Below are 57,671 nucleotides of genomic sequence, written 5' to 3'. Positions count from 1 at the left end.
CATGGCTTCGCGTTCCAAGGACGGCTTCTTCAGCAAGAGCGAACTTTGGGCCGGTACCGCCAACGGCATTCAGAAATTCGACGGCGAACAATGGGTCGACTACCATTCCATTACGCTGCAGGGTAACGCCAAGGTCCGCGACGCCGTCAAGGTTTACGTAGGTACCGAACGCGGTCTCGACGAATACGTTCGCCAGGTGAAGAAGTTCAACGACATCAAGAATGCCGACGACGAAAAGCACGTGGTCGAAGTCAAGATGCCCTGGAACTTGATTGTAAAGGATACCATTACGGCAGTGCTTTACGAAAGCCGCACCGAAAAACTCTGGGTGGGTACCCCCAAGTCCCTCTACCGTTTTGACGGCAAGGCCTGGAAGAACTACGACGAAGAACTGGGCCACCACCGCATTACCGCCCTCGAAAGTCAAGGTGCTTCTATCTGGATCGGTACCGAAGATGGCTTGTTCGTTTACCGCAACGGTCAATTCGAACAGAAAGGTAAAGTGCTCCCGAGCCAAAAGGTCCGCGCCCTAGTGTGGTCCGAAAACCGCAAGGAACTTTATGTGGCGGTCGAAGGCGCAGGCATTGCAAGACTTATCCCGAAAAAGAGCGTGAACGACAAGGACCGTTGGAGCCTGTTCAACCAGGAAGACGGCATTATGGACCTCTCCCCGACTGCACTCGCTGTCGACAGTTCGGGACATGTGTGGGCCGCCCACAACGGAGGGCTTTCGCACTTTACGCTGCGCAAGTGGGAACAGGTGCAGTTCGCCGACAACAAGGTAAATGACATTTCCGTAGACCAGCGTGGCGGAATCTGGATTGCAACCGACAAGGGCGTATGGCGCCACCTGCCGGACTATGCCACCGCAAGCGGCCGCAAGGCAGAACTTGAGCGCGGCGCCGCCGAAGAAGAAGGTTCGACCAAGAGCGAAGACGAATGGGTACATTACCACAGCGGTAACGGACTCAGTACCAACAAGGTTTGGGCAGTGCTTCCGCAAGGAAACGACGTCTGGTTCAGCACCGCGAACGGCATGGAGCAGTTCAAGGATGCAGATTACCAGATTACCGCATTCTACGAAAAGCTCTTGCCGATTTTGAACATTCCTGACCTGTACCACCTTTTTGCAGGCATGACTGTTCCGCTGAACGACTGGGGGACGCTCGGATTCTTCGTGAACTTCGTGAGCTTCGGTTCGACCGTTGCCTCGGGCGACGTGGACGCCGACGACCTAGTTGCCTATAACAGTTCTGAAATCGTGGGCGGCTTCAGCTACGGCACCCGATTCCCGAACGACTGGGGCCTGGGCCTTTCGATCAAGTTCTTCTATTCCGACTTGAGTTCGGGCGCGGCCGCAGGCGAAGAAGAAGCAACCACTTTCGGTTACGCTTTCGATATCGGCGTACTCAAGAAAAACTTGTTTATAGACAAATTAAATTTCGCATTGGTACTTGCAAACATCGGCCCGAGTGTTTACTACGTGGACAAGACCATCGAAGACCCGATTCCGTTGACCTGGCGCTTGGGACTTTCTTATGAAATCTTGAGCCTTGCCGATTACAAGTGGACCGTAGTCGCCGACTACAACCGCGAAGTGGTCTACGACGACGCCAAGGGCAATCCGGAACCGTTCTACATAGCAAGCTGGAAATCCTTGATTAACCCCGAAAGAGAAGGCAACAAGGTCAAGGAATCCATTATGCAGGGCGTGTTCAACCTGGGTACTGAATTCGTTTACGCCAACACGATCGCCCTGCGCGCCGGTTACCTTTACGACCAGACCGGTAAGCGTAACGAAGTGGACTTGGGCTTCGGCTTTATGCTTTCGGACGTGTTGCAGTTCGACTTCGCCACCATCAAGGACGTAGGCGACAACGACGGCGTGCGTGACGGTCAGATGCGCTTTGGCATGCTATTCAAATTTTAGTAGACAGTAGGAAGTGAGAAGTAGGAAGTATATTCCAGCGGATTACAGCCTACTTCCGACTCATCATTCTACTCGTTCAAGGATAATGAGAGCGCGTTCTTGCGTGCTGTTCGGAATGGTGTAGAAATGCTTGCCCACAAACTTGTAGCCAAAATCTTCGGGATGGAATGTCTTGAGCTCGTCGGCGACGGCGGGGCCTTTCATAAAGAACACGCGGCCGCCGACCTTCAGTGAATTGGCGATGCGCGGGAGCGTCTTTTCCATGAGTTCAAAGGCGCGGCTGATGACGCCATCTACAGGGATGGTCATGCTGCGGCTCGTGACCTTGTGGCCGAATACGTCGATACCCTTGAGGCCCATCTTTTCGATGACCATATTCAAGAAGTTGATTCGGTTGGGGCGCGGTTCGCACAGCGTGAGTCGAATGGAAGGGTTCACGATTTTGAGCGGGAGTCCGGGGAATCCGGCGCCGCTACCGACATCGATCATGCGGGCGGGCCACTTGGGCACGTACGCATTGATGAGCGTGCAGTCGGCATAATGGCGTTCCACCATCGTTTCAAACGCATTGAGGCGCGTTAGATCCTGGTCGTCATTGTTGGCACGCAACAGCTGGTGAAACTCCCAAATCTGCTTGAGCGTTTCGGGCTGGAGTTCTACGCCGTAATAATGCAGCAACTTGTCGAGGCCCGCAAGCGAGGGCGTGACGCGCTTGCCGTTAAAGAGCGGGAAGTCGGTGCGGGGCGCCTTGAGGTGCGGCACGAAGTCGCGGCCGGCAGCGGACGCATTGCGGGAAGGAGCCTTCGAGAAGGGCTTTTTAGACCAGTTGTTTGCCATAAAAACAAAAATAGAATTTTTTAGGGGCGATTTTTCACACTTTCGGCGATTCTGGCGTATAGATATAGAGGACCCCAAAAAAATGAGAATTCTATACCGCCCATACCTAACGGTTTTCTTAATCCTGTTCGCCTTAAATTTGACGCCCGCCTATGCGGGCTCTGCGCATGGACTTACCGAGGCGCAAGTTTTCGAATGGTGGGATGACGGAATCATTGACGGCGACGAAGCCCGCGAAATCTTGGACTTGCTCGAAGAAGGCAATGAGCACGAAGCCTGCTTGCTCGCCGAGGTGTATGCGCTTGAAAGTTGCGCGAGCGAAGACATAGCGCCCGTGAAGACGAAGAAGCAGCGGCATGCGAAAACCCAGCAACCGGCAACGAAAGCACCTGTAAAAGAGCAAACCCGAAAGAGCGAGCGGCCCAGCTTAAGACCGCACGGCTATGTAGAATGGAAAGGCCGAACGGATTCGCTTGGGCACTTGGAAAGCGAGCGTACGGAGCTGCGGTTTGATTTTTACAGGTATTCGCTTCGGCTTGGAACGCAGTCGCTCTTGACATACCGGAATGAAGGTAGCGAAGCGCACTTCGGCCAGATTTCGACCAAGGAATTGCATAGCGTGATTCCGCTTGACACCTTGTGGGGAACCGCCCTATTCTATCCGCTTTACAGCCCGATAGGAATCTTTCGATTTGGAGGACTCCTGGATACCGCGAAAACAATCCGCCCGAGTTTCGCCTTCACACCTTTCCGCGGACCCAAAAAAGAAAACGACTTTGAAATGGAACTTGCCTACTGGAATCACAGGCACCCGGCCGACAACGTGGAGAGGCATTCTTTTTCGGCGCAGGCCAAAGGCACTTGGGGAAATTTTGCGATTTGGTGGGTTCCTAAAAATGCGAGCGATTTACCCTTGATGAAATTGCAATTGCAACACCGCGAAAAAATGGAATATGCGACGATTGCTTGGAAGACAGACGCCTACGTGCATGGGGATTCGCTGCCGGAAGAGGCGCATTTGAGCGCGACGATTGCGAAAAGCAGACTTTGGGGAAGCCAGACGATTGGCGTTATGGCACGCGACACATGGAAAAGCAAGTTCACCGCAAATGCGCGGACAATGATTCCGCTTGAAGGTGACACGAGCAAGACCCGGTTCAAGGCGAGCGCAGAATCGGGGCCAGGTGTTTTGAGGGGAACGGCAAGCGTGACATGCCTTTCGGCAGAGGAACATTGCGGGCAAAAAGACTTGGCGCTAAAAATCAGGTCTTCGTGGAATGTCGACCGCGAGCAGCTGGTATTTTCGGGAAAGGTTCGCGCAAGGCACACGCGAGATGAAGGATTTGGCACGCCTCTTTACGAAGCGGGAATCGCTTACGCGCAAGACGCAGCTAACAGCGCAAGCATCGCCATCACGATTCCGAAGGGAGCACCTTCGCGAGAAATCCGGCTACGCAGCAGCGCTGAAGTCGGGAATGATTTTTTGCAGATGTCGCTCACAGTGACGTTCAGACGAACTGCCGAAGAAGAGTTTCACCCGCTGCATGCGGCAATGAGAGCGAAGGTTATGTTTTAGAGGAAAATACATAACAATGTGTAATGTGAAATGACAAATGAGATAAACGATACTTGGTGCTTTAGCACCTTAGTAGAGTTATCCTCTATGACGAAATGAATAATCACTCATCCCACATTTCACATCTCACATTCCTCATCACTAACCACTTTCTATTGTCTACTCCACATGGCGCAATAAGTTTGCGTGCGGGCGGAGAGGCGTTCGTCCTTGAGGATTTCGCGGATTTGTTTTTTGTCGAACCACTCGGCCTGAATTTCTTCGACTTCGGAATCGCTCGGGCGAATTTCACCGCCGGCAACGCCTAAAACGACTACATTTCGCTCGTTAGAAAATCCGACCGCGGAATAGCTCGGTTTCCAGACTTCGTCGATGCGCATGAGCGAAAGGCCCGTTTCTTCGCGGAGTTCGCGGGCGGCCGCCTCTTCGTAGGTTTCGCCCGGATCAATGAGACCGGCTGGAAAATTATAGATTCTTTCGCCGACGGCCATACGGTATTCCTTGCAAAGCAAAAGCTTTTGACCGGTGCAGTCATGCATAATCATCACGACCGCATGGGGCTTTTTTTCAAGCATGTCCTTGAGGCCCGCAATGTCGGGATTGCGGCTGATCATTTCGTAAGTCTTGGGCTTACCGCTGACCGTTTTGTAGTGAATATCGTAGCGGGTAATGAATTTGCCCTGGTGGATTTTTTCAATCGATTCAAATTCCATGATCACACCCTTTGTATAGTTTCGTAATAAATGCAGTCATGGGCACATTCGCCGTCGAAGGCCCTATTGCAAATCGGCATCTTGTAAAGCATTTGCGCTTCGTCCTCGTTGCGCGAAATTCGCTTGCGCACGTAGCCGATGTCCCGGAAGTTTGCCTCTTTGCCTTTAACGAGTGCGGCGCAGGTATTGATCCAGACCACGTTGCAGTCTTCGTGGGCGCACAAGTCGAACGAACGGCGAAAATCGTAGGAACCTGTCGAGAATGACGGCACGATTATCAGCGTGAGCTTGAAACAGCGCATGAGTTGCTGCATGTATTCGGTTTCCAGGAAATCGCGGCAGACCATGATCGCGATGCGGCCAAGGCCTTCAAAATGCAGGATGTTCACCACGAGATTGGAACTGATTTGTTCCAGGTAACCGATTCCATCGAATTCCTTGCGGAATGGATTCTGCTTGTTCTGTTTGCAAATCACGTTGCCAAACTTGTCCATGACTGTGACAACGTTGCGGTTCTTTTCCCAGTATGAGGGCAGCACGATAAGCGACGGAATTTTAGCGGCATCGGCAGGCGAAAGGGACTTGATTTTACTTGACATGAATTCCGTCATCTCGGCATTCCCGAGGAGCTCCGGAAACACGACGATATCGCTTTCGTTTTCGGCGGCAGTCCAGATCTTTTTCCAGATGAGTTCGTTGTCCGCTTCAAACGAAGGATTTTCGTAGGCGATATTGAAGTACTGGATTTTATCCTTGTCGGTGAGCTGGACTTTAAAATTGCGTTCGCGCCTTAAGGGGGTGGCAGCAATTTTTACGGCATGGCGTTCCTTGAAATGCGGGAACAAATCCTTCTTCAAGAAATAATGCTTGTCAATCAGTTCGCCGAGCACCGAATTTTCAATCAGCAGAATATTGTACAGGAAGCTTTCGAGGTTGTTGTAGCGGTGAATCAGGCGGTGTTTGCGTTCCCACACGCAGGAACAGCGCGGCAAGAGCCCAACCCCCACTGATTCGCGGTTGGTGTTCAGTACGATTGAAAATTTTTCCTGTTCAAATTCCGCTATAGCCAGATTCAACAGCGAAGCCATCGCCTGGTCCAAAATTTGCAAAAGACCCAGTAGCGCGTAATAATCGCGGTCGGCTTTCAACCGATTGACGAGCGATTTCAAGTTTTCAAGAAATTCCGTGGTTAGGTTTTCGGAGGAAAGTTCGCGGACGCTCACCCCATTGCCGGATTCCTGAAACAGCGCGGGAATTTCTGCCTGGACGACTTTTGCGATGCGGGATTTTTCAGTCGGCGAGACACAGCTGTATTCGACAAAGAATTTCTCCGAGCAGGAGCTTACAATATCGGAACACAATTCCGCCACAATGTTATAGAGGTCCAGCATAGTGAGGAATATAGAAAAAAAGGTCTAAAATTCAAAAAATAAGCCATTTTTGCCCCTGTTTTAGGTGGATACAGGATGTTTACTCGGGTATACGCGATTTATACGATTTTTAGACTTATTCCAAGTTGGAATATCTATTTTATAGGTACCCAAACACTCCCTGACGGCCCTAGGTTACCTCCTTTACCCAGGGCCGTCCTCTTTTTTAGGGGTTAAATTCTAAATTTGAGCTAATGATTATCGCTACAATCATCGGGGCTATCGCTTTTTTGCCCTCCATCGCTCTGAATATTGCGCTTGCCTTGGGCGCCCCACTCGGCGCCTACGCCATGAATGCGCGCTACAAGGTGATTCCGCCCGAAGTCCGCAAGGCTTTCATCGTGCCAACCACGATGCAGTTCGTCGCCCTTTTCGTGCTACTTTCGGCAGGGCTCGTTTTGCCCGAGATTATCCCGTTCATGGTGACGCGGATTCTCGCATTCTTCTTTGCGCTGTACTTGACGTTCTATACGGCGACGGTTCTCTTTAGTACCGCCCACAAGGAACGTACCGTGATGGGTTCGTTTGCGGTCGTAACGAGCATTTGCTACTGGATCACCGCTTTCGGGACATTACCTGTAGGAAGTTAGAAGTAGGAAGTAGACAGGAATGAGCAACGAGCCTAAGCATAATTACCAGCGCGACTTGGATTATATCATCCGCAGGCTGGAACGCACCGGCGAAGTGCCGACGCTTTTGCTGCATGCCTGCTGTGCGCCGTGCAGCAGCTACACCATCGAATACCTGTCGCAACACTTCAAGATTACGCTTTTCTACTACAATCCGAATATCGCGCCCGACGAAGAATACCGCCACCGCGTCGAAGAAATCAAGCGGTTCGTGGCCGAATTCAAGACGAAACATCCGGTCACGCTGATCGAGGGTGAATACGACCCGAAAAAATTCTACGATGTCGCACGCGGGCTTGAAAACGAACCCGAAGGTGGTGCGCGCTGCCGCAAGTGTTTCGAGCTCCGCCTCGCTGAATCGGCACGGCTCGCCCGCGAATTGAACTGCGAATACTTCACCACCACGCTCACCATCAGCCCCATGAAAAATGCGCAGGTGCTGAACGAGGTGGTGCAGGAGCAGTGCGATATTTACGGAATCAAGCGCCTGCCCAGCGACTTCAAGAAGAAGGGCGGCTATAAGCGTTCTATTCAGCTTTCCGCCGAATACAATTTATACCGACAGAATTACTGCGGGTGCGTTTATTCCAAGAGGGACGCGGAAAAGAACGAGGTATGAGGTCGCTTCGCTTTGAGCAATGAGAATTGCAACAAATACTGTCTACTGCCTACTGCCTACTTCCTACTGTCTACTATTTCATTTTCTTTCTGAGGCTTTCCAGACGGTTAAGCGCGTCGTAGAGGGTTTCGTCTTTCTTGGCGAAGTGGAAGCGGATCAGGTGATTCACCGGTTCGCGGAAGAAGCTGGAGCCAGGTACTGCGGCGACACCCACTTTTTGCGCAAGGTCGATACAGAACTGGTCATCGGACTTGTAGCCGAATTCGCTGATATCCATCATCACGAAGTACGTGCCCTGCGGCTCAGTGAACTTGAAGCCTAAATTGCGCAGGCCGCCGGTGAAAATTTCCTTCATGTGCGTGTAATGCGCCTGAAGCTCCTGGTAGTAATCGTCGCCGAAATTGAGAGCGGTGAGTGCGGTTTCTTGCAGTGGCGAGGCGGCGCCCACCACCGTGAAGTCGTGGATTTTCTTGATGTTGTTCATGATGGGCTCAGCAGCGAGCACGTAGCCCAGGCGCCAGCCCGTAATGGAATAGCTCTTGGAAAGGCTGGAACATTCAATGGTGCGTTCGCGCATTCCCGGAAGCGTCGCAATATAAGTATGACGATGCGGCGCAAAGACGATGTGTTCGTAGACTTCGTCGGTGATTACATACAAATCATATTTAATGGCGAGGTCGGCAATAACCTGCAGTTCTTCGCGGGTAAAGACTTTTCCGCTCGGGTTCGACGGATTGCAAAGCACAAGCGCCTTCACGCCCGGCTGCTTCATGGCATCTTCAAGGACGTTTGCATCGAAGGTAAAATCGTGCGGGTCCAGCGGAACATAAATGGGAGATGCGCCACTCAAAATCGTGTCGGCGGTATAGTTCTCGTAGAACGGCGAAAAGATGACCACCTTGTCGCCCGGATTGCAGACCGACATCATCGTGATCATCATGGCTTCGGTACTGCCACAGGTAATGACCATTTCGGTTTGCGGGTCGTAACGGAGTCCGCTGAAATGTTCCTGCTTTTTGGAAAGCGCCTCGCGGAAATTCTGCGCACCAATCGTAAGCGCGTACTGGTGCGGGCCCGTATGGGCGACTTCGGCCAGGCGGTCTTGCAAGGCCTTGGACGGGTCAAAATCCGGGAAACCCTGCGACAAGTTGATTGCACCGCAAGCGTTCGCGATGCGCGTCATGTGACGAATGACCGATTCCGTAAAATGTTCCGTACGATTACTTAAAGGCTTCATGGGAGAAAATTTAGCAAGAAAGATGGCAGAAAAAAGTGCTTAGTTGGTAGAACTTAGTTGGTAGAGCTTAGAAGAATAATCTAAGTTCTAAGCTCTAAGTTCTTTTTTTCTACATTTCACTCTATGTACGATCCGCGCTTTTTACCCATCTGCAAAGAAGACCTGGAGGAACTCGGCTGGGACTATGTCGATGTGATTATCATTAGCGCGGACGCCTACGTGGACCACCCTTGCTTTGGGCATGCCGTGGTCGGTCGCCTTTTCGAGCACGAAGGCCTGCGCGTAGCAATCCTTCCGCAGCCGAACTGGCGCGATGACTTGCGCGACTTCAAGAAGCTTGGCAAGCCGCGAATGTTCTTCGCGATTAGTAGCGGCATGGACAGCATGGTGAACCACTACACCGCGGCAAAACGCCTCCGCAGCGACGACGCCTTTACGCCAGGAAACAAGGCGGGGTTCCGCCCCGATTACGCGACGTACACCTACGCGAAGATTTTAAAGAAGCTCTACCCCGATGTTCCGCTGCTGATTGGCGGGCTTGAATCGAGCCTGCGCCGCGTGACGCATTACGATTACTGGAGCGACAGACTCAAGCCGAGCATTCTTTTCGATACGCAGGCAGACATTCTCGTGTACGGCATGGGCGAAAAGCCGCTCAAAGAAATCGTGCGACTCTTGAAGAAGGGCGTGCCGTTTTCAAGTCTGCATTCGATTCCGCAGACGGCCTACCTCACGCCCAAGGGACAAATCCCTACGACCAAGCAGTGGGAAGACTTGCGCCTCGCAAGCTACGAAGATTGCCTTGCCAGCAAGCGCAATCAAATTGAGAACTGCCGCAAGGTAGATATCGAATGCAACAAGTGGTTCCAGCGCCGCATTCTGCAAGATGTCGCGGAACAAACCGTGGTGATCAACCCCGCGTACCCGCCGCTGGAATACGGCGAACTCGACGAAAGTTTTGAATACCCCTACGCCCGCGAACCGCACCCGCGTTACAAGAAACGCGGCAACGTGCCTGCGTTCGACATGATCAAGTTCAGCATCAACACGCACCGCGGCTGTTTCGGCGGTTGCAGTTTTTGCGCCATCAACGCACACCAGGGCAAGTTCATTGCGAGCCGTAGCCGCGAAAGCATTCTGCGCGAAGTCGATTTGATTACGAAGATGGACGGATTCGCCGGCACCATCACCGATTTGGGCGGCCCGAGCGCCAACATGTACAACATGCGTGGCAAGGACCCGAGCCGTTGCCAAAAGTGCGCACGCCCCAGTTGTCTCACGCCGAAAATCTGCGACAACATGGACACGCACCACCACGAGCTCCTGGAACTTTACCGCGAAGTGCGTAACCACCCTAAGGTGAAGCACCTGTTTATCGGAAGCGGCGTACGTTACGACATGTTGCTGCAAGAGACAGACGACAAAGAACTGATCCGCGACCACGAAGAATACGCCCGCGAACTGATTGACTATCATGTGAGCGGGCGCCTGAAGGTGGCCCCAGAACATACCAGCGATGCAGTGCTTAAGCTGATGCGCAAGCCGAGCTTTACCTTGTTCCACAAGTTCAAGGAATTCTTTGACGACGAATGCAAGCGCATCGGAAAGCGCCAGCAGATTATTCCTTACTTTATCAGTAGCCACCCCGGATGTACCGAAGCCGACATGGCGGAACTTGCACTCGAGACAAAGCAGCTCGGATTCCAGCTGGAACAGGTGCAGGACTTTACGCCGACACCGATGACGATTGCGACCGAGATGTTCTACAGCGAAATGACGCCGGACGGAAAGCCGCTTTACGTGGCGAAAACGCCGGAACAAAAGCGGAGCCAGCGCCAGTTCTTCTTCTGGTACATTCCCGAAAACCGCCCGCAGATTCGCGCCACGCTCGAGCGCCTTAAACTCGGCAAGATTGGCCGACTGCTCCTAAGCCGCAGCGCGAAAGCCGAAGGCAAGGAATTCTACCCCAGCAAGGAACGCGAAGAAAACGAAGTCTACCGCGAGCGTGAACAGCAGAAACGCGAACAGCGCGCCGTCACCATCGTGCCGCAGAAATCCGGCGACAAGGGTCGCTGGGAAAACTCCGCCCGCAAGGAGAGGCGCGCCGCACAGTTTGGCGAACCGCGCAAGAGTTTCCATAGCGATCGCAAGTTCAACAATGATCGTGGCGGCAACAAGGGTCGCGACTTCAATAAAAATGGCGGTAAAAACCGCCAAGATAACAAGCAAAACAATCGTAACAATTCCCCTGTTCAATTCAGTTCGTTTAAACGGGGAAGATAATACGCTTTCTTTAAATTAGGAGTGAGCGAGCACACTCCACCATTGCAATCTCACTTCGTGAGATTGCCAAATGCTAGGCTCGGTCATGCCTGTGCAAGCACGGTCGCGACTCTCGCCTTACGCATTTGTCGCCAAAACACTCCACCACTCTGTGCTGATTCGTTCTTCTTTGACTTTGAAGCCGGCTTCTTCAAACCACTTGAGAATGTAGTCCTTTTCGGTGAGGAGCTGGCCCGAGATAATGAGTTCACCGCCTGCGGCGAGCAAGTCTTCGATGTCGTCGCGGAGCGGCCAGAGTTCGCTGCGGATCATGTTGCAGAGAATGACGTCGAACTTGGCTCCGTCCTTGAAAGCATCCAGGAATCCCAAAATACAGTCGCTTTCCTTGAAGCCGTTGCGTTCGAAGTTTTCGGCAATGCAGGGAATCGTGAGCGGGTCGATTTCGGTACCCACGGCAAGCTTTGCACCCAAGCGTCGGGCGTACATGGCCAAAATGCCCGTACCTGTACCGATATCAAGCACAGTCTTCCCGTTAAAATCAATGGATTCCATCAAAGTCGCGCAGCTACTTGTGGTATCGTGTTCGCCAGTACCGAAAGCGGTCTTGGCTTCAAGTTCAAGCACCACGGCTTTGGGGTCATCAGGCGTGAATTCAACCCAAGGCGGACGCACCCACAAGTGCGGGGAAACAGACACCGGCTGCGCACGGTCGCGCCACCACTTGTCCCAATCCTTCGCGGGTTCTTCGCTAACAGCAAAATGATACTGCGGAAATTCGTTTACGATACGGTCGCGTTCGGCCTTGTCGCCGGTATAAAAGCAGAAGTCCGTGCGACCATCTTCTTTCGGGTCCAATTCTTCGAGAGTTGCCACCCCCGCTTCAAAAAGCAGGTAGCTTGCGATTTCAAATTCTTCGGCAGGGCAATAGCCCTCGGCCTTGTACCATGTATCGATTTTTTGCATAGGGCAAAAATAAAAAAAAGGAGAGGCTCGGTACGCCAACCCCGTTACCGAGCCTCTCACCAAGCGCAAACACCTCAAACCGCTTGGCCCCTTTCACCCATCTTGTAAACTAATATAAACACAATTTCGAATTTCGGCGAAAAAAAGTGATAATTTCTTATTCCAAGATGGAACATTCCTATTTTGGACTTGCAAAAGCGACCATTCTACGTATATTTTGCGTTAAATGATCGTTTCGAAGCCGCTTTTTATACACCAGTACCCTGACTGGACCAAGTTCCGCTATAACGCACAAAGCGTAATGGATGCCTTGGGACAGACTCGACTGCTTGAAGGCGCCCTCGTGGGCGTTGCAGACCTGGTTTGCGATTCGGACACCGAGACGCGCATGCTCGCGAAAGACATCGCGGCCAACTACGCGCTGGACGGCTACACTCTGGATATTCCGATACTTGAAAGCGAAATCAAGAAAAAGAATTCCGCCAGGAACGACATTCGAAATTTTGTAGGCGCGATTCAAAACGCCAAGCTCCCGCTGACCGAAGAACGCCTGTTCGCATGGCATGCGGCCATTGGCCAGAACAAAGTCAAGAGCTTTAGGACAAAAGAAAGCGTTGCAGGAACATTTACCGGTGTGAGCCCGGAACGCATTCCGCTTGAAATCGGGCGTTTTATAGACTGGTTTGAAAACTCGACGCAAGACGGTGCGATTAAAGCGGCGATTGCTCACTTCTGGTTTTTGACGATCCGCCCGTTCGAAGACGGCAACGGACGCATTGCCCGCGCGCTCGCCGCCATGCTACTCGCCCGCAGCGAAGACACGACTCGCTGCCAGTATACGCTCAACGAACAATTTTTAAACGACCGCGACAATTACATACAAACTTTATTCAAAGCGCAGGCCGGCAATGGCGACTTGACCGAATGGATTTTGTGGTTCTTGAATGCGATGCAAAAATCAATTGAAGACAGCAAGAAAGAAATTGCAGGCGCCCTCAAGAAAATGCAGTTCCTGCAAAAGAACCAGCAGGCCGACTTGAGTGGGCGCGAAAGGAAGATTATCGAAGCCGTCTGGAACGGAGAACTGCCGGCCGTATTCTCGGTGAAAGAGGTAGCCGCCTTTACCGGCACGAGCCACGATTCCGCACTCCGCGACATCCAGGACTTGATTCAAAAAGAAATCGTCCGCCCCGAAAACAAGGGCGGACGAAGCCAGAAATACAGCTTGATTTAAATTAGCAGTGCACCAGCGTGCCGAGGTCGCCCTGAACGGCGGCGCGTGTGAGATTGCCCTTTTCCATCTTGAAGACGAAGATAGGCATGTTGTTTTCCATGCAGAGGGCGACGGCTGCGGTGTCCATGACCTTGAGGCCGCGGGAAATGACTTCCTTGTAGCTGATGTCGTCGAAGCGGGTCGCGGTCGGATCCTTGACCGGGTCTGCGGTGTAGATGCCGTCGACCTTGGTGGCCTTCATGATCACGTCGCATTCGCTTTCGATGGCGCGGAGAGCGGCGCAGCTGTCGGTCGTAAAGAACGGATTGCCGGTGCCTGCGGAGAAAATCACGACGGAGCCTGCGGACAAAAGCTTGAGGGCCTTGCGGCGGTCGAAGAATTCGCAGACCGGTTCCATGCGGATGGCGGACATCACCACGGAGTCAATTCCCTGCTTGTCCAAAGCATCTTGCATGGCAAGGCCGTTCATCACGGTGCCGAGCATGCCCATGGCATCGCCCTGGGCGCGGTTCATGCCGCCTGCAGACGCAGAAATGCCGCGGACGAGATTGCCACCGCCAATCACGAGCGCGACCTGCACGCCCTGCTTGACGATGGAGGCAATTTCGGACGCCATGTCAGAGAGAATCTGGTTGTCGATACCGTGGCCCTTTTCGCCTGCGAGGGCTTCGCCACTGAGTTTGAGAAGAATGCGCTTGAATTTAGACATAGTTTTTAGTAGGAAGTTAGAAGTAGCTGTTTTTATTCATAGGAAATGTAATAAAAAACGGACAAAGAGTTCCACTCGCCGCAAAAAAATGTATTTCCATATACGGTGGTTTAAAAAATGGAATGTTTATGAAAAACAAGTTTTTACTTTATGGTCTTATCGCATTAGCGCTCCCGACAACACTTTTTGCAGACATCGTGTACCAGGGGAAGCGCGTCCAGGAATGGCCCGAAGAGGCTCGACCCACATTCTCTGGAATCAGCCCGAGTAACTCTAGTTCCGGTTTAGCGAGAGCAGTTGCAACACAAACGAAAGGCCACTACGCCGCCCCCAAGGGCAAAATCTACAGCCTTACCCTGCTCGTCGATTTTTCGGATAAGCCCGCCCCCGTTACAGTGGACGAAGTCAAGGAATGGCTGAATAAAGAAGGATTCAATCGGGACGGTTGCAACGGTTCTGTACGCGACTACTACCTTGACGTTTCTAACGGACAACTGGACCTCACGAACGAAGTCTACGGCTGGTACCGCGCCAAGCATCCGAAGTCATGGTACGAAGGCCTGAACGGATACTCAGGTTCCGACTCGCTCATGAAAGAAGTATTCGCGTATTTCGATTCTCAGGTTGATTTTTCGCGCTACGACAACGACAAGGACGGGACTACCGAAGCCATCAACATCGTGTATGCCGGCGCTGGGCAAACTTGGGGACAGGGCCTGTGGCCACATTCCGGATGGTCCAGCGAAAAGCGCGACGGAGTCCGACTCACGCACCATCAGATGACGGACATGCCGGGCAAGTTTTCGATATATGTCTTTGTGCATGAATCGGGACACATGATTTTTGGCTGGCCGGATCTTTACTGGTACGGTGACTACTGCACCATGGGCAACCGCGCAAACGACTTGAACCCGGTGGCTATCAATGACTTTTTCCGTGCGGACCAGGGCTGGATTCCGTTCGTAGACATCACGAGCGACGATGTAAACAACGTAACAAGCCTTGAAGTTACGAAGCCCGGAGAATTCTGCTACCGCTACAAGAACCCCGCAAGGCCGAACCAGGAAGGTTTAGTTTGGTCTTACGTACGCAACACGGGCCGCAACAAGGTACTCGCTGGGAGCGGCCTCTTGATGCAACACTACGATTTTTCGATTGAAGGCAATTCCGCTGCAGACAAACTGGGACTCCGAATCGTGCATGCCAGCGCGGCGGGAAAATCAAGCGACAATCCCGGCGACCAGTGGCCAAGCCCGGGTAGCACCGCCAACACATTCTTTAAAAGCGGAACCTACTCAGAATTTTCAGATGACGCCTACCCCGCTATCCGCTGGTATAACGGTTCCACAACAGGCCTCAAGATTACCGACATCGGCACACCCGGTGAATCGCTCACGTTCTGCATCGGCGAGAACTGCTCCGAGCCCTCGTCCAGCTCGTCGACAGTGGCAAGTTCCAGCAGCGTCGCTGAAATCACCATCCAGAAAATCGCACTTGAGACAACGCTCCCAATAAGCGACAGCTATGCGCCCGTAACGCTCGACCTGAACGGCAGCGAAGTCGCAAGTATTCTCGGCATCAAGCGCACCGAAATTGAAGACAAAGTAGAGTTCTACGGAGTAGAACCCAACGGAAGCCTCAACAGCAACACCACCGGCGAAGGCACCGGGCATTGGTTCGACAAGGACGGCAAAATCACGACCTGGGATCCGAACGGCTCCAGCATCGTATTCTCCAATGTAGACCTTTCGACCATGACCACAAAAATCGGTCACATGCCAGGTAAAGTCAAAGCCGGAGACACCTTCACCGTGCGACAAGCGCTCGTTTACGGCAGTAAGCAAGTCTCCTTCGAAATCACGGTAACAATCGAAGGCGGCACCACCGTCATCACCAACCTGCGCAAGGCAAAATACGGCAAGCCCGGCAGCAAGATATTCAATGTGCTCGGAAAGCCCGTCGGAGTACGCAACGCTAACGGAGCACTCCCCGATTTGCCCAAGGGCAGGTATGTAGAAGTGGCAAAATAGGGGCTTGAACAGTCTAACCTTTTTCGCGTTCAAATTCCTCGGCGGTGGCGTCGGGGCCATCCCACCAAAGCTTATTTGAATCATCGTAAAGCATCTTCGCCGTATTTGATCCCATAAAATCCACAAGAACATCTTCTTGTGGCCTTTGTGAATCTTTCGCGATTTTTTCAACGGCCATCAGCGCAGTCAAATCCATGGCGAATAGAGTTTTATCACTAACCATAGATTACCTCAAAACAACCGTTTCACTCTTAATAAATTGAAGTTTTGAAAGAGCCTTTTCGCTTCTGAAACAGAATTGGTCTTGCAATCGCTCCGGCAATAAAAGACTAATGCAAATGTTGTCTGCCTGCTCGCTACCCATTGGACCATAGACATTTCCCATATACGCAAGAATCGTAGCGTTGGTATCGTCATTTGCAATTTTTCCCGAAACAACATCGTAAGAAGTCATCTGATTACGAATATCTTCAAAAGTTTTGTTTCGTCTATGGGCAACAATACAATGCAGCCAATCAACATTGGCGGTTTCAAAAGCAAAAATGTCAAGCCCGGCTATATCCGCCACCTTAAAAGATGATACATACGCGAGACGTTCCTGTGCAGGGATTAAACCACGACCTTGAGCCTTTGATGCAGATATCTTTGCAAAGCTCTGAGCTTGTTCCTTTGAAGTTGTCAAATAAAAGCCCTGACCGAAATCCTTGAATCGTGCACACTTTTCTAATTCAGGATTTTCCACAACACAGTAACTACCGTGGTAAAGAATCATCCCCGCTTCTAGAGTTTTCATACCGCAGCCCCCTTGATTTTAAGGTAGTCCTTTATATCATCAAAGACAGCTTCGTCACCTTCTACGTGGAAAATACCGAAACACTCGCGAATATACTTAAGAGCGTCGCATTTTTTGAAAAGTTGCGCAGTTTCTTTCAACGACAGGTTAAACCGTTCCGAGGCCATTCTCAGAATCCGAATCTGCATAAAAAGAATCTGCTGCTGTTCGTTCATATTCATAAATCTATAAAAAAATCCTCAGAACGTCTTTCTTCGTTAAACACCTGAACATCGTATTTCCACGAGATAGCCTTGCGACAGCACGGAGCCAGTAACGAATCATCATCCTTCAAGAAATATGCATGACGTTTACAGCACATGGCAGCCTTTCTCCCATTTCTGTAGCCCATTGCACAAGGCGACAATCATCTGTATCAAAATGGAGGGAAACAGAAATGCCCCCGAGAGGCAATAGCCGAAATATCTTCCTTTGTGCAAGGAAGTAGAGAAAAATGATTTGCATCAAGCATCTGTTTATTTGGCAGATGACTTATATGTAATCGGGCGATCAACCACCGGGACTTTAATTTCGCCCCTAAGGTATTTTAGGACCCTTTCAACCTGCGAGGGCGGAACCACAACATGCTTATTACTTGGGAACCAAGCCGATTTTGAACGAACAGCCATTGCCTTATCCTTATTTTAAAGGTGAATATATTAACTCTGGAGCTGGCACTAAACAGGTGAAAGCCCGGCAACGCTCTCATAAACCGGCGTATTTATAATATACCTAATGAGTTTGGAAAAAACAAGGGGGGGGGGGGAGGCGGGATGTTGTTCTGCAACCTACAGTTGACATTTATTATATTTCGCAAAAATGAATGTTTGGTGGGATTTTTATAACCGGAGGTCTTCTGTGAAGATTTTTGCAAACGCTTTGGCTCTGTCCATTCTCCTAGCCCTGCTTGGTGCATGTGGCGATGAATCTAGTAGCTCCGCTCCCGATCCAATCGGTGAAATCTCGTCGAGTAGCAATGACGACAACGGTTCTTCGGGTAAAGATAAAGACGCATCTTCGTCTTCCCAGAAAGATTCTAAAAAATCCAGTTCATCTGTAGCGGAAAAGAATTCTTCTAGCTCTGTAAGTGGCAAGAATAGTAGTTCGTCTGTAGCAGAGTCGAGTAGTAGCGAACTTGTTTTCCATCGCTGTGATGATGGTGATACATCATCTTCTAAAGGTGGTGGCTACATGTATTATTTCATATGTAAGGATAATGAATGGGAAGTTGATCATGTGGTCAATTTAGATTCTCTTGATTCTCTTGCCGCAATTGAGAAAAACAAGGAACACCCGAACATGGATAGCTTGTTTGCCGGCTACAGTGGAGAATATTTGGAGTTTGAAGACCCTCGAGATGGACATAAGTACAAGTATGTTGAGTTTATTTGGCATTCCGAGGATGGTAAGGGGAGGGATACCTTCTATGTGATGGCCGAAAACTTGAATTATGGTAAAATGGTATTGGGTGGAACAACGGAATTTGACGACAATGTGACTGAAAAACTATGCTACGTTGATGATGAATGGTTCTGCGACAACCACTTTGGCGGTCTGTACACTTGGGCCGAGGCGATGAATTTGCCGAAGGTCTGCGATTCAGTTGCCGTGGATAGCAATGACGCGTGCAAGAGTTTTGCCGATGTTGTAAAAAAAGCCAGCGATCCTCGTGTAGTCCGTTGGCAAGGAATTTGCCCGGACGGTTGGCATATTATGAATCAGTACGAATGGGCGCATACTACAAAAAATTCTAGTAGTCTCCGTTCTAAGGCTGTATGGGAAAAAAATGCTGGTTCAAATAGTTCTGGTATGGCGATTATTCCAACTGGAGAATGGGTTAGAGGGAAGGATTTTTCCGGAATCCATGAATTTGCTAATTATTGGATGCCTACTGAGTTGAATCAAAAGAATGCAAAGAACATCTTTTTTTCATCTGTTTCGCAATCTTTAGACTCTGATGGAAATTCAGGTGGAAAAAATATGTTTGAGCCAGTCCGTTGTGTGATGGATGCAAACAACACCTTGACTCACTAGTAATTTAATCACCAAAATTTTAACAATAAAATTAGGGCGTGAGGGGCATGCCCTAAGGAGAACCTATGTCTAAAAACAAGAAATCTATGAAAAATTCCAAGAAGCGTGTTAACAACTACAAAATCGAAAGCCTTGAGCCGCGTTTGCGCTAAAGCGACGGCGAATGCCTGGCCGCTAAGCGGACAGTAAAGGCCGAAGGCCGTAATTTGTCCGCGTGCGGAGCAGGCTGAGCCGGAGCGTTTTTTTTCGGACATGAAAAGCTGATGCCGATTTTCATCGGCATGACGTGGGCGGGGAAAGGAGGTGCCGCATCAAGTGCGGCAAGACAACCGGAGATGAATGCCCTAAGGCGGAAGAAAATGTGTCGTTGAGCGAACATTAGAGGCCGAAGGCCGTAATTTGTCCGCGTGCGGAGCAGGCTGAGCCGGAGCGTTTTTTTTCGGACATGAAAAGCTGATGCCGATTTTCATCGGCATGACGCGGGCGGGGAAAGGAGGTGCCGCATCAAGTGCGGCAAGACAGTGAGCAATTCATTCCACACGGCACATTTCTGGAGCCGTGGGCATTTTGAAGCCGGGGCGTTACGGGCGCGGCGATTGAGCGCCCGTTCGAGGGGGTGGTGAGCAACGAAGTGCGAGCCAGGGAGAGACTTCTCCCTTTCAGGCATCAAAGGAGGTGCCTGATTGGATCCGGCATGACAGAGGGCGGGAAAAGGAGGTCCCGGCCTTCGCCGGGAAGACAGAGGGCGGGGAATTTCGGCACGCATTCTGCGGAATCCGTTTATTACTAAAATATTACAGAATTATTACAAGACACTAACAAGCAAAAAGATCTGATTGGGGGCGCTTTGAACAAGCGATTATTTCTATCTTATACCCCAACTAAACATTAACCGTAAATTCAATAGTTAGGAAATATGAGTCTTAAAATCGTTGTGCTTGCTAAGCAAGTACCTGATACACGAAACGTGGGCCCCGATGCCATGACGGAGCAGGGAACCATCAATCGTGCCGCATTGCCCGCGGTCTTCAACCCCGAAGACCTGAACGCCCTGGAGCAAGCCCTTCGTTTGAAGGACCAGTTCCCGGGTTCCACCATCTCTGTGCTGACGATGGGTCTCCCGAAGTCTGCCGAAGTCGTCCGCGAAGCTCTGTACCGCGGCGCCGACGAAGGTTTCGTGGTGACGGACCGCCCGCTCGGTGGTGCTGACACTCTCGCTACGAGCTACACGCTCGCCCAGGCCGTCAAGAAGATTGGCGACTACGACATCATTCTCGGTGGCCGCCAGGCTATCGACGGCGATACCGCACAGGTCGGTCCGCAGATTGCAGAAAAGCTCGGCCTCACGCAGGTGACCTACGCCGAAGAAATCCTCTCCCTCGACGAAAAGGCCCGTAAGGTCGTTATCCGCCGCCACATCGACGGTGGTGTGGAAACGGTGGAAGCACCGCTCCCGCTGGTCGTGACCGTGAACGGAAGTGCGGCCCCGTGCCGTCCGCGCAACGCAAAGCGCCTCATGAAGTTCAAGAACGCAACCGTGGTTGCCGAACGCAAGCCGGAAGACGCCGAAAAGTACGAAGCCCTCATCGCGAAGAAGCCCTACCTGAACATTCCGCAGTGGGGTGCCGCCGACATCGACGCAGACCCTGCCCAGATCGGTAAGGCCGGTTCGCCGACGAACGTGAAGGCTGTCAAGAACATCGTGTTCAAGGCGAAGGAAAGCCGCACGCTCACCGCAAGCGACGCCGACGTCGAAGGACTTATCAAGGAACTTTTAGACGGGAAGATTATTGGCTAGCCTATGAATAACGTATTTGTATATTGCGAAATTGAGGGCACGACCGTTGTCGATGTTTCCCTCGAACTTTTGTCCAAGGGCCGCAAGCTCGCCAACACGCTCGGCGTTCAGCTCGAATGCATCTGCGCAGGCAAGGGCCTCGACGGAATTGAAAAGCAGGTGTTCCCCTACGGTGTGGACAAGGTCCATGTGTTTGATGCCGAAGGGCTCTTCCCCTACACCACCAACCCGCACGCATCGCTCGTGGTGAACCTCTTCAAGGAAGAGCAGCCGCAGATTTGCCTGCTCGGTGCAACGGTGATTGGCCGTGACCTCGGCCCGCGTATTTCCAGCGCCATGCACAGCGGCCTTACCGCCGACTGTACCGAACTCGAAATCGACAGCTTCGAAATGAGCATCGGCGGCGTGAAGAAGTTCTACGAAAACCAGCTCTGCCAGATTCGCCCGGCGTTCGGCGGCAACATCGTCGCAACGATTGTGAACCCGGAACACCGCCCGCAGATGGCAACCGTCCGCGAAGGCGTGATGAAGAAGGAAATTGTCGATCCGAACTACAAGGGCGAAGTTATCAAGCACGACGTGGCCAAGTACGTGCCGGAAACGGAATACGTGGTCAAGGTGCTCGAGCGCCATGTGGAAAAGGCAAAGCACAACCTCAAGGGCGCTCCGATTGTGGTGGCCGGTGGTTACGGCATGGGCTCCAAGGAAAACTTCGACATGCTGTTCGAACTGGCGAAGGAACTCCACGCCGAAGTGGGCGCAAGCCGTGCCGCTATCGACGCGGGCTTTGCCGATCATGACCGCCAGATTGGCCAGACCGGCGTGACGGTTCGCCCGAAGGTGTATATCGCCTGCGGTATCTCCGGCCAGATTCAGCACCTCGCCGGCATGCAGGATTCAGGAATCATCATCTCCGTGAACTCCGACCCCGACGCCCCGATCAACGCTATCGCTGACTACGTGATCAACGGCACCGTCGAAGAGGTCATCCCGAAGATGATCAAGTATTACAAGGCAAACAACAAGTAGGCGTTATGGCGAATTTTTACACAGACCATCCAGAGATTAAGTTCAACCTTGAAAGTTCTCCTTTGATGCAGCGCATCGTGGAGCTCAAGGAAAACGGCTACGCCGACAAGGACAGCTTTGACTACGCGCCGGAAGACTACGCCGACGCGATAGACAGCTACAACCGCGTGCTCGAAGTCGCAGGCGACATCACCGCGAACACCATCTTCCCGAACTCGGAAGACGTGGACGCCGAAGGCCCGCACTGCAAAGACGGCCGCGTGCGCTATGCGAGCAAGACCTACGAGAACCTGGAAGCCACCCGCAAGGCCGGCCTCAATGGCGTGACCATGCCGCGCCGCTTCGGCGGCCTGAACTTCCCGATTACCGCCTACACGGCCATCAACGAAATGATCGCCTCTGCAGACGCCGGTTTCGAGAACATCTGGTCCCTGCAGGACTGCATCGAGACCTTGTATGAATTCGGCGACGAGGACCAGCGTTCCCGCTTTATCCCGCGCGTGTGCGCCGGCGAGACGATGTCGATGGACTTGACCGAACCCGATGCCGGTTCCGACCTGCAGCGCGTGATGCTCAAGGCTACTTACAGCGAAGAAGACAAGTGCTGGTACCTTAACGGCGTGAAGCGCTTCATCACCAACGGCGACAGCGACATTCACCTGGTGCTCGCCCGCTCCGAAGAAGGCACCCATGACGGCCGCGGCCTCTCCATGTTCATCTACGACAAGCGCGACGGCGGCGTGAACGTGCGCCGCATCGAGAACAAGCTCGGCATCCACGGAAGCCCGACTTGCGAACTTGTCTATAAGAACGCGAAGGCGGAACTCTGTGGCCGCCGCAAGTTCGGCCTCATCAAGTACGTGATGGCCCTCATGAACGGTGCACGCCTCGGCATTGCCGCTCAGTCCGTGGGCATCAGCCAGATGGCATACAACGAAGCTCTCGCCTACGCCAAGGACCGCAAGCAGTTCGGCCAGGCCATCGTGAACTTCCCCGCCGTCTATGAGATGATTTCCAACATCAAGGCACGCCTCGACGCAGGCCGCGCACTCCTGTACCAGACAGCCCGCTATGTGGATATCTACAAGGGCCTCGAGGACATCGAGCGCACCCGCAAGCTCACTGACGAGGAGAAGGCAGAACTCAAGCTCTACCAGAAGCTCGCCTCCGCTTGCACGCCGCTTGCGAAGGGCATGAACTCCGAATACGCCAACCTGAACGCCTACGACAGCATCCAGGTTCACGGCGGTTCCGGCTACATGCTTGAATACGCCTGCCAGCGCCTCTACCGCGATGCTCGTATCACCTCCATTTACGAAGGTACAACGCAGCTCCAGACTGTTGCAGCACTTCCGCACATCACCACCGGCACCTACAGCCAGATGCTCGAGGAACTGGAAGCGGGCGAAGTGGCCGCCGAATACGAAAGCCTCAAGGCCCGCGCGAAGGCCATGGACGCGAAGTTCAACGAAGCTATCGAAGTCGTGAAGGCCGCGAACAACAACGAGTTCACCGACCTTTGCAGCCGCCACCTCTACGAACTCGCCGCCAACTGCGTGATGAGCCAGCTCATGCTCCGCGACGCCACCAAGGCACCGGAACTGTTCGACAAGAGCATGAAGGTGTACTTGAACCTCGCCGAAGCCGAAGTTGCCAAGCACTACAACTTCGTGAAGAGCGTGGATGTGGAAGCGATGGAGAGCTATAGGAAGGCTTAATTGACAAGTGTGGCGAAAGTCGCACAGGTCTCTTATCTTTTAAAGCAGAAAACCTCGGATTTATCATCCGAGGCTTTTCTTTTATTAAAGAATTTTTTAGTCCAAGTAAGTCCACATAACAAGAGTTGTATCAGCGCCAGCTTTTATAAGAATATCCGTAAATTTCTTTTGAAGATCTGTTTGATATTCATATCCAAAATTGCAATAGTCCAACTCAACCATTCCACTAGCTTTCTGATTAACAGAGTAACCACGATCAACCAAATCCTGGAAATAAAAAAGTTGATCTTCTTCTGATAATCCTGTAAAATGGACACTTCCACCACAAAACTCATGTAAAATCGAATAATCCTGAGCCGTATTTATACGAACACTATCCACATTAGGAACGTGATCAATCAACTCACTGTACCAATAACGACCAACTTCACTTCCCAGCTTTCCTGTCGATGATTCAATGATTGCCGCACGTACAGTTGTACCACTTATAGGGAAGTCATTATCAAGAGCATATCGCAACATGAGAGTATCCTCGGCAAACATAGCATCCGTAGCGAAAATATTCAACTCATCGCGGCCCACAGAATCCATTCCATTTTGCAATAGATACAATATCAGCGAATCAGCATTTTCTTGAAAAAGTAAATTTGCCAAAACAGAATAATTACTAACTAGAGCTGAATCGTAAAGTTCCATATTCAATGAAGCACAATTTTCCAAGCTTTTCTTTAACTTATCTAAATTTTGAGTTTCTATAGCCTTCCATAAAGAAGAATCCGTTTTAAAATTTTCACAATTTTCATTTAATTGAAGAGCGTATTGCTTTTCAATCTTTGCGCTAGATGAATTGTCATCGGAACATGCAATCAGCAAAAATGTCAGCATAACCAGGAATAAAACGTTTTTCATTTGCAACCTCCGTTTTTCGTGAATGGAACATAATCAATTTTTGTATCTTGAGGAACAAAAAGTTCCTTAGCCATATAAGAACCACTATAAATTTTATAGTGGAATTGTCCAATGACCATTCTTGAACGCGGAGCCCATACGGATCCAACAAATCCGTTATCGACATATGTTGCCGACGAACCTAACACTCCAACAAGAAAATTTGATGCCTTTGCACCAGTTACCGTCCCACTAAAGTTAAACTCTTGCGCATACAGCTCCGTCGTTTTGGAACTTTTTAATTTTAAGGTGCTTCCATATTCAAAACGAATGCTCCTGAAAATATAGACACCATCTTTATTTAAAACTAGAGTTCCACCTCGACGGATTGTCACATCCCCATAAACACCAGGTTCATATGTTTTAGACTTTCCATTTTCAATAAAATCCGATGTGTTCGCGAAAGAAAGAGAACTGATTTCAGAATTATAATTAAATGAAGTCACACCACCTTTCTTTTTGTATTCAGCCCCTTTTTGCGCTTCAATCGTTTTTGCCCATGTTTCAGAATACACCTTGGAATAATTACGTAAAGTCAACGTCTCATTTGAATGAGCATTGTCAACCGATCCTTTAACACCGATATTTATATTCTTTTCTGCTCCGACAGTACATGTGGCAGAACTATATTCTTTTTTAGAGCAAGAAGCCCTATCATTTATAGTCAAATTTTCTGTTGCAAATAAAGCATAGCCTTCAGGAATAGCACAATAATCAAGAGGTGTCGTCATGACGCTGACAGACTTACTTGCATTTCCATAAGAACGATCAGACAGAGTGCAACCCGATGTAAATCCATCATTTTTATATTGATAAGTTGTGAAATCTACCCTTATATTGTAAGCTCTTTTAGCAGAATATTGATGACTAGCCGTAAAAGAACTTTTCATTAGGCTAGGCAAATTATTTATATAACTCGGACTACTTGTATTTTTGCAATTCAAACCACTACAATGAGCGTCATAATCATAATCAAACATATCCGATTTACCGTCACCCCAATAAATCGTATATCCTATAAACGCATGATGCGTTGTTTTATTCGGACAGTTAACCGACGCAGTCAACTTGATGGTCTGCCCGTCACCATCAACAACGGCCGGTTCCAACGTGAATGTTGTATTTTCCGCAAAATTGCAAACAGGACAAGTATCAGCCAAAGAAACGCCTATTGCAAGCAGCAACGAAACCAAAATCCCTTTCATTTGATTCTTTCCTTCTTGTATTTTTTTTAACACCATTGCAAATATAGCATAATTTTTACAAAAAAAACGTGATTTTCGTTCTTTTTGTAAAAAAAACATCACAAAAAGCTCGTGCATAAAACTAATCTATAACAAGAACATCTTCTTAAAGAAATAAGCCCCACTTTATCTATTCAACTTCCAGCAGAAGAATACAATCACAAAGGCAATCCATATTGCATTTTAGGGTGGGCGGGGGCAAGCCCGGGCGTTGCGGGTGCGGCGTCTGAGCACCCGCTAGAGAGGGTGGAGAGCAACGAAGTGCGAACCAGGGGGAGGCTTCCCCCTCCCATAAATAAAGCAGTCCGCCCGAAGGTGTATATCGCCTGCGATATCCCCGGCCAGATTCAGCACCTCGCCGGCATGCAGGATTCAGGAATCATCATCTCCGTGAACTCCGACCCCGACGCCCCGATCAACGCTATCGCTGACTACGTGATCAACGGCACCGTCGAAGAGGTCATCCCGAAGATGATCAAGTATTACAAGGCAAACAACAAGTAGGCGTTATGGCGAATTTTTACACAGACCATCCAGAGATTAAGTTCAACCTTGAAAGCTCTCCTTTGATGCAGCGCATCGTGGAGCTCAAGGAAAACGGCTACGCCGACAAGGACAGCTTTGACTACGCGCCGGAAGACTACGCCGACGCGATAGACAGCTACAACCGCGTGCTCGAAGTCGCAGGCGACATCACCGCGAACACCATCTTCCCGAACTCCGAAGACGTGGACGCCGAAGGCCCGCACTGCGAAGACGGCCGCGTGCGCTATGCCTCCAAGACCTACGAGAACCTGGAAGCCACCCGCAAGGCTGGGCTCAACGGTGTCACGATGCCGCGCCGCTTCGGCGGCCTGAACTTCCCGATTACCGCCTACACGGCCATCAATGAAATGATCGCCTCTGCAGACGCCGGTTTCGAGAACATCTGGTCCCTGCAGGACTGCATCGAGACCTTGTATGAATTCGGCGACGAGGACCAGCGTTCCCGCTTTATCCCGCGCGTGTGCGCCGGCGAGACGATGTCGATGGACTTGACCGAACCCGATGCCGGTTCCGACCTGCAGCGCGTGATGCTCAAGGCTACTTACAGCGAAGAAGACAAGTGCTGGTACCTTAACGGCGTGAAGCGCTTCATCACCAACGGTGACTCCGACATCCACCTGGTGCTCGCCCGCTCCGAAGAAGGCACCCACGACGGCCGCGGCCTTTCGATGTTCATCTACGACAAGCGCGACGGCGGCGTGAACGTGCGCCGTATCGAGAACAAGCTCGGCATCCACGGAAGCCCGACCTGCGAACTTGTCTATAAGAACGCGAAGGCTGAACTCTGTGGCCGCCGTAAGTTCGGCCTCATCAAGTACGTGATGGCCCTCATGAACGGCGCCCGCCTCGGCATTGCAGCACAGTCCGTGGGCATCAGCCAGATGGCCTACAACGAAGCTCTCGCCTATGCCAAGGACCGCAAGCAGTTCGGTCAGGCCATCGTGAACTTCCCGGCCGTCTACGAGATGATTTCCAACATCAAGGCTCGCCTCGACGCTGGCCGCGCACTCCTGTACCAGACAGCCCGCTATGTAGATATCTACAAGGGCCTCGAAGACATCGAACGCACCCGCAAGCTCACCGACGAGGAGAAGGCAGAACTCAAGCTCTACCAGAAACTCGCCAGCGCATGCACGCCGCTTGCGAAGGGCATGAACTCCGAATACGCCAACCTGAACGCCTACGACAGCATCCAGGTGCACGGCGGTTCCGGCTACATGCTCGAATACGCTTGCCAGCGCCTCTACCGCGACGCTCGCATCACCTCCATTTACGAAGGTACGACGCAGTTGCAGACCGTGGCCGCGCTCCCGCACATCACCACCGGCACCTACAGCCAGATGCTCGAAGAACTGGAAGCAGGCGAAGTGGCCGCCGAATACGAGAGCCTCAAGGCCCGCGCGAAGGCCATGGACGCGAAGTTCAACGAGGCAATCGAAGTCGTGAAGGCCGCGAACAACAACGAGTTCACCGACCTCTGCAGCCGCCACCTCTACGAACTCGCCGCCAACTGCGTGATGAGCCAGCTCATGCTCCGCGACGCCACCAAGGCACCTGAACTGTTCGAAAAGAGCATGAAGGTGTACCTGAACCTCGCCGAAGCCGAAGTCGCCAAGCACTACAACTTTGTGAAGAGCGTGAACGTGGAAGCGATGGAGAGCTACAGGAAGTAGGAAGTAGACAGTAGGCAGTAGACAGTGATTAGTGAATAATCGCGGTTACGCCGCCTACTAACGATAGTCGCGAAACCTACACTTTGTCATCCTGAGCGAAGTCGAAGGATCCAAAAAATTCAGCCCTGACTCATTGCGAGTCGGGGCTTTTTTGTTTACGCCAATATTTTATCTAAATCATCAAAAGCGTTTTCTATCGCTTCTGTATGGTATCGCTCATACATGCTGTAAACAAAATCCGTCTGCTTTTTCGCTTCAAGCTGCGCAAGGATTTTATTTGCAGTAGTTCCTTTATAGGCAGCATACTGCTCCATCAAGAAACTGAAGAATTCCATTTCTTTCGCCATCAGCACCTCTGGATGTAAATGGAATTGCGAGGATCTCCCGTTCTTTGTTCGGCTTCCCACATGTCAAAAATTCCGAAACAACTGAAATCCCACATCTGAAGTTCAGGATTGCACAACATTTCGTACGTCTTCGAAAACATGAATTTTTTGTACGCGTCCATGGCAGAATAGCCATACTTTTGGCTAATCATCTGCGAGACTTCACGGTCGTAGTAGTCTAGAATGAAGGGAAGAACTTTATTCATTTAGTTACCGCCTTCACAAATATAAGTTTTTGCAAGGCAAGTTCTGTACGGAAAACATATTGGTCTCGAAGCATTTGCGGCAAAAGCCTTTTTATCGTTTCGTCTTCATCATATATTCCCGCAAAATAGAGCGAAATGACGGGCATCGTCCTGTCGTTTGCCACGGGACCGATAATTAGGTCATAATCATTCTGAATATTCTCGTTCTTTCTGTTTGCCGTCACAAAGCGAAGCCATTCCTTGTCCGCACGCGGAAACTTCAGACACTTCAAGCCTGACAAATCCTGATTATCAAACTCATAAATTGAAACCGTCGGTGTCCCAGTCCCTTTCCGCTTAACGGTCAATTCAGACCAATTCTGTGCCTGCTCGCTACTTGTGGTAAAATAGAAGCCTGTCCCGAAATCCAATCTTCTGTCAGAAACAAGAATTTCAGATTTGGATACTGCGATGTTGCTACCATGATAAAGCTTCATTTAGTGACCTCACTTGCATCCTTGAGGATTCGGTTTTCGTAGCGCGCGCGTTGAATTTCCATCTCGGGCATTGGCTCAGGTTCGTTTCTTTTTTCAAAATCCTTGAGATCCAAATACGTTGAAATCCTTAGACGATTTTGAGATGATAAGCCCATGGCCGTTGCATAGACTTTTGCGTTTTGAATGATTTCTGCACCACAATCAATTCCTATAGAATTAAGATTATCCGGAATATAAGAGAAACCCAAGAAATAAACTCTCTGTGCTTTTTTCAGAAATTCTTGATACTTTACTTTTTCAGCATCTTCAGGATTCAAACGTTTTTCCGTTTCCAAGCAAAAAGAGCCGGGCGTTGCGGGCTGGCGTTTGAAGCCCGCAGTGGGGATAGCCCCGGAACAAGTCCGGGGCAGGCTCTAGACCCGGTCAGGGTGGGGCCGGGGCTGGAGCGAGGGGGATTCTTCCTCCTCCCATCAAAAATTTTCATTTCATGTACCCAAAGAAAAAATAGAATGTAGATTTAAATCATGAAATTCGCCTTAAAAATACTTGCAGTTCTGATTCTCATGTGCGCAACGGCTGTCGCAACCGCCTTCGCCATAAAGAAACTGTACGTTACGGAATCCCAAGGACCGCAAATTACAAGCGCATTCGTAGAGCAGCAAATCAGCGAAATTGCGGAGCTAGCAACACTCCACCACCACTACCGCAAAAACGCGAACTACCAAGACGCAAAGAAACTCTTGAAATACATGCCCGACTGGAGAATCAACAAGTCCATCAAGGAATTCATGCTGATTTACCAGGGCGATGTCAAACTCGGTTACGACTTGAAAGACATCAAAATCAATGTCGAGCCCATCACAAAGACAATCCTGATTTACTTGCCGGAACCAAAGATTCTAAGTCACAGCATTGACTTCGAAAGCATCGAAGTCTTTTGGGAAAAGAAGGGCTGGTTCAACGACATCAAATTCGAAGACTTCAAGCAATTCTTTATTGCCGAGCAGAAAAAATACGAAGAAGAAAACAGCGAAGAACTCAAGCGCAGGGCTCGCGAGCACGCCAAGCAAATCATACGGCTTTACCTAGGGTCAATCGTCAAATTCGCTGACCCCGAAGAGAACAGCGAACAGCCGTTCGTTAAAAGATGGCTAGAACCCAATGATGGCTACCACATTAACCTAGAATAGCGACTAAGTCGGTTCTACTTCTTTGTCGTCTTGATGCTGTCGTTTTGCAATTTCAGGATGATGTCGCCGGTTTCCGGGTCCATCATCATGTCGAAGCTAGAACGAATGGTAAACTTGTAGCCCGCGACGTCATAGCTTATGTCCAGCGAATGCACCACGCACTTGTTCATGTAATCGAGAATCAGCTTTTCACGGGTGTAATCCAACGCGTTCATGACATTGGTTTCACATTGCAGCATCAGGGAACTCAGGTACTTGTAATGGATTTCGTAGGTGTACTTGTCTTCGAGATCCTTGGGGATGTACGAGATTCCGCCCATGCGAAGCACCGGTGAATTCTTGGTCAGGTTCCAGAAAAGGAATCCTCGATAGCCCGGGTCGTAAGACTTCGTGTTTGTCGCGATTCCAGACGCCATGAATTTCGCGAAAGCCTCTTTACGGGTAAAGTACTTTTTCATCGCCATGTCATCTTCCGAAATGAACGCAGAGAAAATATCCCCGTACGGAGTTTTCTTGTAGAACTTACCCACATGATAGACACGCTTGATTCTACCCTTACCCGTTTTGGTGCGATAGGTTATCTGCTTTGTCACATCGTTCTTGTTCGAGAGCTGTTCCAGCAGGTCCTGATTAACAACCTTGTAATCTTCCGGAAGAATTGCATTCTTAAAGCGATCCCCCACAAATTCAGACAATTCCTCAACACTCTTGCATTCGAAAATGTCAAGCACGCAGCCGTTTACGTATAAGATCTTTCCGCTGCGGGCATTTAAAAGAACCACACCTCCTGGCACATATTCCATATAGTTCAAAGCAAGCTGTTGCAACATTTCGGCGTTCTTGATGGCGCCATCTATTTTTGCCTTGAGCATGCTCTTGTCCATAATGGGCAAGCGGATAAACTGGTATGCACCAAGACGAATGCTTTCCTTTGCAAGATCCAAATTGTCCGTCATCACGACAAAGGGAATCTGAAGATTGCTTCTCGCCTCGTGGAATTTCCGGATTATCTTGAAGCCATCCATTTTCGGAAGGACGGCATTCACCAGCGCAAGAGAAATCCTATTCCCGTATTCAAGCAGCAAGTTGAGCGCCTGTTCGCCATCTTCGGCAAGCAGCACGTGGTAATCCGATCTCAAAATACTTTCAAGGAACGCCCTCTCTTGCGGATTGGCTTCGGCAATCAAGACAGTCTTCGTATTCGCCGGAAGCGTAGCCTCCTTGCCGCGAGAAGAACTATCGTAAGCGCTCACATGCGTATTGCGGAAAGACAAGTCGTAAATGTGACATCCGTTATTGTCGGCAACCAGGCGCCCCTTCATAATGACGTACATGCCATGCGTCACATAGGTCACTTCACAGGGTGCCTCGTAGGCGGCCCTTTCTGCCTCGTGAAGTGTGTAGTACACCGGGTTTTCAGGATTGTTCGACGCGTCTTCGACGTCCTTGATGCTTTTAAAGCCGAGACTCATGAGCTGTTCTTCGTACTGCCGATTCACAAACAGGAACTTGAACTTTTCGTTCTCGTAAGACATGATTGCCCTAGGAGAATCTTCCTGGTAGTCAAGGCGTCCGATTTTAGAATACACGGCACGCGTGTTGCTATCTTCGATGACTATTCCCGAAGTCTCCATGTGCTCCATGGTAGCCTTCAACGGTTGCGGCTTTCCATAGTAGTAGCCCTGGACTTTTTCGCAACCGATGCTCTTCAGGAATTCCATCTGTTCCTTGGTTTCTACACCTTCGGCCAAGGTCTTTAACCCAAGGCTTTTCGCCATGCGGACCATCGAGCTGATAATGGTGCGAGACACATCGTTAAAGTTCGAAAGGAAGGCCATGTCGATTTTAAGTTCGTCGAACTTGTAGTCCTTGAGCGTATTCAGCGAAGAATAACCGCTCCCGAAATCGTCCATCCAGACTTCGTAGCCAACCAGACGGAATCGCTCAATTTCATGCTGGATATACGAATCCGACGCCATGATGCTTTCGGTAATTTCTACACGGATGTATTCGCGGTCAATCTTGTATTTTTGAAGAATGCTTTCGACTACCTCAAAAATATCGCAGCCGGTAAAGTCCAATCGCGAAAGGTTGAACGACACCGGAACCACAGGGTTGCCTTGGTCCAATTGTTCACGCATTTCTTCGCAAACAAGTTCTATCACGTGGCTGTCGAGCTTATGAATTTGCTTGGATTCCTCTAATGCGCCGATAAATTCGCCCGGGTTCAAAAAGCCCTGTTCCGGATCGATCCAACGGGCAAGTGCCTCCATGCCGCAGAACGTTTCCGAAATCGTTCGCACCACCGGCTGGTAGTAAACCTTGATGTAGCCGTTCGCAATGGCATCGTCAATGTGGTTTACCACGTAATTGTGCAACATGAGTGTCCTGTGCAGGTCTTCGTCATATTGCCGGATAAATTTGTCGCCTTTTTTCTTTTGAATGTTGCAGGCGAGTTTCGCCTTTTCAATCGCGTCGATAATATCGCTGTCTGTATCCGTTTGGCAAATGCCCACGTAAAGGTCCATCGAAATTTTCGAGATCGTACCCTTAACGTGTTTTCGAACTTCGCACAACTTTTCTTCGAGATTGACATTGTCTGTAACAACTATAAAATGGTCGTTCATGCCACGGCATACCAAGTCCTTCGCGAACTGCTTTTTCAGCATGGCCGCAAAGTGAATCAGGAACTCGTTTCCGGAGCTAAAGCCGTTGGCATTGTTGTAAAGTTTCATCCCGATAATGTCGAAGAAAACCACTGCAGGGGTTTTACCCGCATTCACAAGATCCTCTACATAGTTTTCGCCACGGATGCGGCAATACCCCGGATTCGGGAGCCCAGTCAATGGGTCGAAGAAACGGTCGGAATGGTCGTTCACTCGCATGAAAACGGAACGCTTGCCATTCCAGGAAATCTGTGACGCCTCTACAACCAGGTCTTTTCCCGAATACGGGCAGCGAATAATCGTCACCCCTTTTTCAAGGAGTTCTTCAACAAACAAAGTATTCTGTTCGTTAGCAGGAAAGAAATACTCTTCGAACTTGATTCCCGGTTCATAGGGTCTTTTCGGCTTCCAAAAAAGAGAAATAGAAGGATTCACCATATAGATTTCGTGCGATTTCGCATCGAAAATCACAAACGGGTCCACCTTGGCCGTATTCAAAAGTTCCACGACTACCGACGCGGGAATGTCGGATTTCTCACGCAAAGTCATTGCTCCCACCTTAATTCACATTTTCTTTCTCCTTTAAATTAATTGAATATTTGCAGAAATGCAAACCTTTTTTCATGTTTTGACATGTTTTTTCGTTGTTTGCGTATATAAAAAGTCGCTCCCGCGAGGGAGCGACCAATTTAGTTTCTCTAGCACACAGCGTTTTCAGCAGAGGCATCACTGTCTACTGCCTACTTCCTACTGTCTACTAATTAGTTACCGCGTTCGAAGCGGATGAAGTTCACGACCTTCAAGCTGGAAAGACCGAGCTGCTTGGCAACGACTTCCTGGAGGTAGTCCTTGACGCTGAGCTTCTTCGGGTTCTTTTCGGACATGAAGAATTCCTGGTCTTCGAGAACGATTTCCTTGAGCACCTTGGCGACGCGACCGTCGATCTGGCGCTGCAGGAATTCAGGCTTCGGAGCCTTGCCGGAAGCTTCGATCTGAGCCTTGGCAATTTCCTTTTCCTTTTCGATCGTTTCAGCCGGAACTGCAGCATCGTTCAATGCAACCGGAGCGAAAGCAGCGGCCTGCATGGCGATGTCCTTAGCGGCAGCCTTGAGGGCAGCTTCGTCGGCAGAGCCTTCGTAAGCGAGTTCGGTGATCACACCGATCTTGCCCTTCATGTGGCTGTAAACGCCAAACACGGAGTTTGCAGTCTTCTTCATTTCGGCGAACTTGCGGAAGTCGATGTTTTCCTGGATCTTGACGAGCACGTCCTGGAGCACATCGTTGATCTTCTTGCCATCAACAACGGCGTTCTTGAGGTCTTCGACAGAGGCGATAGCCTGAGTTTCGACAGCCTTCACAGCCATGTTGGCGAGAGCGACGAAGTCGTCGTTGTTGGAAACCGGTTCAGTTTCGCAAGAGAGTTCGAAAGCAGCAGCCTTGTCAGCGGTTTCGATGAGGTAGATGCGGCCTTCCTTAGCGGCCTTGTCGGCGCGCTTGGCGGCAACAGCAGCACCCTGCTTGCGGAGGAGTTCAACGGCCTTGTCCATGTCGCCGTCAGTTTCGGTGAGGGCCTTCTTGCACTGCATCATGCCCACGCCAGTCTTCTGACGGAGTTCGTTAACGAGGGAAGCGGTAATCTGCATATTACTTTTCTTCCTCGCCGTTGTCGAACTTCTTAGCTTCTTCCTTGTCGGCCTTCTTGTCAGCAGTACGCTTCTGGACGTTGGCTGCGATGTAGTCGACGATGAGCGTGAGAGACTTCACGGCGTCGTCGTTAGCCGGAATCGGATAGTCCACGAGAGTCGGGTCGACGTTCGTGTCGCAAATGCCGATGATAGGAATGTGGAGGCGGCGAGCTTCAGCCACGGCGATCTTTTCGTGAGCGAGGTCGGTCACGACGAGGAGGCCCGGGAGGTTCACCATTTCACGGATGCCACCGAACACGGAAAGGAGCTTTTCGCGTTCGCGGTTCTTGTCGAGGACTTCCTTCTTGGAGAGAGCCTGGAAAGTACCATCAGCTTCCATAGCGTCGATCTTGTCAATCTTCTTGATGGACTTACGAACGGTCTGGAAGTTCGTGAGCATACCACCGAGCCAGCGGTTGGTCACGGAGAACTGGTTGCAAGAAGCGGCAGCATCGAGCACGCACTGACGAGCGGTCGGCTTGGTGCCAACGAAGAGCACGGTCTTGCCAGATTCAGAGATCTTGGCAGCGGCCTTGGCAGCTTCTTCAAGGAGTTCACGAGTCTTGGAGAGGTTGAGAACGTAGATGCCGTTCTTTTCAGCCAAGATGTAGGGTTTCATTTTCGGGTTCCAGCGCTGAGTCTGGTGACCAAAGTGGGAGCCTGCAGCAAGCAGATCTTCGACAGAAGGCAGATTTGCCATAATGTATTTTCCTTTTCGGTTGTTACTACCCGGACTGCAATTAAGCCGCGAAGCGATGCCCGAACCTAGGGGTGTGGACCTCGCCACCGAAGCGACTCTCGCAAGCCGGTGATTGGTTTTACTCGTGCGTAATTGCCCGAGCGCGCGTAAATGTAGAAAATTTCTAAATTTGTGTCCATGTCTGAAAAGAAGAAAGTATTGATTATGGTCGCAAGCCCGAAAAAGGAGCGCAGCGGAACCCTGATTCCGACCAAGGCGTTCGTAGAAGGCCTGGAAGAAAGCGGCCAGTACGAGTCTGAATACCTTTTTATTGACCGCCTGAATATCAAGCCCTGCCGCGGTTGCCTCAGCTGCTGGGGACGCCCCGACGGTAGCTGCTTTATGAAAGACGACGACATCCCGATGGTACGCGAAAAGCTCATCAATTCGGATATTGTCATCTGGAGTTTCCCGCTATTCCTTTTCAGCATTCCGGGTCAGATGAAGGTTCTCATGGACCGCATCGTGGGCATGGTTCACCCGTACATGGGCCAAAAGCTAAAAGACGGTGCGAACGCATTGAATTCGCACTTGCACGGGCTACAGTTCCAGAAAGAAGGCCAGAAGATCATCCTGCTTTCGAGCTGCGCCTGGATGGACCTGGACGTAGTCTACGAACCAATCCGCAAGCAGTTCGACATTATCTTGGGGCATGAGGGCTACACGCTCATTGCCTGTCCGCAGATGCGCGCACTCGACCACCGCGGTGGCCCGCGCCGTTTGAACATGCTGCGTGAAAAGTACCGTAAGGGCGGCGAAGAACTCGCCAAGACCGGCAAGCTTTCGCAAGAAGCCATCGATTCAATGCAGAAGCCTATCTTTAGCGAAGACGCCTACGTGACGCTCGTGACCGAATTCGTCACGCACATGTTCGACCGAGACGACAACTTCTAGTTGCGCTTCTGGCCGAACCAATAAGTCATGTAAAGGCGGAATCGCAGTTCGTTGATGTCCACAGACTTGTATTTGCCGGTTTCCTTGAACATCCCCAGGAATTCGTAACCGGTTCTTAAGCCGAATTCAATGCCGTCATATTTCCAGCCAAAAGCGAACATCGCATCAAACCAAAAATCGTTCGCATAGTCTATTTCATCATCTGAGTAGATTTCATCGTCGTCTAATTCGACTTTTTCTTCGACAAACGGGAACCGAAAACACGGGCCCACCGCCACAAAAAAATTGTCCGTCGCAAAATAGTCCCACAACACGGTAATTTCCCAAGCATTCGTCATGACAGAATCCTTAACCGTGCGGTGCTGGTATTCATATTCGCTAGAAAAACCGAAAGCACCATCGACACCTAGATCCACAAGCACCGACATTCTGCTTGCCACAGGGAACGCCATTCGGAAAGCAACACCACCCCCAGCCGACCAGTTGTCGTCGTAAAGGTCAGCGTCTTCCCCGGTCATATAAGACGGTCCAAGGCCCAACATGATGCCCATGCTGAATTTCTGGAAAGCCCCGACACCAGCCAAGGCGGGAGTTGCGAGAAGCAAAGACAGAAGAATGATGACAATTCTATTTCGCATAGCTCTCCACCGGGATTTCAACGGCACGATCATTCACTCCGCCAGACAGAATAAGCGAATCGGGAAGCGGATTTACATTCAAGTACACGATTTTCTGAACGGGCACGTTCAAGAATTGCGCTATCTTAAAAGATTCCTTCGTTTCAAAATTGATGTCCATGGGTTCCACGGCAATTGCCCCCGGTTCTACGGCCCAGTAATGTTCGGTATACGAAGTATCTACCAGAGTCACGGATTTCTGCTGAACAGTATTCGCATTATTTTTTTCGAGGACGGCACTTATATCTATAGAAAGTGCGGCACGATTTTTCTTGGCATCCGAAACAGAAAAGCTGATTTTTCCATTTTTGTCGGCATAAAGAACGTCTTTAATGACAATGGTCGTGTCATGCTTAACCCACTCGTCTCCAACATAATAGCCCGTCAGCGAAACCGTATTGATAGAGTCTTTCGACTTGTTCAGGTTCATTACGGACGGCACGTATGTATCTCCCTTCATGTAAGGAATATCATCCTGTAAATACGACATCAGGGATTTAGTCTCTCCCGTATTCTCGTTCTTGACTTGCAACGTAAGGAACGAGGCTCCCTTAAACCCATAGTAGGTATCAAAATAGGAACAGCCCGTATTAGGGCTACAGCCACTCAGTTCGGATTTTTTCAACAAAAAATTGCCCAGTACGATTCCGCAATTTTTCGACTTGGAATCAACGCGGCAACGCAATGCAAAGTGAATAGAGGAAAAGTCCGTAAGGAGCACCTCATTTTCCTTTTCTTCCCAGACGATATAATGTTTATCACCGCTGTCCAGGCCACAGGCCGCAAGCAAAAAAGAAACAGCAAATAAGAAGGCTAATTTTTTCATCCAAATTAAATATAAACTAAAATGCACAGAAAAGAACAGTTATTTACAAAAAAAAGGCCTCCGCAAAGCGGAGGTCTTGTGAGCCTCAAGCGATTCGTATCAACGAATCGTGGAGGCGAAAGTGAGGCGATATCATATTCCTGGATTTGCAACAGAGCCGAACGGTCTTGTAATAACAGAAAAACCCTGGCATAGCCAGGGTTTTTCGTAATAGCAATTTCGCAGATTAGCGCTTGCTGAACTGGAAGTGCTTACGAGCCTTCTTGCGGCCGAACTTCTTACGTTCAACGGCACGAGAGTCGCGAGTCATGAGGCCTTCCTTCTTGAGGGCGGGCTTGACTTCGGCGTCGTTAGCAACCAGGGCACGGGCAATGCCGAGACGGACAGCGCCCATCTGGCCAGCGATGCCACCGCCACGAGCGGTAACTTCGACGTCCCATTCTTCCGCGTTGCCGAGGATGGCGAACGGAAGGTTAGCGATCATGTTCTGCACTTCAGAATGGAAGTAATCCTTGAAATCACGACCATTGATAGTGCGCTTGCCGGAACCCGGCTTCAGGATCACAGCAGCGATGGCGTTCTTGCGACGGCCAGTGCCGCGGTAGATCTTCTTAGTTTTTGCGGTAGCGATAGAGGTATCCTCCGTTCTTAAAGTTCTACAACTTCAGGTTTCTGCGCGGCGTGCGGATGTTCGGCACCGGCATAGATTTTGAGCTTCTTGATCATCTTGTGACCGAGAGCGCTGTGCGGGAGCATGCCCCAGATGGCAGCTTCGAGCGGTGCAGTCGGGTGCTTTGCCAAGAGGTCGGCAAAGTTGATCCAGCGTTCACCGGCGATGTGACCGGTGTGGTGGAAGTACTGCTTCTGCAGAGCCTTGTTGCCGGTAACAGCAACTTTTTCAGCGTTGATCACAACCACGAAGTCGCCAGTGTCGACGTTCGGGGAGAAGATGGCCTTGTGCTTGCCCATCAGGAGCTTTGCAACTTCAGAAGCAACGCGACCCATAGGCTTATCGGCGGCGTCCACAAGCTTCCACTTGCGTTCGACGTTCTTCGGGTTTACCGTAATGGTCTTCATGTAAATCCTTTTTGAGTTATTCCGGAGCAAAGTCGCCCCGTGAAATGCTGCGCTAAATTTAGAAGAAAAAACGCGGCTTTGCAAGGGTAAAAAAGTACGATTTTTCGAAAAATCTGCGCCACTTTAGGCATTTTTACTCTATCAATTGATAGAGTTGTATTAATTGACAGAATTAATTTCGCTTTTTTCGGAAAAAACAAACCCCGAAGCGTCCGCTTCGGAGTCCGTTGTTTGGTGTATTGAGTACTCTAATTATCTCGTCACTCTTACAGACTGCATCTGGCCAGTGGTGCGGCTGCGGAGGTAGTACACGCCGGAGTTCTTGACTTCGTTAGAAGTCTTGAGAATTTCCTTGGCGGCATCGAATCCGTAAGCTGTGAGCACACCCATGTGGACACCGTTCTGGTCGAACACGTGGTAATCCTGGCGGGCATTGTTGTCGAGCTTGAGTTCCTGCTGCACAAGCATCGGGTCATCTTCACCCGGTTCGTCAACGACATCGCCCTTCACGAAGTTGATGTAGTCGATATCAAAGTATTCCTGGGTCACGTCGAGGCGGAGCACATGCTTGCCGGCCGGGAGAGTTACCTTCTTCTTCACGTCGGAGAAGTCGTCGTAGCTAGAACCCGTGACCGTGAATTCGGCAAGGGACTTGCCGTCGAGGGAGAGCGTGAATGCGCCCGTGCCTTCGGTAGCAACAGAAGCGACTGCAGTGTAATCGCCAGCTTCGGCAACGTTGATGGTGTATTCATACCAGTCACCCGTATTGTTGTAGCCGAGAGCCACGCCAGTAGCCTTCTTGTAAAGGTCTGCACCGGTATCCTTACGGTAGTCGCTATCGCCATGGTTTTCGGAATCGTCGCCATAGGATTCGTTGCTTGTACCATCTTCGTTCTTGCCCTGGCCCGGCTTGTCGAAGTCTTCAACTTCAATCTTACCCGGAACGGCAAGTGCAGAGCCCTTGAACGGTTCCTGCGGAACAGGTTCAACCGGAGTGACAACGCCAGTGTTGAGGCCGGTGGTGTTCACACCCTTGTTCTTGGAGAGGTAATCCTTGAGCCAAGTCATGGCAGGACGGTCGCCGCCGTTATCCTTGATGATACCGGAGTTACCGTTATTGATCCAGGTTGCACCATAGACATAGCCCCACAAGGTAATGCCTGCAACATGTTCGTTTTCCATGAAGTAGGAAATCTGTTCGGAGTAGCACTGCTTCTGGATATTGTCGTTATCGGTACCGATATCGTATTCAGAGATGAACATCGGAGTCTGAGTCTTGTTCCAAATTTCGCTAACAACACTCTTCAAGGTGTTGATGTTCAAGCAGGAGCCGCCACCACCGGTACCGCCAGCGCCACCGCCCTGGCTCATCATGTCGTGAGCCTGCAAGCCGTAAGCGTCCACCGGAGCACCGTTTTTCTTGATGGTGTTGATGAGGTTAATACCTTCATCCTTGTTCCACTGAACGGTATTATAGTCGTTATAAATCAAGATTGCCTTCGGCCAGCGTTCACGGGCCATCTTGAAGGCCGTGGTCACGAACTGGTAGTTACCGCCGTTATCGCCACCGAGAGCACCGATGATGTTGTTGTTCTTGCCGTAGCCGGAGTGATAGTTGTTGTTACCCGTACGGATAGCTTCGTTCACCACGTCGATCATTTCGAGATCGGGGTAATGCTGCTTGACTGCATCGAACCAAGCGGTAATCGCCTTCTTGGTTTCGTCAACGCTAAGGCCGTTCAACCAGTTAGGATACTGGGAGCCCCACACCAGAGCGTGGAACTTGAAATGGCCACCGTTATTCTTTGCCCAGTTATAGGCAGCATCGCAACCAGACCAGTTGTAACGACCGCGGGTGCCTTCGATAGAGGCCCACTTACATTCGTTTTCAGCCGTAATCTGGTTCCACAACTTCGTAAAGTCGCTACGAACCTGGCCACGCGTTGTAATGTTACCGACGAACTTCGCTGCACCATCGGCCAAGCCGGGTCCCGCGAAGGAGAAAGTTGTTGCTGCAAGAGCAAACGCAGCAACTTTCGTTGCTGTAGAGATTATCTTTTTCATATCCACACATCCTTTTGATGGTTTTCATCCCAAAAACCATTATTAATATATTCCCTAAAAAGGACGTTTTTTCACGAAAAAAGGGGATTGTCATGGACAATATATCCATAGAAGCGTAAACAAAAGAAAACAAGCCCCGGAGCATTCGCCCCGGGACCCGTTGTTTGGTGTATTGAGTTTTGAAATTTACCTAGAAATTCTCACAGACTGCATTTTTCCGGTCCAGCGGTTACGCAGGTAGTAGATACCGGAAGCCTTGATGTCGCCCGTGTTCTGGAGAATTTCGGCAGCGCCATCGAAACCGTAGGCCGAAAGCACGCCCAAGTTCACGCCATGCACGTCGAACACGAAGTAGTCCTGCAGGCCGTTTTCATCGATCTGGATGCTCGGCTGGACAAACATCGGATCATCTTCGATTTCAATCGGTTCGGGGTCGGTAGCATCTTTACCCTTCACGAAGGTGAAGTAGTCGATGTCGAACCAGGAGCCAGTCACCGTCATGCGGAGGATATGCGTGCCGGCCGTGAGGGACACGTTAGCCTTGACCTTGTTGTAGTCGTCGTAGTTTTCTTCGCCGGACTTTGCAGCAGGAACAGTAATCACGTTGGTGAGTTCCTTGCCGTCGATAGAAAGCTGGAAGCTGGAAGTCGAACCTGCGGCAGCCACGGCTGCGAACATGGTGTAGTCGCCCGATTCTTTTACGTTCACGGTGTATTCGAGCCAATCGCCTTCGCTGTTGTAGCCCACGATGATGCCGGTAGCCTTCTTGTAGAGGTCGACACCAGTCGTGTCCTTGCGGTAATCCGTCACGTCGCCGTGATTTTCGATATCGCTTTCGCTGTAAGAGATGTTGCTCACGCCATTGGTTTCGCCGATACCGGAAATATCAAAGTCTTCGGCTTCGATTTTGCCCGGGATGTCGAATGCAGAGCCCTTGAACAGCTTGCGCGGCACAGGATCGACCGGAGTGAGCACACCCGTCTTGAGGCCAGTCGAGTTCACGCCCTTGTTCTTGGAGAGGTAATCTCTGAGCCAGGCCATGGCGGCGCGGTCCTTGCCGTCCTTGATGATGCCGGAGCATCCGGGAGCCTTTCCGTTACAGTCGAGCCAGGTGTGGCCATAGACATAGCCCCACAAGGTAATGCCCGCGACATGCTCGTTTTCCATGAAGTGCGTAATCTGTTCCTGATAGCACTGCTTCTGGATATTATCATCGGTAGTCGCAATGTCGTATTCGCTGATGAACATCGGGGTCTGGGTCTTGTCCCAGATTTCCTTGGTAATGCTCTTGAGCGTATTGATGTTCAAGCAGACGCCGCCGCCACCGGTACCGCCCTGGCCACCGCCCTGGCTCATCATGTCGTGGGCCTGCAAGCCGTATGCGTCGACCGGAGCACCGTTTTTCTTGATGGTCTGGATAAGCTGAATACCCTGGTCCTTGTTCCACTGGACGGTGTTGTAGTCGTTATAAATGAGGATAGCCTTCGGCCAACGTTCACGGGCCATCTTGAAGGCGGTCGTTACGAACTGGTAATTGCCACCGTTATCGCCACCGAGTGCCGGAATGATGTTGTTGTTCTTGCCGTAAGGAGAATGATAGCTGTTGTTGCCCGTGCGGATAGCTTCGTTCACCACGTCGATCATTTCGAGATCCGGGTAATGCTGCTTGACCGCATCGAACCAGGCGGTAATCGCCTTCTTGGTTTCTTCTGTGCTAAGGCCATTGAGCCAGCTCGGATACTGGGAGCCCCACACCAAAGCGTGGAACTTGAAGTGACCACCGTTCTGCTTTGCCCAGTTATAGGCAGCATCGCAGGCGCCCCAGTTGTACTTGCCGCGCTGACCTTCGACGGAGCCCCACTTACAGCCGTTTTCAGCTGTCGCCTGGTTCCACAGTTTGGTAAACTGGTCATTAGGACCAGGAGCCGTGCCAGACTGAGTGATGTTACCGATGAACTTGGCCGCGCCATCGGCAAGGCCGGGGCCAGCGAACGACGGAACGGCACAAGAAAGTGCGACCGCCAAAGCAGAGAAAGAAAGTTTCTGTTTCATGAAACCACATCCTTTTTTAAAGTTACACCATGCTCCTATAAAATTATCCTGAAACGCACGAAATAATCCTAGTCGGAACAGTGATTCCATGGACAATATATCCACAATGACGTAAACAAAAAAAACAAGCTCCGGAGCGTTCGCCCCGGAACCCGTTGTTTGGTGTATTGAGTATTAAATTATCTAGAAACTCTCACGGTATGCATCTTGCCTGTAGTGCGGCTACGCAGGTAGTAAATGCCCGAAGACCTGATGGCGCTAGAAGACTTGAGCAGGTCGGATGCGGCATTGAATCCATAGGCCGAAATCAGGCCCAGGCGGTTACCTTGCATGTCGAACACGTAGTAATCTTGAAGCTTGTCGTTCGTGAGTTCGAGGTTCTGGCCGATAAAGGTTTCCTGGCCCGGATTTTCGATCGGTTCGGGGTCAGTCGCGTCCTTACCCTTCACGAAGGTGAAGTAGTCTACGTCGAACCAGGCGCCCGTTACGTCCATGCGGAGAATGTGCTTGCCTGCCGGGAGGGTCACGTTGGCCTTGACCTTGTTGTAGTCGTCGTAATTTTCTTCGCCTTCCTTGGCGGCAGGAACCGTAATCACGTCGGTGAGCGCCTTGCCATCGAGGGAGAGCTGGAAGCTGGAAGTAGAACCTGCGGCAGCGACGGCGGCAAACATCGTGTAGTCACCAGCATCACCCACGTTCACGGTCCATTCGAGCCAATCGCCTTCGCTGTTGTAGCCCACGATAACGCCGGTCGCCTTCTTGTAAAGGTCGACACCGGTGTCCTTGCGGTAGTCGCTATCGCCGTGATTTTCGGAATCGTCGCTATAGGACTGGTTGCTCGTGCCGTCTTCGTTGACGCCCTTGCCCGGGATATCGAAATCTTCGGCTTCGACTTTACCCGGAATGGCAATCGGTTCTCCCTTGAACGGAATCTGCGGTTCGGGTTCAACCGGCGTGAAGGTCACATCGTTTTTGCCCTTGCTTAAGTTGTTTGCAAAGTATTCTTCGAGCCAGTTCATGGAAGCGCGCTTGCGGCCATCTTTTTCAATAAGGCCGGTGTTTGCAACCCAAGTAGAGCCGTTGATATAGCCCCAAATGGTAATACCCGCGACCCAGGGAGTTTCCCACATGAACGGAATCTGGTTTGCGTAATCGTTTTTCTGTTTGGTATCGTCCGCTTCGCCGATATCGTATTCCGAAACGAGAAGCGGGAGGCCCGTCTCGTTATGGATTCGAGTCATCTTGCTTTCGAAATCGTTCTTGCTCATGCCCTTACAGTCGTGAGCCTGCTGGCCGTAGGCATCGACCGGAGCACCATTCTTAACGATGGTCTGGATGAGTTCGATACCTTCGTTGATCTGCCAGGAAAGCGTATTGTAATCGTTATAGATGAGCACGGCTTTTGGCCAGCGTTCGCGGGCCATCTTGAAGGCTGTCGTGATAAAGTCGTACTGGTGCTTGCCATTTACAACGCGGTCACCGCCGAGGGCTTCGATAATGTAGGAGCCGCCGCATTCGGTATCGTCGGTGCTGTGGCCTTCGGCACCTGCAGCAGGCTTGCCGTAACCAGAGTGGTAGTTGTTACCCGCCCAAATGGCTTCGTTCACCACGTCGATGTATTCGAGGTCAGGGAACTTGGCCGCAACGGCATCGAACCATTCGGTAATGTACTTTTTGGTGAGTTCTACGGTAATGCCCGGATTTTTCTTTTTGCAGAGGAAGTTCGGGTACTGCGAGCCCCAAACGAGAGCGTGGAACTTGAAATGGCGTTCACCCGGTTTTTCCTTGGCCCACTTGTAGGCGCTTTCGCACTTGTCGAAGTTGTCCCAGGCGAACTTGCTTGTACCGCTGTTGCCGTTAGAAAGGGAATGGATGGAACCCCACTTACAGCCGTTTTCGGGAGTAATCTGGTTCCAGTATTGGGCAAAGTCGCTACGAATCTGGCCACCCGTAGTAATATTGCCCAAGAATTTTGCACCGCCATCGGCGAGAGCGGCATTTGCCATGGTCGCAAAGCCTGCAATGGCTGCAATAGCAAGAGAGAGGGGTAGCTTTTTCATAACCAACATCCTTTAAAAACGTGAACACCATAGGTAAAAGTACCTTACAAAAAGGGGAAATTACCTCATCAAAAGCAAGATTCCTTGGACAACAAATCCATGCTTTTCAAATAAAGAAATGCGCACAAAACGCTTTTTACACGGAAATGTGTAAGATTTATTCGTGGTTTAGCAAACTTTACGCAAAATATATTGCATTTCAGCAATAAATGTGTAAATTTATTATGGAGTGAAAACAAAAGGGTATCATAAAAAAGGAGTATTTATGCGTAACCCCAAATTCGCAAGTATCGCTAGCCTGGCACTGTTCGGCTTGTTCAGCAGCCAGGCTTTTGCCTGGAGCATTGACGGCGTGGTCAAATCCAAGGTTTCCGGCCGTTTGCTCGGCGGTGTAAAAATCAACACATTCAACTTCGGAGGGTACGAAACAACCTCCGGAGAAGATGGCACATTCCGCCTCAGCAGCGATGACAACACGGGCATTTTCGCCAACGCCTACACCGCAAATGTCGCCCTCCACATGGAAGGCAACATGCTCACCATTTATAACGCGGATGCACGTTCTCTCAGCGTGTCCGTGATCAACTCCCTTGGCAAGGTTCTCAAGAAAAGCAACATCGAAAACGTCCAGGGAATCGTCTCCCTCAACTTGGGCAAGCTTGCAAAAGGCGCGAAGTTCATCCGCGTCAGTGCAGACAACCGCAACAGCACCTTTATGTTGACCGACAAGGGTGCAGTCAAAGCTCTCAAGAAAGAAGGCGACCTGTTGCCGATGCTCCAGTTCGCGCTGGATGGTTATGCCAACTTTGTCTACCAAATGCAGAGCGAAACCGAGACCGGCGTGACCATCGAAATGGTAAGGCCCTCTGCCGACGCTTCTTCCAGCTCTGAAGCTGTTGAACCACCGAAATCTTCTAGCTCTCAACAGGTTGAACCGCCGAAATCTTCCAGCAGCGCCGGCAGCGACGAACCTATCGTAGTCGATTGCTCCGGCAAGACTGCAAAGGTCGGAGATAAGCAAAACATGTCCGTGACCGTCGATGGCAAGCAGCGCACCTTTATTATGCACATTCCGAGTGCCTACAAGGGCGACAAGCCCGTACCGCTCGTTATTGACTACCACCCGATTGGCGGTTCCGGCAATGGCGAATTCGGAAGTTCTCCGTACAAGGCCAAGACTGACCCCGAAGGCGTAATCACGCTTTACCCGGACGGCACTAGCAAACCGGGTGGAATGGGTAACGGCTGGAACGTCGGTCCGTGCTGCTCCAACGATGACGACGTCAAGTTCTCTTACGCAATGATTGACAAGCTCAAAGAAATCGCCTGTATCGACCCGCAGCGTATCTACGCAACCGGTTTCTCGATGGGTGGCGGTATGAGCAACCACGTGGCTTGCATGATGTCCGACGTCTTTGCAGCAGTCGCTCCGGCAGCTATGGACTTGAACAAGACCAATAGCGCCGCTTGCAAGATGTCACGTCCGATTTCTGTCATCAACTTCCGCGGTACGAATGACCCGGTCTGCAAATATCAGGGCGGCGATAGCGGATTCAACGACGGCCTGAACTTCCTCGGCGCCGAAGGCACCTTCAGGTTCTGGGCCGAAAAGAACGGCTGTACTGGCGCTCCGACCAAGAACGCCAATGGTTGCGACGAATACTCCAACTGCCAGGATGGCACGAAGGTTGTTCTCTGCACCAAGCAGGGCGGCGGCCACGACTACGGTGACGCAAGCATCGGCTGGCCGTTCCTGAAGCAGTTCACGCTCCCGGCAAGCTTCGTGAAGTAAGTTCTCTCTCACAAACGAATCTTAGTACTCCTAAGAATACCTCCTAAAAACCAACCAAAGAACCCCTCGCTTGCGCGGGGGGTTCTTTTGGTTGCATGGAGTCATGAAGTTTTGAAGGCGGCACTTAGCGCACTTGGATGCGCTGGGTGCGGCCGGCGGCGGTGCGGACGAGGTAGACACCGCTAGCGTAGCCGGCTTGCTTGAGCGAAGCGGCGAGCGATTCTGTAGCGGTGGCGCCGATGTCGGCACGGCCGAGGAACTTACCTGTCGCGCTGAAGACGTCAAAGGTTGCGCTTGCTCGCTGGAGGGCGGGAGCGGTCGCAAAGCGCGTCGTGGTTTGCGACGGGTCCACGAATTCGAGCCAGTCGAGGTTCACGTAGTTACCCACAATTTCGAGCTTGAGCACGTGTTCGCCTTCGGTAAGGTTCACTTTGCCTGCTTCGTATGTCGAATAGGTTTCCCAGTCGGCACCTTGCGGCACGATGATGTTATCTGTAACCGCATTACCGTCGACATAGAGTTTGAAGCCTACATTTTCAGACGATGTGGCGTAGCTTGCGTTAAGATTGTATTCGCCCGACTTGGCAACTTTCACCGTGTATTCGAGCCATTCGCCTTCTTGCGTGTAACCGATGGCGTAGCCATTGCCTGCTTTAACGATATCCACAGCGTCGTCGCGGTATTCACCACCCTTGTTGTCGTCATCTTTGTCGAGGTAGGCCTTGCCCGAACCGCCCACATCGTAATTTTCGACTTCGATCTTGCCCGGGATTGCGGCGGCGACATCCTTATAAGGCGCCTGAGGAATGATCGGTGTAATGTACACGCGATAGCCGTACTTGGTATTCGTGATATTCACCGGCACCGTAATCTTGCCGTCGCTCACGTCATATTCCTTGTCGGACACCAGGTTCGTCGAGGGTACGGCCTTGTCCTTGTTTTCCCAGACCACGTATTCCACCGTCACATTCACCTTGTTGCCGAATGCCGAAGGAATGCCCGAAATATTCACATTGATATCGCCCTTGGTGTTACCGCCGAGCACAATGCTTGCAAAGCCTTTCTTCTTGTCAAGAGCAGCAAAGCCGTCGACTCCATCGCTCTTGTCGTTAGGAGGCACAACCTTTGCCATATAGCCGCTCATGTCGCCATACCACTTGTACAGCCACCAGCCGCCACCGCGTTCGTTATCCTTGGTGAGCAGGCTACCCAAGCGACCCGGAAGCGGTACGAACCACCAAGAAATCATGGCGCTTTCGACACCGTGACGTTCGAATTTAGCGATAAAGGGAATAGACAGGCCCGGGCAACCTTCTTCGCTGTGTTCGGTCGAAGAATATTCGTTGATGCTCAGCGGGCGCGGCTTGACGTTGTATTTCTTTTCGAGGTTACGGTAAGTTTCGACAGAACCCACGAAGCCACCGCTACCCCACTGGTGCCAGCTGACCACGTCGGGCATGCAGTTGTTCTGCGAACAGTACTTCACGAATTCTTCCATCTTGGAACCATGATAGAAGGAGTACGACGGGCCAATGATTTTGGCACCGGGGTCCATCTGGCGGATCAAATCGTAAGTCTGTTTCCAGAGACCGGAATTGAAGTCAATGCTCGATTTCCAGGTATCGTTCGGTTCGTTCCAAATTTCGTAACCGTCAAAGTTCTTGTTGTTCGATTTGAGCTTGTCGTTGATGACCGACTTCACTTCGTTTTTCCAGTGATCCATGTTCTGGAACTTGTACGGCCAGCCCGGCAAAACGTCGGCCAAGCGAATCTGGATTTTGGCACCAATGCTTTCGACACGCGGAGCCACAAGGAACGCACCACCGATAGGCTGCTGGCGACCGCTACCGCTGCGCGCCGGCGAAAGGAAAACGTTCGGCTTCAGGGGCGCAACGTCCTTCTCGATATTGCTCGGAAGCGTCTCGGTCAAGCCATAAAGCGAACCGGTCGCCACATGGGTCACCGGCTTGATGCTGTCGCCCAAGCTTACATTCAGGTTTACCGCGGCACAAATGCACGACGGCAAAATAAACGGGAGGAGTACTCGAAACTTCATAATGACCATCCTTTTCAACCAATTTAAAGATATCCAAAAAAAGCCCAAATTGCGTACTTCTTCAAAAAACACTTTTGCAAAAATTTCAATCACCAAAAGTTCACAAAAAGGCCCGAAAAAGTCAGATTTCTTGCCGAGTGGAGGCAACTGGCATTAGCCAGTTGTCGGAACGAAGGACGAACAATGACTAACTAATCCTTTTGGAGCTCTCATAAGTCATTGTTCGTGTTCATGAGAAACGTCCCGGAATTTCTTCCGGGACGTTCATTGCATGGGGTGTGGAGGTTCGGGGTCCCGGATCAAGTCCAGGATGACAATTACTTTACGTTAATGCGGTAAGCCGTACCCGTCTTAGTTTTCACCAAGTAAGTACCCGAGCGCTTGACCGCGGCCGTTGTCTTGGCCTGCAAATCTTCGATACCAACTGTGCTAAATTTAGCAACAAGTCGGCCCTGCATGTCAAACACGCTATAGTCGCGAACGGCATTATTTGCCATTTTTACGCCACTCGGCAGAATCGGGGTCCGACCTTCGGTTTCCTCATTGGCTTCTTCGGTAATATCCTTGTCCGGCTGGTTTTCGTAAATCTTCTTGATTTCAGTTTCGCCGTACTTAGCCGGGGCGATTTCCTTGTTCCAGCCGAAGTTGCGGAATCCGAGCAGCGAGTATTCGGTCGGGTCGTTCAACTTTTTGCGGATCGGAGCCAGGCGGAAGGTGTGAGAATATTCGCGGTTAGCCTTGAGCAGGTACGCATCGAGCGGCTGGGCACCCCAGGAATTGATACCGCCAACGCCCATCTGGTGCAAGTCTACGCGGAGCGTAATGTCCTTGTCGCGCTTGAGTTCCCACGGGAGCTTTACGTTGGAAAGCTGTTCCGGAGTGTAATGCTGGGCGCTGAATTCCATGCGCGGGTTACCCACAATCATCAGGCCCTTGCCGTCGTTGTTGGTGAGCGTTGCCCACTTGACGTCGGTGCGCTGGCCGGTTTCGCCGATTTCCATGTACTTGATTGTCATAGAATCGGCGAGCGTAGAATAGAGACCCATGAAGCTTCCGCGGTTACGGCCCATGTAGTTTTCGTCGGGGCCGCGACCAAACCAGCGGACCTTTTCGTAGCCACCCGGCACGGTAAAGATTGTACCCACGTTCGGCAAGTAGCTCTTGGAACCATCGGGGTTGAGCGTGTAGCTGACCACGATATCGCCGCTACCGTACACGTAGTAAGTCATCTTCATCTTGGTGCTGCCCACGTCGGGGAACGTGAAGTTGAAGGTCACCTGGGTTTCTTGCTGAGACACTTCCTTGACTTCGGAGGTCACGTTGCGCTTCTGGCTTGCCTTGCGCCATTCGCCATGCCCCTTTTCCATGTTGAAGCCCTTGTCGTTGTCGATCGGGGCGCGCCAGAAGTTCGGAATGCCGCCGTTCTTGATAATGGTATCGTTACCGAGCACGTAGCTTGCAAGCGTGCCGTTCTTTTCGTCGAAGCGGATCTTGAAATCTTTGCCCTCGATTTCGAGACCGTTGGTTTTGTTCACCTTGTAAGTCGGCAAGGTGCTGATATCGATTTCAGTAGACCAGAGCTGGCCCAAATCGATGCCGAACTGTTCGTGGGCAATGCTATAACCGGCCTTAGCCCAGAGTTCATCGTTCTTGAGGCGGAAATCGAGATCCAAGAAGTACTCGGCACCAACTGTGGTTTCGATTTTCGGCATGTCAATCGTGATTTCTTTCTTCTGGTTCGGGCCAACGTTCATCTGCGAACCGTTCAGCTTGCCTTCCTTGATGACCTTGCCGTTTTCCTTGATAGACCAGTAGCCATCGAGGAAGTCGCCCAGGTTCTTGTAGAGGTAGCGGCTTTCGATCTGAATCTTGCCCTTGGCGGCGTCAACGTTCTTGACGCGGACCTGAGCATACTGATACTTGACTTCCCAAATTTCGGGCTGCAAGGCGCGATCGGGGAATACGAGGCCGTTCGCGCAGAAGTTGTCGTCGTTCTGCCAGTCGCCCCACATGCCGCCGAATTCAAAGTACGGCGTACCCTTGTGGCGAAGTCCCTGGTCAATGAAGTCCCAAATAAAGCCACCGAAGCTGCGCGGGTTAGCGTAGAAGGCGTCCATGTATTCTTGCAGATCGCCCACGGAGTTACCCATGGCGTGTTCGTATTCGCAAAGCATAATTGGCTTGTTGGCGTCGTTGTAGTTACGCACGGCGTCCGGGCCAAAGTACATCCAGCTGTTCACATCGGCGTTGTTCCAGTCGCCTTCGTAATGCACAAAGCGGGTGGAGTCAATCTGGTGGGCACGTTCGCGTTCAGAGGCGAACACGTTACCGTTACCGGCTTCGTTACCCAATGACCACAAGATAATACTCGGGTGGTTCTTGTCGCGCTGCACCATGGAATTCATACGGTCCACAGCGGGGGCACGCCAGTCGTCGCTATTCTTGGGCAAGCTGTTATTTGCACCATGACTTTCGACGTTTGCTTCGTCAATCACGTAAATGCCGTACTTGTCGCAAAGATCGTACATGTAGGGGTTATTCGGATAGTGCGACATACGCAGCGCGTTAATGTTGAAACGCTTCATGAGAATCACGTCTTTTTCCATGCGATCGTATGTAACCGCGCGGCCATTATCCGGGTCGAGTTCATGGCGGTCAACACCATGGAATTTTACCGGCATGCCGTTCACGTACAAGCGCGGAACACCGTTATCCTTCTTGATTTCGATTTTGCGGAAACCGATCTTGTTGCTTTCAACCTGAATCACCTTGCCGCTAGCATCTTTAATGGCAAGCACGGCCGTATAAAGGTTCGGCGTTTCGGCAGACCAGCGATCCGGCTTGGTAATCGGCAATTCAAAGTGTACGCTCTTTTCGCCCTTCGAACCAATGCCCGAAACCTTCTGTGCCGACGGGGAAATCACTTCGGTACCTTTGTCGTTGTACAGAGAAAGTTCCACAGTGAATTCGCTGGAAGCCGAGCCCGTAGAATTGTAAATCCAGGCGGTCGTCTTCAGCAAGCCATCGGTATAGTTGTTGGTGAGCGTCGCATCGATCTGAAAGTCCTGAATATGCACTTCGGGAACGGCATACAGGTACACATCGCGGAAAATACCGGCAAGACGAATGAAGTCCTGGTCTTCGAGCCAAGAGCCGTCGCACCAGCGGAACACCTGAACAGAAACGTTGTTTTCGCCTTTACGCAAGTACTTGTTGATATCGAATTCATGGTCGGTAAAGGAGTCTTCGGCATAACCGACATAGTTGCCGTTCACCCAAACGTAGTAGGCAGATTCCACACCTTCAAAGTGCAGGCGAATGCGTTTGCCGCTCCACTTTTCGGGAATGGTGAAGTTACGGCGGTAATGGCCCACCGGGTTAAAGTTGGTCGGCGCGCCCGGAGCAGACACGTTGTTGTTCTGCGCCCACGGGTAAACCACGTTGGTGTAAATCGGGTGGTCGTAACCAAACAGCTGCCAAGACGACGGCACCGGAATTTCGTTCCAGCCAGACACATCGTAGTTGTCTTTGTAAAAGTCGTTATTGCGTTGGGCGGGCTTTTCGACATGATAGAATTTCCACTTACCCGAAAGTGTCTGATACCACTCAGAAGCGTGACGGTCACCCTTCACGGCCTCTTCGACCGTAGAATACGGCATAGACGTGACGTGCGGCGTTAGCGCATTCACCGCGAAAATACGCGGCTTGCCGTTCCATTCATCGTTGGGCTGAGCAATTGCCGTAGTTGCAAACGTAGCGCACAACGACGCGCACGTTACGGCAGACGAAACCAAGAAGTTTTTCATAAGAAACCTCACTTAAAAATCCACACCAATCAAAAAATATCTTTTATACAACAAAAAAGAACTCCCTTTTAGAGAGTTCTCATTGACATTTTATCAAAGGGGTGCTAGCGGACTTGTACGCGGAGGGTCTTGTTCAGGCCCGCGGCACGCAAGATGTACATACCGCTTGCGAACCCAGCATTCTTAAGGGTTGCAGCCATATTCGCACCGGATTCTACGCGACCAAGGAACTTGCCGGTGGCGCCGAACACGTTGTAAGACGCTGTCTGCGGGGCAAGCTTTACGTTCTTCGCAATAGAAGTCGTGGTGTCGTTCGGGTCGGTAAACTGGAGCCAGTCCACATTCAGGTAGGCACCTGTAATCAGGAGTTTGAGCACGTGTTCGCCCTTCTTGAGATCCACGGAGCCCACGTCTATTACCTTGTATGTAGTCCATACACTGTCAACCTTCGGAGCAACAACCGATTCCGTGATTTCCTTGTCGTCAATGAACAGCTGCATTGCAGAAGTTTCGAAGGCGGTCGCCACATTCGCCGTAATGTCGTACTTGGCATCCGCCGTGACATTGATGGTGTACTCCACCCATTCGCCATCGTTCGTGTAACCGATAGCATAGCCCGCACAGGCGGCATCGCCGCACTTGGAATCGCTAATGTCTACAACGTCGACTTCGTCCTCGCGGTAGGCCTTGCCCTGGTTTTCGCGGTCGTTGTCGTAGAAGGCCTTATTGTGGCCGCCCACGTCGTAATTTTCGGCTTCGATCTTGCCCGGAATCTTTGCAGCCACTTCCTTGTAAGGAGTCTGCGGCACAGCGGTCTTTTCGCTTTCCATGTACCAGTAGTCAAAATCGAACCCGCCTTGCTTTACCACGAAGAACAAGTCATCGACGCCTGCGGCATCAGTCAAGTCGAACGAATTTTCTTGCCAGGCAGAACTAGACGGAATATTCATTGTAGCAAGGAGCGCACCGTTTTCGGAACCGGCATGGAGTTCAAGCTTACCGCCGTTGCCCCTAGTGCAAACGATAATGCGATCGGCACCGTCGCCCATGTCAACAGAGCGTACCTTGGTATAGAAGCTGTTACCCATATTGGTCAGGTAAACCGCACCGTTTTGAGCCTTCACGTGTTCGATGATGGTGTAGCCGCCCGACGTATTGACAGTCATGCCGCCCACCCAGGCCTTGGTTTCGGCTTCCACGCGCACGAACGGGTCAAGGTTCTTGATGGGCTTCACGACGCCATTGTTGGTGGCGCGGATCGTGGGAATGGTACCGTCGGCATTCCAGGTGAATTCCTCGATGGCGGTAGAACGGCTGTAGCCGCCGCCCTTCACGTTCTTCTGGTTGTGGTAGAAGAAGAAACTGCGGCCCTTAAAGTCGACAATTCCGGAGTGGACGGTGAACGCGGCACCCGGTTCGTTTTTCGGCATAATGACGCCCTTATAGGTCCAGGGGCCCGTCGGGGAATCGCTCCAGGAATAGTCAATGGATTCTGGAATGCCGCCGGCGGCGTAAATCATGTAATATTTTTTGCCGCGCTTGTGAATCCATGGGCCTTCGGTATACTTGCCGTTAAAGGTACTCATGTCGGAGACCTTGATTTCGCTTGCGCATTCAATCATGTTCTCCTTGAGGGGGCAATAATAGAGCTTCGGGTTACCCCAGTAGAGCCATGCCTGGCCATCGTCGTCAATAAATACGGTGGGGTCGATGTAGTCCCAGTTGGGGCCCGCCAGGTGCTTGCCGTTCAGGGCATCCTTGAAGGGGCCTTCTTTCTTGTCGGACACGGCCACGTTGACGGCGCGACCGCCGCGGGTGGATTCCACGGTCACATAATAATAGTACTTGTCGTTGCGGCGAATGCATTGAGATGCCCAGTCGCCGTTTTTCTTGGCAGAACCGTTGAAGTCACCCGCTTCCAAAATGAGGGTATTCATGTCGGTCCAGTTCACCATATCCGTGGTGCAGGAGACACGCCAGCCGTGCATCGTGAAGAAGCTACCGCCCTCGTCGTTGCCGGAATAGGTGCAAAGCGTATCGCCGAACACGACAGGCGCCGGGTCCGGAGAATAATAGGTCTGGATAAGCGGGTTTTCGGCCATGGCCTGCGTGCAAAGCCCGAAACCAACCAAGGCGACAGCCGCCTTAATGTTCTTCACAAACATCATAATTCATCCCTTTACGCCCCCACTGGAGCGATTTTCTTTACTCACCCCTCTAAAATTAGCCCCAAAAAAGGCCAAAATTCCACGCGAAAAGGCAATTCGCGTGGACAAGTTATCAATATGCCTTGATTTTGAGCGTTTTTTGCAGGTTACCGCTCTTGACAACCGCAATGTATGTTCCTTGCAGCAGGCGGCCATTCTTGCCGAATTCCACCAGGGAATTACCGCTACCCTGCCGTTTGGCCACCATGTTGCCGTTGGCTGTATACAGGCGGACCTCGAAATCGCCATCGGCATTCACCATCAGGGCCACCGAGGCGCGGGCCATAGACACTTGGCGAACCGAGAGTGCGCTTGCCGCGCGGACCACTGTCGGAATCGCTGTCGGGTCGCTTTCGAAGCTGTACCAGTCTACGTTCATCAGGTAATCGGACATGCCGGAGTAAGTGAACTTAAGTTTCTGTTCACCCTTCGGCAAATCGATCGCGGTCGAAGTTTCGTACCAGTCGTTCCAATCCTCGGTCTTAGCCGGGTCCACCGTAAGTGTCGCCAGCGCCTTACCTGTAGAATCAGCAACGGTAATCGTCGACTTTTCTTCGGCGCCAGAGGCTACGCGGGCGGTAAGCTTGTAAGAGCCAGCCGTCGGAACCTTCACCAGGTATTCGCTGTAGTCGCCATCGTTAATCCAGCCGAGGTTCGGTTCGCCTTCTTCGTCGGGTTCAATCTGCACGCCTTCCATGGCAACGTAGCTTTCAGCCTGAATCTTGCCCGGAATCGTCACCGGTTCATACGGCTGATTCGTGAGCTTGAGGTTGCCGTCGAATTCGTAAACTTTGCCCGGCACCGTCGTCGTGGTGAACTTGTTAGAACCATTCACAATGTTCAGCGTCTGGCCCACATCGGACTTGATGGCCACATAAGTGAGCTTGCCACCCTTCCAGGCCATGGAATCGATTTCGAAACCGCCGCGGGCGCGAATCCCCTTGATGCTACCGTCTTTCCACTGCGAAGGAAGTGCCGGCAACAGGTTGATCCTGTTGTTGTGGCTCTGCATGAGCATCTCGTTCACGCCCGAGACCGCACCGAAATTACCGTCAATCTGGAACGGCGGGTGGGAATCGAACAAATTATTATAAGTCTTGTTCGGCGTCAGCAGCATGCGAATCATCGTGTAGGCGTGATCGCCATCGTGCATGCGGGCCCAGAAATTGATTTTCCAAGCAAGCGACCAGCCGGTCGCATCGTCGCCGCGCTGCTTGAGCGTAACGCCTGCACCCTTGATCAAGTCGGGAGTTTCTTCGGGCGTAATCTGCGCGCTCGGGAAAAGGCCGTACAGGTGCGAAATATGGCGATTCTTGTTATTCGGGTCATCCCAATCCTGCAGCCATTCCGTAATCTGGCCGTACTTACCCGTCTTTGTAGGCGGGAGCCGCTTTACCACCGCTTCCATCTTGGCGCGGGCCTCTTCGTCGACGCCCAGAATCTTGGACGCCTCAATGGTGTAATTCAGCACGTCGCGAATAATCTGGTTGTCCATGGTCGGGCCAAAGCAGACATTGTAGCCGCCGTGATCGTTTTCCGGAGAATCACTCGGAGCAGTCACCAAGTACTTGTTGCCGGTTTCGGGCTCTTCAACCAAGCTATTCACGAAGAAGAGCGCCGCCCCCTTCATGGTCGAATAAACGTCTTGCAAATACGCCTTGTCAGTCGGGTTGAATAAGAAATGTTCCCACAAGTGCGTGCTGAGCCAGCCGGCACCCGTCGGCCACAAGCCCCACGCGCCATCGATCGGAGCGGTACGGTTCCAGAGGTCGGTATTGTGGTGTTCCACCCAGCCTTCGTCTACGCCCCAGTGCACCTTGGCAGTCTTTTCGCCCTGCGGCACCATACTCTTGATTTTGTCAATGAGCGGCCATACGCATTCGCCGAGGTTCGCCGTCTCTACCGGCCAGTAGTTCATTTCGAGGTTAATGTTCGTGGTGTATTTACTGCCCCAAACCGGGTTCGTGTCCTTGTTCCAAATGCCCTGCAAGTTGGCGGGCTGGCCACCCTTGCGCGAGCTCGAAATCAACAAGTAACGGCCGAACTGGTAATGCAGTTCCACCAAGGAGGGGTCATTCGTGGAATTGAAATTCTTGACGCGAGTGCTGGTAATGTCGCCTGCGCTCTTGTCGGGTTCGCCCAAGTTCAAAGAGACGCGATTGAAAATCGTCTGGTAATCCTTGAGGTGCGCGCTGAGCAAGTCGTCGTAAGACTTTTTTGCGACCTTCGACATAATCTCGGTTGCGATTGCACCCGGGTTGCCCGAGACATCGTTATAAGACTTGAAGTTCGTAGCCGTGGTAAGCACAAGCATTGCAGAATTTGCGCCCTGCACGTTGATTTTGCCGTTCGCGACCGAAACTGTGCCGCCGTCAGCTACCACGTTCAGGCGATTTTGGAACTTGATGGAATTCACCGTCACGTCGTAAACGAGCGTATTGCCGCTGCTGGACATGCTGTTGCTACGGTGCGGAGTCGTCATGGTGGCGCCAAAGCTCACCGAGCCGCTTTTATCGGCCGTGAGGTGCACCACGATCACATGGTCCGGGTAGCTTGCAAAATATTCGCGGGTGTAGTTGACGCCGCCTGCCGTATACGTCGTTTTTGCGATAGCTGTTTTGAGGTCGAGTTCGCGGCGGTAATTGGTAGCGCCCGAATGCGACGTGGTAATCACCAGATCGCCCACCGGCTGAAAGCTTGCCGGGCCTGGGCCAATCATATAGTTAGACACGATAGATTCCGCCGTGCGGTAATCGCCGCGGAACATGGCATCGCGCGCGTCTTTCAAGTGGCTTGCCGC

44 protein-coding genes and 1 pseudogene (2 of these 45 running past the window's edge) are annotated in these 57,671 nt (G+C 51.2%); 16 read left to right on the top strand and 29 right to left on the bottom strand.

The features are described 5' to 3' along the window. Window positions 1-1,930, top strand: partial view of a PorV/PorQ family protein gene (locus BUC02_RS04700; protein WP_073319324.1) — the 3' portion only. 248 nt of this gene lie to the left of the window's left edge; the window shows 1,930 of its 2,178 coding nt (coding positions 249-2,178); its start codon lies beyond the left edge, outside the window; its stop codon occupies window positions 1,928-1,930. A gap of 63 nt (window positions 1,931-1,993) precedes the next feature. On the opposite strand, the gene rsmG is transcribed toward BUC02_RS04700, so the two are convergent. After that, complete coding sequence (gene rsmG / locus BUC02_RS04695; protein ID WP_233144321.1) at window positions 1,994-2,767, bottom strand: 16S rRNA (guanine(527)-N(7))-methyltransferase RsmG; 774 nt, start codon at window positions 2,765-2,767, stop codon at window positions 1,994-1,996. 82 nt (window positions 2,768-2,849) lie between these two features. Here rsmG and BUC02_RS04690 point away from each other — a divergent pair, with 82 nt between their 5' ends. Beyond that, window positions 2,850-4,343, top strand: coding sequence for a hypothetical protein (locus BUC02_RS04690; protein WP_139261020.1), 1,494 nt, complete (start codon window positions 2,850-2,852; stop codon window positions 4,341-4,343). 152 nt (window positions 4,344-4,495) lie between these two features. On the opposite strand, the gene BUC02_RS04685 is transcribed toward BUC02_RS04690, so the two are convergent. Both BUC02_RS04685 and BUC02_RS04680 read right to left on the bottom strand, forming a co-directional pair. Continuing rightward, window positions 4,496-5,056 carry an NUDIX hydrolase gene (locus BUC02_RS04685; protein WP_073319318.1) on the bottom strand — a complete coding sequence of 187 codons (561 nt, stop codon included), beginning with the start codon at window positions 5,054-5,056 and terminating at the stop codon, window positions 4,496-4,498. A gap of 2 nt (window positions 5,057-5,058) precedes the next feature. Beyond that, the gene (locus BUC02_RS04680; protein ID WP_073319315.1) at window positions 5,059-6,447 is read right to left on the bottom strand and encodes a carbon-nitrogen hydrolase family protein; all 1,389 of its coding nucleotides are present in this window, start codon (window positions 6,445-6,447) and stop codon (window positions 5,059-5,061) included. A gap of 233 nt (window positions 6,448-6,680) precedes the next feature. Here BUC02_RS04680 and BUC02_RS04675 point away from each other — a divergent pair, with 233 nt between their 5' ends. Together BUC02_RS04675 and BUC02_RS04670 are read left to right on the top strand one after the other, a co-directional pair. After that, window positions 6,681-7,076 (top strand): hypothetical protein, encoded by a 396-nt coding sequence (locus BUC02_RS04675; protein ID WP_073319312.1) that lies wholly within the window; start codon window positions 6,681-6,683, stop codon window positions 7,074-7,076. A gap of 19 nt (window positions 7,077-7,095) precedes the next feature. Then, complete coding sequence (locus BUC02_RS04670; RefSeq protein WP_073319310.1) at window positions 7,096-7,734, top strand: epoxyqueuosine reductase QueH; 639 nt, start codon at window positions 7,096-7,098, stop codon at window positions 7,732-7,734. A gap of 73 nt (window positions 7,735-7,807) precedes the next feature. Here BUC02_RS04670 and BUC02_RS04665 read toward each other — a convergent pair whose 3' ends face one another. Then, complete coding sequence (locus BUC02_RS04665; protein ID WP_073319308.1) at window positions 7,808-8,971, bottom strand: pyridoxal phosphate-dependent aminotransferase; 1,164 nt, start codon at window positions 8,969-8,971, stop codon at window positions 7,808-7,810. Between the two features lie 123 nt (window positions 8,972-9,094). On the opposite strand from BUC02_RS04665, the gene BUC02_RS04660 reads away from it, so the two are divergent. Then, entirely contained in the window at window positions 9,095-11,254 is a 2,160-nt protein-coding gene (locus BUC02_RS04660) for a YgiQ family radical SAM protein (protein WP_083564391.1), read from the top strand. 117 nt (window positions 11,255-11,371) lie between these two features. Here the strand turns inward: BUC02_RS04660 and BUC02_RS04655 are convergent, their stop codons facing one another. After that, a complete protein-coding gene (locus tag BUC02_RS04655; RefSeq protein WP_073319306.1) occupies window positions 11,372-12,217 on the bottom strand; it encodes a 50S ribosomal protein L11 methyltransferase in 846 nt (281 codons plus the stop codon). 226 nt (window positions 12,218-12,443) lie between these two features. On the opposite strand from BUC02_RS04655, the gene BUC02_RS04650 reads away from it, so the two are divergent. After that, entirely contained in the window at window positions 12,444-13,451 is a 1,008-nt protein-coding gene (locus tag BUC02_RS04650; RefSeq protein ID WP_073319304.1) for a Fic family protein, read from the top strand. Window position 13,452: 1 nt separating this feature from the next. On the opposite strand, the gene pyrH is transcribed toward BUC02_RS04650, so the two are convergent. Beyond that, entirely contained in the window at window positions 13,453-14,160 is a 708-nt protein-coding gene (gene pyrH, locus BUC02_RS04645) for a UMP kinase (protein ID WP_073319303.1), read from the bottom strand. Between the two features lie 128 nt (window positions 14,161-14,288). Between pyrH and BUC02_RS04640 the strand changes: the two genes are divergently transcribed. Next, window positions 14,289-16,190, top strand: a complete 1,902-nt coding sequence (locus BUC02_RS04640; protein WP_073319828.1) for a M6 family metalloprotease domain-containing protein — start codon at window positions 14,289-14,291, stop codon at window positions 16,188-16,190. A 13-nt stretch (window positions 16,191-16,203) separates the two neighbouring features. Here the strand turns inward: BUC02_RS04640 and BUC02_RS04635 are convergent, their stop codons facing one another. From BUC02_RS04635 to BUC02_RS04625, 3 genes are read right to left on the bottom strand one after another with little or no spacing between them, the layout of a single operon-like run. Next, a complete protein-coding gene (locus BUC02_RS04635) occupies window positions 16,204-16,413 on the bottom strand; it encodes a hypothetical protein (protein WP_073319301.1) in 210 nt (69 codons plus the stop codon). A 3-nt stretch (window positions 16,414-16,416) separates the two neighbouring features. After that, the gene (locus BUC02_RS04630; RefSeq protein WP_073319299.1) at window positions 16,417-16,983 is read right to left on the bottom strand and encodes a DUF3990 domain-containing protein; all 567 of its coding nucleotides are present in this window, start codon (window positions 16,981-16,983) and stop codon (window positions 16,417-16,419) included. Beyond that, a complete protein-coding gene (locus tag BUC02_RS04625) occupies window positions 16,980-17,204 on the bottom strand; it encodes a DUF3791 domain-containing protein (protein WP_212668308.1) in 225 nt (74 codons plus the stop codon). The genes BUC02_RS04630 and BUC02_RS04625 overlap by 4 nt, the downstream gene beginning before the upstream one ends. Window positions 17,205-17,880: 676 nt before the next feature. Between BUC02_RS04625 and BUC02_RS04620 the strand changes: the two genes are divergently transcribed. The 4 genes from BUC02_RS04620 (at window position 17,881) to BUC02_RS04605 (ending at window position 23,601) form a co-directional block, all read left to right on the top strand. After that, window positions 17,881-19,056 (top strand): FISUMP domain-containing protein, encoded by a 1,176-nt coding sequence (locus BUC02_RS04620; RefSeq protein WP_217653069.1) that lies wholly within the window; start codon window positions 17,881-17,883, stop codon window positions 19,054-19,056. A gap of 916 nt (window positions 19,057-19,972) precedes the next feature. Next, window positions 19,973-20,854, top strand: coding sequence for an electron transfer flavoprotein subunit beta/FixA family protein (locus BUC02_RS04615; protein WP_072807907.1), 882 nt, complete (start codon window positions 19,973-19,975; stop codon window positions 20,852-20,854). A gap of 3 nt (window positions 20,855-20,857) precedes the next feature. Next, window positions 20,858-21,883: an electron transfer flavoprotein subunit alpha/FixB family protein gene (locus tag BUC02_RS04610; RefSeq protein WP_072807905.1), complete on the top strand. Its 1,026-nt coding sequence runs from the start codon at window positions 20,858-20,860 to the stop codon at window positions 21,881-21,883. Between the two features lie 5 nt (window positions 21,884-21,888). Next, on the top strand, window positions 21,889-23,601 hold the full coding sequence (locus BUC02_RS04605; RefSeq protein WP_073319293.1) for an acyl-CoA dehydrogenase family protein: 1,713 nt from the start codon (window positions 21,889-21,891) through the stop codon (window positions 23,599-23,601). A 96-nt stretch (window positions 23,602-23,697) separates the two neighbouring features. Here BUC02_RS04605 and BUC02_RS04600 read toward each other — a convergent pair whose 3' ends face one another. Together BUC02_RS04600 and BUC02_RS04595 are read right to left on the bottom strand one after the other, a co-directional pair. Further along, window positions 23,698-24,510, bottom strand: coding sequence for a hypothetical protein (locus tag BUC02_RS04600; RefSeq protein ID WP_073319290.1), 813 nt, complete (start codon window positions 24,508-24,510; stop codon window positions 23,698-23,700). Next, complete coding sequence (locus BUC02_RS04595; RefSeq protein WP_139261019.1) at window positions 24,507-25,856, bottom strand: hypothetical protein; 1,350 nt, start codon at window positions 25,854-25,856, stop codon at window positions 24,507-24,509. The genes BUC02_RS04600 and BUC02_RS04595 overlap by 4 nt, the downstream gene beginning before the upstream one ends. Before the next feature lie 240 nt (window positions 25,857-26,096). Between BUC02_RS04595 and BUC02_RS04590 the strand changes: the two are divergent. Further along, window positions 26,097-26,297: pseudogene (locus BUC02_RS04590) on the top strand (electron transfer flavoprotein subunit alpha); the annotation flags it as partial. A gap of 5 nt (window positions 26,298-26,302) precedes the next feature. Continuing rightward, on the top strand, window positions 26,303-28,012 hold the full coding sequence (locus BUC02_RS04585) for an acyl-CoA dehydrogenase family protein (RefSeq protein WP_073319284.1): 1,710 nt from the start codon (window positions 26,303-26,305) through the stop codon (window positions 28,010-28,012). Window positions 28,013-28,167: 155 nt separating this feature from the next. Here the strand turns inward: BUC02_RS04585 and BUC02_RS04580 are convergent, their stop codons facing one another. Genes BUC02_RS04580 through BUC02_RS04565 form a run of 4 tightly spaced genes read right to left on the bottom strand, consistent with a single transcriptional unit; the run spans window position 28,168 to window position 29,397 of the window. Continuing rightward, window positions 28,168-28,359 (bottom strand): DUF3791 domain-containing protein, encoded by a 192-nt coding sequence (locus BUC02_RS04580; RefSeq protein WP_073056725.1) that lies wholly within the window; start codon window positions 28,357-28,359, stop codon window positions 28,168-28,170. After that, window positions 28,359-28,604, bottom strand: coding sequence for a hypothetical protein (locus BUC02_RS04575; protein ID WP_073319281.1), 246 nt, complete (start codon window positions 28,602-28,604; stop codon window positions 28,359-28,361). The genes BUC02_RS04580 and BUC02_RS04575 overlap by 1 nt, the downstream gene beginning before the upstream one ends. Continuing rightward, on the bottom strand, window positions 28,601-29,080 hold the full coding sequence (locus tag BUC02_RS04570) for a DUF3990 domain-containing protein (protein WP_073319278.1): 480 nt from the start codon (window positions 29,078-29,080) through the stop codon (window positions 28,601-28,603). The genes BUC02_RS04575 and BUC02_RS04570 overlap by 4 nt, the downstream gene beginning before the upstream one ends. Then, window positions 29,077-29,397: a hypothetical protein gene (locus tag BUC02_RS04565; protein WP_073319275.1), complete on the bottom strand. Its 321-nt coding sequence runs from the start codon at window positions 29,395-29,397 to the stop codon at window positions 29,077-29,079. The genes BUC02_RS04570 and BUC02_RS04565 overlap by 4 nt, the downstream gene beginning before the upstream one ends. A gap of 207 nt (window positions 29,398-29,604) precedes the next feature. Here BUC02_RS04565 and BUC02_RS04560 point away from each other — a divergent pair, with 207 nt between their 5' ends. Then, window positions 29,605-30,270: a DUF4230 domain-containing protein gene (locus tag BUC02_RS04560; protein WP_083564390.1), complete on the top strand. Its 666-nt coding sequence runs from the start codon at window positions 29,605-29,607 to the stop codon at window positions 30,268-30,270. Window positions 30,271-30,284: 14 nt separating this feature from the next. On the opposite strand, the gene BUC02_RS04555 is transcribed toward BUC02_RS04560, so the two are convergent. The 3 genes from BUC02_RS04555 to rpsB all read right to left on the bottom strand — a co-directional run bounded on the left by BUC02_RS04555 (window position 30,285) and on the right by rpsB (window position 35,321). Next, complete coding sequence (locus tag BUC02_RS04555; RefSeq protein WP_073319272.1) at window positions 30,285-33,485, bottom strand: EAL domain-containing protein; 3,201 nt, start codon at window positions 33,483-33,485, stop codon at window positions 30,285-30,287. A 212-nt stretch (window positions 33,486-33,697) separates the two neighbouring features. After that, window positions 33,698-34,579: a translation elongation factor Ts gene (gene tsf, locus BUC02_RS04550; RefSeq protein WP_072801121.1), complete on the bottom strand. Its 882-nt coding sequence runs from the start codon at window positions 34,577-34,579 to the stop codon at window positions 33,698-33,700. Between the two features lies 1 nt (window position 34,580). Further along, a complete protein-coding gene (gene rpsB / locus BUC02_RS04545; protein WP_073319269.1) occupies window positions 34,581-35,321 on the bottom strand; it encodes a 30S ribosomal protein S2 in 741 nt (246 codons plus the stop codon). A 177-nt stretch (window positions 35,322-35,498) separates the two neighbouring features. On the opposite strand from rpsB, the gene BUC02_RS04540 reads away from it, so the two are divergent. Continuing rightward, window positions 35,499-36,254: a flavodoxin family protein gene (locus tag BUC02_RS04540; protein WP_073319266.1), complete on the top strand. Its 756-nt coding sequence runs from the start codon at window positions 35,499-35,501 to the stop codon at window positions 36,252-36,254. Here BUC02_RS04540 and BUC02_RS04535 read toward each other — a convergent pair. The 7 genes from BUC02_RS04535 to BUC02_RS04505 all read right to left on the bottom strand — a co-directional run bounded on the left by BUC02_RS04535 (window position 36,251) and on the right by BUC02_RS04505 (window position 45,010). Continuing rightward, entirely contained in the window at window positions 36,251-36,892 is a 642-nt protein-coding gene (locus BUC02_RS04535; protein WP_073319265.1) for a hypothetical protein, read from the bottom strand. The two genes, BUC02_RS04540 and BUC02_RS04535, sit on opposite strands and share 4 nt — an antisense overlap. Beyond that, a complete protein-coding gene (locus BUC02_RS04530) occupies window positions 36,882-37,757 on the bottom strand; it encodes a hypothetical protein (RefSeq protein WP_139261018.1) in 876 nt (291 codons plus the stop codon). The genes BUC02_RS04535 and BUC02_RS04530 overlap by 11 nt, the downstream gene beginning before the upstream one ends. A gap of 226 nt (window positions 37,758-37,983) precedes the next feature. After that, window positions 37,984-38,364, bottom strand: coding sequence for a 30S ribosomal protein S9 (rpsI, locus tag BUC02_RS04525; RefSeq protein WP_199220953.1), 381 nt, complete (start codon window positions 38,362-38,364; stop codon window positions 37,984-37,986). 41 nt (window positions 38,365-38,405) lie between these two features. Then, the gene (rplM, locus tag BUC02_RS04520) at window positions 38,406-38,834 is read right to left on the bottom strand and encodes a 50S ribosomal protein L13 (RefSeq protein WP_073055384.1); all 429 of its coding nucleotides are present in this window, start codon (window positions 38,832-38,834) and stop codon (window positions 38,406-38,408) included. Between the two features lie 252 nt (window positions 38,835-39,086). Continuing rightward, window positions 39,087-40,898: an endo-1,4-beta-xylanase gene (locus tag BUC02_RS04515; protein ID WP_083564389.1), complete on the bottom strand. Its 1,812-nt coding sequence runs from the start codon at window positions 40,896-40,898 to the stop codon at window positions 39,087-39,089. A 186-nt stretch (window positions 40,899-41,084) separates the two neighbouring features. Further along, window positions 41,085-42,950 (bottom strand): endo-1,4-beta-xylanase, encoded by a 1,866-nt coding sequence (locus BUC02_RS04510; protein ID WP_073319262.1) that lies wholly within the window; start codon window positions 42,948-42,950, stop codon window positions 41,085-41,087. A 179-nt stretch (window positions 42,951-43,129) separates the two neighbouring features. Further along, on the bottom strand, window positions 43,130-45,010 hold the full coding sequence (locus BUC02_RS04505) for a cellulase family glycosylhydrolase (protein ID WP_073319819.1): 1,881 nt from the start codon (window positions 45,008-45,010) through the stop codon (window positions 43,130-43,132). 265 nt (window positions 45,011-45,275) lie between these two features. On the opposite strand from BUC02_RS04505, the gene BUC02_RS04500 reads away from it, so the two are divergent. Next, window positions 45,276-46,802: a PHB depolymerase family esterase gene (locus BUC02_RS04500; RefSeq protein WP_073319260.1), complete on the top strand. Its 1,527-nt coding sequence runs from the start codon at window positions 45,276-45,278 to the stop codon at window positions 46,800-46,802. Window positions 46,803-46,926: 124 nt separating this feature from the next. Here BUC02_RS04500 and BUC02_RS04495 read toward each other — a convergent pair whose 3' ends face one another. From BUC02_RS04495 to BUC02_RS04480, 4 genes are all read right to left on the bottom strand, one after another. Then, window positions 46,927-48,858, bottom strand: coding sequence for a carbohydrate-binding protein (locus BUC02_RS04495; protein ID WP_083564418.1), 1,932 nt, complete (start codon window positions 48,856-48,858; stop codon window positions 46,927-46,929). 317 nt (window positions 48,859-49,175) lie between these two features. Then, entirely contained in the window at window positions 49,176-52,664 is a 3,489-nt protein-coding gene (locus BUC02_RS04490; protein ID WP_073319258.1) for a beta-galactosidase, LacZ type, read from the bottom strand. A 104-nt stretch (window positions 52,665-52,768) separates the two neighbouring features. Then, window positions 52,769-54,832, bottom strand: a complete 2,064-nt coding sequence (locus BUC02_RS04485; protein WP_254794098.1) for a family 43 glycosylhydrolase — start codon at window positions 54,830-54,832, stop codon at window positions 52,769-52,771. 112 nt (window positions 54,833-54,944) lie between these two features. Continuing rightward, on the bottom strand, window positions 54,945-57,671 hold the 3' portion of the coding sequence (locus BUC02_RS04480; RefSeq protein ID WP_083564388.1) for a glycosyl hydrolase family 95 catalytic domain-containing protein. It continues 252 nt past the right edge of the window; only the last 2,727 of its 2,979 coding nucleotides appear in the window; its start codon lies off the right edge, out of view; its stop codon occupies window positions 54,945-54,947.

Source organism: Fibrobacter sp. UWOV1, assembly GCF_900142495.1.
Taxonomy (GTDB): Bacteria; Fibrobacterota; Fibrobacteria; order Fibrobacterales; family Fibrobacteraceae; genus Fibrobacter.
This window is presented reverse-complemented; position numbering and strand designations above follow the sequence as displayed.

Bases quoted from the DNA above. Each gene is read 5' to 3' on its own strand.
- rsmG (WP_233144321.1), bottom strand. From the start codon at position 2,767: ATGGCAAACAACTGGTCTAAAAAGCCCTTCTCGAAGGCTCCTTCCCGC.
- BUC02_RS04690 (WP_139261020.1), top strand. From the start codon at position 2,850: ATGAGAATTCTATACCGCCCATACCTAACGGTTTTCTTAATCCTGTTC.
- BUC02_RS04685 (WP_073319318.1), bottom strand. From the start codon at position 5,056: ATGGAATTTGAATCGATTGAAAAAATCCACCAGGGCAAATTCATTACC.
- BUC02_RS04680 (WP_073319315.1), bottom strand. From the start codon at position 6,447: ATGCTGGACCTCTATAACATTGTGGCGGAATTGTGTTCCGATATTGTA.
- BUC02_RS04675 (WP_073319312.1), top strand. From the start codon at position 6,681: ATGATTATCGCTACAATCATCGGGGCTATCGCTTTTTTGCCCTCCATC.
- BUC02_RS04670 (WP_073319310.1), top strand. From the start codon at position 7,096: ATGAGCAACGAGCCTAAGCATAATTACCAGCGCGACTTGGATTATATC.
- BUC02_RS04665 (WP_073319308.1), bottom strand. From the start codon at position 8,971: ATGAAGCCTTTAAGTAATCGTACGGAACATTTTACGGAATCGGTCATT.
- BUC02_RS04660 (WP_083564391.1), top strand. From the start codon at position 9,095: ATGTACGATCCGCGCTTTTTACCCATCTGCAAAGAAGACCTGGAGGAA.
- BUC02_RS04655 (WP_073319306.1), bottom strand. From the start codon at position 12,217: ATGCAAAAAATCGATACATGGTACAAGGCCGAGGGCTATTGCCCTGCC.
- BUC02_RS04650 (WP_073319304.1), top strand. From the start codon at position 12,444: ATGATCGTTTCGAAGCCGCTTTTTATACACCAGTACCCTGACTGGACC.
- pyrH (WP_073319303.1), bottom strand. From the start codon at position 14,160: ATGTCTAAATTCAAGCGCATTCTTCTCAAACTCAGTGGCGAAGCCCTC.
- BUC02_RS04640 (WP_073319828.1), top strand. From the start codon at position 14,289: ATGAAAAACAAGTTTTTACTTTATGGTCTTATCGCATTAGCGCTCCCG.
- BUC02_RS04635 (WP_073319301.1), bottom strand. From the start codon at position 16,413: ATGGTTAGTGATAAAACTCTATTCGCCATGGATTTGACTGCGCTGATG.
- BUC02_RS04630 (WP_073319299.1), bottom strand. From the start codon at position 16,983: ATGAAAACTCTAGAAGCGGGGATGATTCTTTACCACGGTAGTTACTGT.
- BUC02_RS04625 (WP_212668308.1), bottom strand. From the start codon at position 17,204: ATGAATATGAACGAACAGCAGCAGATTCTTTTTATGCAGATTCGGATT.
- BUC02_RS04615 (WP_072807907.1), top strand. From the start codon at position 19,973: ATGAGTCTTAAAATCGTTGTGCTTGCTAAGCAAGTACCTGATACACGA.
- BUC02_RS04610 (WP_072807905.1), top strand. From the start codon at position 20,858: ATGAATAACGTATTTGTATATTGCGAAATTGAGGGCACGACCGTTGTC.
- BUC02_RS04605 (WP_073319293.1), top strand. From the start codon at position 21,889: ATGGCGAATTTTTACACAGACCATCCAGAGATTAAGTTCAACCTTGAA.
- BUC02_RS04600 (WP_073319290.1), bottom strand. From the start codon at position 24,510: ATGAAAAACGTTTTATTCCTGGTTATGCTGACATTTTTGCTGATTGCA.
- BUC02_RS04585 (WP_073319284.1), top strand. From the start codon at position 26,303: ATGGCGAATTTTTACACAGACCATCCAGAGATTAAGTTCAACCTTGAA.
- BUC02_RS04580 (WP_073056725.1), bottom strand. From the start codon at position 28,359: ATGGCGAAAGAAATGGAATTCTTCAGTTTCTTGATGGAGCAGTATGCT.
- BUC02_RS04575 (WP_073319281.1), bottom strand. From the start codon at position 28,604: ATGAATAAAGTTCTTCCCTTCATTCTAGACTACTACGACCGTGAAGTC.
- BUC02_RS04570 (WP_073319278.1), bottom strand. From the start codon at position 29,080: ATGAAGCTTTATCATGGTAGCAACATCGCAGTATCCAAATCTGAAATT.
- BUC02_RS04560 (WP_083564390.1), top strand. From the start codon at position 29,605: ATGAAATTCGCCTTAAAAATACTTGCAGTTCTGATTCTCATGTGCGCA.
- BUC02_RS04555 (WP_073319272.1), bottom strand. From the start codon at position 33,485: ATGACTTTGCGTGAGAAATCCGACATTCCCGCGTCGGTAGTCGTGGAA.
- tsf (WP_072801121.1), bottom strand. From the start codon at position 34,579: ATGCAGATTACCGCTTCCCTCGTTAACGAACTCCGTCAGAAGACTGGC.
- rpsB (WP_073319269.1), bottom strand. From the start codon at position 35,321: ATGGCAAATCTGCCTTCTGTCGAAGATCTGCTTGCTGCAGGCTCCCAC.
- BUC02_RS04540 (WP_073319266.1), top strand. From the start codon at position 35,499: ATGTCTGAAAAGAAGAAAGTATTGATTATGGTCGCAAGCCCGAAAAAG.
- BUC02_RS04535 (WP_073319265.1), bottom strand. From the start codon at position 36,892: ATGCGAAATAGAATTGTCATCATTCTTCTGTCTTTGCTTCTCGCAACT.
- BUC02_RS04530 (WP_139261018.1), bottom strand. From the start codon at position 37,757: ATGAAAAAATTAGCCTTCTTATTTGCTGTTTCTTTTTTGCTTGCGGCC.
- rplM (WP_073055384.1), bottom strand. From the start codon at position 38,834: ATGAAGACCATTACGGTAAACCCGAAGAACGTCGAACGCAAGTGGAAG.
- BUC02_RS04515 (WP_083564389.1), bottom strand. From the start codon at position 40,898: ATGAAAAAGATAATCTCTACAGCAACGAAAGTTGCTGCGTTTGCTCTT.
- BUC02_RS04510 (WP_073319262.1), bottom strand. From the start codon at position 42,950: ATGAAACAGAAACTTTCTTTCTCTGCTTTGGCGGTCGCACTTTCTTGT.
- BUC02_RS04505 (WP_073319819.1), bottom strand. From the start codon at position 45,010: ATGAAAAAGCTACCCCTCTCTCTTGCTATTGCAGCCATTGCAGGCTTT.
- BUC02_RS04500 (WP_073319260.1), top strand. From the start codon at position 45,276: ATGCGTAACCCCAAATTCGCAAGTATCGCTAGCCTGGCACTGTTCGGC.
- BUC02_RS04495 (WP_083564418.1), bottom strand. From the start codon at position 48,858: ATGAAGTTTCGAGTACTCCTCCCGTTTATTTTGCCGTCGTGCATTTGT.
- BUC02_RS04490 (WP_073319258.1), bottom strand. From the start codon at position 52,664: ATGAAAAACTTCTTGGTTTCGTCTGCCGTAACGTGCGCGTCGTTGTGC.
- BUC02_RS04485 (WP_254794098.1), bottom strand. From the start codon at position 54,832: ATGATGTTTGTGAAGAACATTAAGGCGGCTGTCGCCTTGGTTGGTTTC.